Source organism: Paenibacillus aquistagni (assembly GCF_900177815.1).
GTDB lineage: Bacteria > Bacillota > Bacilli > Paenibacillales > Paenibacillaceae > Paenibacillus_B > Paenibacillus_B aquistagni.
Genome location: NZ_FXAZ01000001.1, coordinates 1,153,433 through 1,211,103 on the forward strand (window position 1 = coordinate 1,153,433; position 57,671 = coordinate 1,211,103).

Genomic DNA, 57,671 nt, shown 5'->3' on the forward strand with positions numbered 1-57,671 from the left:
AATTGATCAATAAACATAGAGATTCTCAGTAAGCAATTACATTGCCTCCGAGAATCTCATTGAGGTAAACAGAGCATATGATACAACTCTGTTAATTTTTCATCCGGTTCAAGATCAAAGTCGTGGGAGAGCATCCGTTCATACTCCTTATAGATCCGCAAGGCTTCTGATCGCTGTCCTTTCTTAACAAGATTCAGCATCATTTGCTGAATATTATGCTCTGAATAAGGCTGGTGCCTGTGCTGCAGCTGCAAATAATGATGTGCTCGATCAAGATCCAATCCCTGATAATAGTCGATAAGACGGTTAAATAGGGCAACAGCTTTATGGCGGTACACTTCAGACAGCGCATAAGCCCATTCATATCCATTAAGCTCAAGAACTCCCCCTGTATAAAGAGGGATCGCGGCTTCCAGAGCGTCTACTTTGTCAGGGGTCAGCGGAAGTGCCAGTTCATATGCTGCATCGATCTGATCGCAATCGCGCACAAGTCCTTCCATGGAGAAGATATAGCAGGAATCAACAAAGGTGATGCCATTGGCAAAGCCGTGTGCCTCAAGTGTTTTTCTAAGATGTGACAAGCAGGTATGGAAATGTATTTTTGCTTTTTTATAGTCATGCTCACCAAATAGAGCTTCAATCAGCACATCACGATGGATGGATGTATTTCTATGCATGACGAAGTATGCAAAGAGCTCTTTTACCTTTGCAGTCTTGAATGAGAGCAGGTGATCGCCATACCACGCTTGAAAATCATGAAACACAAGCACACGAAGTGTTTGCTCCCTAGAGCTAGATATATGATTCTCCACAACCAGACCTGCAGCGGGAAGCAAGCGAGACATCGTTTTTTCCAAGCGCTTTGAAGTTACGGGCTTCAACAAATAATCAATAGAATTTAGCTCAAAGGCTTCTACAGCGTACTCTGCATGCGCAGTAACAAACACAATGTGAAGCTTAGGCTGTACGGCAAGCAGCTTCTCCGCAAGCTCGATGCCGCTGATATCATACATCTCAATGTCTACAAAAGCGACATCTGCATCGAGAGAGGAAAGATCAACTAGAGCTTGATTCGGGTCCGTATAAGACGCGATACATTGAACCCCTTGAAATTTATGTATTTTCCGCTCCAACGATGTTAATGCAAGCTGCTCGTCATCAATAAGGATGGCTCGAATCATCTATTTTCACTACCTTTGCAATCAGCAAATAAATACTAAGATGAAAATATTAATGGATGGGACGTTAATATTTCTCAGATGAATCTACTTATAGTATATATAATAATACCGTAGTCGACAAAAGTCTCTAAAATCATACGTTATGTCATGAAAAACCCCTAAGGCGCAAATTGCTGCGACTTAGGGGTTCTTGCATGGTATATCCAACTTTTCGTGCATTATGAATAATTACCCTGAACCAACAGATACTATGCACATCATGCGAGAGGGGAAGGTGTAGGACATGAAATCAGGTTCGATCTCCATTTCGCAGTTTATCGCCATCTTGATGCTGAGTACGGGGCTAATGAACCATGTGATTATCATTCCGACCTTGCTTGATGCTGCAAAGCGTGATGCATGGCTGTCTGTACTCCTTACAGGAGTGATTATGATCCTGTGGGCGGCGCTGTTGTATGTTATCATTCGCAGGATAAATAAACAGCACCTCGTTCACTATTTGATGGAAAGAATTCCACCCATTGTGGTCTATGCATTAGTAGGTGTGATCTGCATTTACTTATTTCTTATCTTCAGTATTACGGTGAACGACACCATTAACTGGATCAAGCTGTCGTTCTCTCCGCGTATTCCAATATTCGTTCTTTCGCTATTATTAACGACGATATGCTGTATTAATGCTTTGTTAGGCGTCCAATCAATATCGAACATAGCGACCATTCTGCTTCCATTCGTCATCTTGTTGGGAATCTTTGCGGCATTGGCTACCGTTCCGCACAAAGATTACAGCCTCATCAAGCCTATTTTAGAGTATGGCATGCAACCGGTATGGAATGGTGTATTATATGCAGGAGCTGGGTTCAGTGAACTCGTCATGCTTTTGTTTATTCAGCACAAGATCAAATCAAAGATCTCTTATCCCATGCTCCTCCTGCTAATTTTCATTCTGGTAGGTTTAACTATTGGTCCGCTCATGGGCAGTATTGTAGAGTTCGGACCAGATCATGCTGCTAAGCTGAGATATCCCGCTTATGAGGAGTGGAGACTCATAACAATTGGCCATTATGTCGAACATTTGGATTTCCTCAGTATTTATCAATGGTTCAGTGGTGCTTTTATTCGAATCTCGTTAAGCCTGTTTATCATCTTGGAGATTCTATGCCTAAAGCATGCGAAACAGCGAATCATTGCACTTTCCATAATCTTGATCATGAATATCGTCCTGAATTTATTGCCTATCAGCAACATACTGTTTTTGTTTTTTATGAAACAGGTCCTTCCGATATTTTTTTATGGCGTTATCCTGTTCACTATTGTCTTGTCCCTGATAATTGCTCTACCAAAACGAGAACGAGGATTAGCAGATGATTAAGTCAAAGGAATCAGCACACTACGAATCCGCACTTCGAAAATGGTTCGGGTCAAGTACAGATATTCAATTTGTAGAGATCAATCTGACTTGCTTCAATCAGATTACTTATCCTGTGCTCATTATTTACTGCAAGGATCTATGTGACAGTGCGACCGTCCACCAGTTCATTATTCCATTGTTAAAAAAGACAGCGGAGGAATGCTCCCTGGAGACAACCGCAGATATTAAACAGCATATCCCATTCTACTTGGATCATATTGATGCAAAAGACCTTGAGGATAATGCCGTCAGTGCTGTACTTACAGGCAATGTGCTGCTCTATTTCAAGCATTTGAACAAAGCCTTCTTCTTTCCATTGGACAAACCGCCTACAAGGAATACGGAGGAGCCGAATACCGAGGTGTCCAATCGTGGACCTAGAGATGGGTTTACAGAAGAAGTGAGTACGAATATTGCGCTAATTCGTAAGCGACTTCGAGTAAAAAACTTAACCGTGGAAAATTATCGGGTGGGTGCCAACAACACGAAGGTGAGCCTTATCTATGTTGACAATGAAATCAAGCCCGAAGTGCTAAATGAAATCAAAACCAAGCTGGATCAGATAAATGTAAAGATGCTGATAAGCAGTACGCAGCTAGAAGAGCTGCTCGGCAAATTCTCTCTCTTTCCGTTGTTCACTTATACGGGACGCCCTGACTTTACGGCGAATGCATTAATGAAAGGTAAATTCGCCTTGCTGGTGGAGGGATCGCCGACGGCCATTATCGCTCCCGTCACGCTTAATTTTGTACTGAACAGCGCAGAAGATGCGCATATGCTCAATATATTCGTGGTATTTAATCGACTCATTCGCTTGTCTGCGATGATGATTTCGATCTTTTTGCCGGGATTTTGGATTACGTTGTTAACCTTTCATCAGGATCAACTTCCGTTTACGCTGCTGGCTACGCTCGTAACTTCAAGACAAGGCGTTCCGCTCCCGGTTCCCTTGGAAGCTCTGGTTATGCTGCTGCTATTTGAGATCTTCCGTGAAGCAGGGATGCGGCTTCCATCCGCATTTGGGCAAACCTTATCCGTTGTTGGCGGACTTATCATCGGGCAAGCAGCGATAAGCGCGGGATTATCAGCACCAGGGATCATTGTCATTATTGCGATATCCGTACTCGCTGCATTTACGATATCCAACCAGTCCCTGCTCGGCATCATCAGCATTATCCGAATGGTCGTTCTGATCATAAGCGGATTTTTGGGTTTGTTTGGATTCTTTATTTGCTTTCTGTCGCTCGTCATGTATTTGGTCAACATTCATTCTTTTGGAACCTATTATATAAGTCCGTTCTCCCCAGCTGCCTTAAAGAACATGAAGAAAGCATTTATCAGGTATCCGTGGGGCAAAAAGGATTAATGTAGACAAAAGGGGGTTGCTCTTGTATGCGGCTGTGCTCAAAATGGCTGGCAGCTATTTTGCTATTATCGACGCTTACAGGATGCTGGGGCGCTCGAGAGATCGAGCATATGGTCTATCCGAACACCTTCGGTGTAGATTATAAAGATAACAAAGTGTATGTGTATTTGCAGTTCATCAGCTTTAGCGGCGTTGCCAAGACGGAATCCGGTGAGAGCAATAAAGAAGAAACCTTCTATGTAGGCAAGGGTGAGGGTGGCAATCTGGACGAAGCGATCTTTAATCTCTACGCTTCCAGCCAACAGCGAATATCCTGGAGTCACTTGAAAAGTATTGTGATTACAGCTCCTGCCTTGAAGCAAGGCTTAATCGTGCAGTTGGTCGATCTATTCGATCGTTATTATGAATTCCGTTACACGCAGTGGATTATGGCTACCCATCAATCACTTGACGAAGTATTCAGCACGCCTTCCAATGTCGATATGTCTATTGTATATTCTCAGTTGAACAATCCCAAAGATTCCTACAGCCAAAGCTCATGGATAGCTCCATTGTACTTGCACCGGTTTATATGGATGAATAATGAAAAATCGTATACCGTGTTGCTACCGTTAATCAAAGTGGATAAGGATCGTTGGTATCGTAACGATACTGCTTCACCCAGGATCATTGTTGATGGAGTATGTGTGATGTACAATCGATCGTATACGGGAGATCTTAGGGGAGGCGCGATGCAGGGCATCCGCTGGATGGAGAAGAAAACCGAGAGAACGCCCCTAAATGTAGCATCAGAGGGAAAAGACCTCGGAATGCTCGTAGTTGAGAATCTAAAGAACGAGGTCAAATCAATAATAGAAGATCATAAACCGTATTTTGATGTCTATATCACAGGCGAAGCGAATATTCCGTTCCTGCTACAGACCACGTCCGAACATAAGTTCAAAGAAGCGGCTGAACACGAAATAGCGAGGCAGGTAAAAGAAAGTTATGCTGCAGGAGTTGATATCGGAGGGGATGTACTGCACTTGGCCGATAATCTCTTGCGGGAAAAACCTGAAGAGTGGCATAGACTCAAACGGACCAGAGAGTTTCCATTAGAATCAGACAGCCTGCGATCCGTGCACGTCAATATTCGGATTAAGAGTGCAGGCATATCCAAGATGCGGATTCACTGAGGATATAAGCTGCATTGTAAAATTTAGTGTATTGACTTCCTCGACTCATAAAGTAAAATTAGGTACAAACTTCTACGTCATTAACTTCAAGGACAAGAACAAGTAAGTCATGCGATGCGATCCACAGAGAGTTGGCGAGAGCTGTGAGCCAATGTTCGGCGCATGATTGAACTCCTCTTCGAGAAGCTCAGCTGAACCGGAAGTAAGCTGAGACGGTTTTCCACCGTTATTTGGAAATCACGTCTTCATCACGTGAGCAGAGCGCATAATGCCTCAGCACAATTCCTGAGCGCTTTATGAACATGGGTGGTATCGCGGAATTAATCCGTCCCTTACGAGGGGCGGTTTTTTTGTTTGTTCGTCCTTGAATGATACAACAGGAGCTTACAGACGATATACACAAAGGGGGACAACCATGCAGTCATTAGCTAAAAATCATACTTTCTTTATTGGTCTTATGTTATTTTCGCTGTTCTTTGGAGCGGGTAATCTTATCTTTCCTCCCATCTTAGGTCAGCAGTCAGGGGAACAGTTTCTCATTGCGATGTTTGGATTTATTCTGACAGGCGTAGGCCTTCCGCTGCTCACGATTATTACGATCGGACTCACGGGCAAAGATATGGAGCAATTAGCCCAGCATGTCCATCCCAAGTTCGGGGTCATCTTTGCAGTAACCGTGTATATCCTTATTGGACCTTCTATGGCAATCCCACGAGTGGCAAATGTAGCCTTTGAGATGGGAGCAAGATCCTTCTTTCCCGATTCGATGCAATCTGATCCATGGGTGTTGTTTCTATATTCGCTGCTGTTCTTCAGTGTCGTCTTCTTTTTGTGCTTGAATCCATCAAAGCTAGTGGTGTGGATCGGCAATATCTTAACACCACTGCTGCTGCTATCTATTGTAGGGCTTTTCATCTCAGCGCTGCTATTTCCACTTGGAAGTGCTCAGGAGCCTATTAATCAATACGCAACGTCTCCAGGGTTCAAAGGCTTCATGGAAGGCTATCTGACGATGGATACGATTGCAGCATTAGCCTTTGGCTTAATCGTCATTAATGCAATTAAAGATAAGGGAGTTCATGATAAGCGATCCATTGCCAAAGCAGTCGTTCAAGCCGGAATCATCGCTGGAATTGGCTTAACATTTGTATATGCGGCATTAGGCTATATTGGCGTAACCAGCGTTGAGAGTCTCGGATATGCAGAAAATGGCGGACAATTGCTCATCTTGGCTGTTCAGCAGCTCTTTGGTCCTTCAGGCTTATGGCTGCTGTCCATTATCGTAAGCTTAGCTTGCTTGACTACATGCATCGGACTAGTTTCTGCATGCAGCCAATACTTCTGCAAGCTGCTGCCCAAGATTCCATTTCAATGGATGTCATTGGCTATTTGCTTTATTGGACTGCTAGTGGCTAATTTAGGGCTGAACCGGATTATCTCTGTATCAGTTCCTGTACTGCTTGTCATTTATCCAGTCGCGATTGTACTCATCGTACTTTCATTAGGCCATAAGGTAGTGGGAGATCGCTCAAGCGTATTTATCGGTGCTTTAATTGGCACCGTGTTGATCAGCCTCTTCGATGGCTTAAAAGCAGCAGGCGTATCGATTGATGCTGTAAAACCAATTCTTGAATGTCTTCCATTATATAAGGAAGGTATAGGATGGGTGGTGCCTGCCGTGATTGGCGGATGTCTAGGTTTCATTTTAGGAAGTGGAAAAGACAAACGTTCGAATCCAGTATAATGGTCTGCTGAATCGAATAATACGCCATATCGTTATCCCTCCAATAGAATCATTTTCTTCTAAGCAGGGCAAATTAAGTGTTGGATCACGTTACTGAAGAAGGCGAGATCCAATTTAACATAAGGAGTGATTACGATGGCAAATAAGCACGAGGACAACCAACATCAAAACAATGCTGCAGAGCGTGATGCAGCAAGCATGGGAGACACTGGTACTGGTGAAACAGTAGGTACAGTAGGCGGCGGAGTAGCTGGAGCTGTTGTCGGTTCAGCATTTGGCCCAATCGGAACTGTTGTAGGCGGCATGGCGGGCGCAGCACTCGGTAATAAAGCTGGCGAAGAGGTAACTGAAGAAGACTCTGAAGCTTAATGTTTGCAGGTGATGTCTCTGGTATGATATCCGTACTACCTATAAAAGATTGGTAGTAAGGATTCTCAAATACCAGAGGTGACAAATCGCGCATACTCCCAATTCCTTCGAGGTCAGGACTTGGGAGTATGTCATAAGAATCGCATTATAGCAGGGTGGGTAGTCAATTTCGCGGTCTAAACTTCTTCATCATCGTTTGCACACCGATAATCAACAGTGAGATGATGCCAGCGAAAAAGAGCAGATAACCAATCGGAACTAAAAAGAATGGTTCAACTAATGTTCCGTCTTCAGCAACATAAGAGCCGATAAAGCTGAAAATAATAAAGCATAGCACACCTAATAAGATTGGAAGTGTGGCAAACATGTATTTTTTCTTCATCGTGCGATCTCCTTTTAAAATCCCAAGTTAGATCCCTTCATCATCTTGCTTATATTCTAAAATGTCCCCGGGTTGACATTGTAAAACCTCACATATTTTCTCCAAGGTGGAGAACTTAATCGCCTTTGCCTTGCCATTCTTCAGTATAGATACATTCGCCATTGTAATGCCGATTCTCTCAGATAGCTCGGTTACACTCATCTTGCGCTTGGCTAGCATGATATCCAGATTTACGATAATTGACATGATTTCTACCTCAGATCGTTAATTCATTTTCCTGCTTCAATTCACTCGCATTTCGCACAAGGTGGGAGAGCATCGATGTAAATACCGCAATGGTAATCGCAAAAAATAAGATCAGCAGCATGGCAATAACGGCATTAACGGCATAGCTGCCTGCAGTAAAGAAATACACTAGTGCCCCAATATACAGCACGCCTTCCATCATTGCATGGAAGCTGATCCACTTTAGACGATTCGCATTGGGCAGCGTGAATGCATCGCCAACGTAGATATCGGAGCAGATCTGCCAGCCTAGTCGTAATGAGATAAAAAACGGCATCCCTGTAACCCAAATAAAAGTAAGAAAAGGTGTATATAAGCTCGAAAGGCTTTCATCAGCATCCAATAGAATGGCCTTCGCGGTCTCGGGAGCAATATAAATACAGAACAATCCTCCAAATATTCCACAGCACACCATAATCAGCTTAAGCCACACGGCTAACTCTCTTTGCTTCATTCGTTAACCTCCTAAATCAGTTACACCTAGAATACGGGTTTATATCATGCATGTCAATAATTATTTATCGTAATACAATAAATATATCTTGTTTCATAAAAAAATCCCCTAACTTCCTATACGAAGGAGGTTAGGGGATTGTAGAGTTTATCTGTAACGCGTCAATGAAATTTGTTCGTCGAACTTAATCTGATTGGATATTATACCCAACCGCGTGCCTGCATCGCTGCGGTAACACGCTGAAGGGAAATCATGTAAGCAGCCGTACGTAGGTTCGTATCGTACTCATTTGCCAAGGTGCGAACCGCATCGTAGGATTTAACCATAATGACTTCAAGCTTCTCCAGTACTTCTTCTTCCGACCAATAGTAGTTCATCAAGTTCTGTACCCACTCGAAATACGAGACTGTTACGCCGCCTGCATTAGCAAGAATATCAGGGATAACGATGGTACCCTTCGCGTTAAGAATCTCGTCAGCCTCAGGTGTTGTTGGACCGTTTGCTGCTTCAGCAATGATTTTAGCCTTAATGTTCGGCGCATTTTCTTTCGTAATCACATTTTCCAGCGCAGCCGGAATCAAAATATCAACATCGAGCTCAAGCAGCTGCTCATTTGTAAGCACATACTCGGAGCCATAATCTGCGATGGAAGCCGTATCTTTAAGCTGCTCGACACGATCGATATCAAGACCGTTCGGATCGTAGATGCCGCCTCTAGAATCGCTCACTGCTACAATAGTCGCCCCGAGATCGCTCAGTAGACGAGCTGCAATTCGTCCTGCGTTGCCGTAGCCTTGCACAGCAACCTTGGCTTTTTCCATTGGGAGACCAATATCCTTGAGCGCACACTGGATGGTGTACACACAGCCTTGAGCTGTTGCGTTGCCGCGGCCTTGTGATCCGCCAATGATAATCGGCTTGCCTGTAATGACACCAGGCGTATTATGTCCACGCAATTTGCTGTAAGTGTCCATCATCCATCCCATGATTTGAGGCGTCGTATATACATCCGGCGCCGGAATATCACGCTCTGGGCCGACAATGTCAGCAATAGCTTCCATAAATGCGCGGCTTAAGCGCTCTAACTCCGAGGTGCTGAGCTCACGCGGATCACAGATGACGCCGCCTTTACCGCCGCCATATGGCAAGCTTACTACGCCGCACTTAAAGGTCATCCACATGGACAGGGCCTTAACTTCATCCAGCGTAACACCTGGATGGAAACGAATGCCGCCTTTGGTGGGACCAACAGCATCATTATGCTGCGAACGGAATCCTTCAAAGACGCGTACCGTGCCATCGTCCATCTTCACTGGGAAGCTAACGGACAAGACGCGCTTAGGTTTCTTAAGAAGTTCTGTTATGTGTGGTGCGAGTCCCAGCTTAGCTGCAGCTGCATCCACTTGACGTTGTGCAATCAGATAAGGGTTTAGCTCTTCTTTTTCAATTGTGTGGTTCAATGTGCATCACCTGTCCTAACCTTTTTTTGTTAAAACACTTTTCATGTATTATAAAGGCTAACTTGCACAATTTAAATGATATTTTGTATAAATTCATTGAATCGTGCTGATAAATAATTTTGTTGCCGAACATAAAAGCACTTTATCTGTAAAATACTTCGTGTTTATTGGGTTGCCTGATAATATGCACGGCATACCATCAACTAGACAGTGAATGTAGCGGGTACGGCTTGTCATAGACCAGATATTAACATTAGTTTGGTAATAGAAAATGTGATAACCCCTTGAAACGTTAACCATCTTTCGATAGAATCTTCATACGATGATTTGTAGATATTGACATCTCCTAATCGCATCTTGTTCGTTAGTAATATTCCCAAAGAATGTCCAGCGCACTTGATGTAGCCGAGATATCATCAATCGATTCGCACCAATAATTAACTAAGCCATTATTTCAGTCGATTCTCGAACAAGTGTTGTCGGACCATTCCAGATAAAGTAAAAACCGTACAATCCGTCCTCATAGGTTGATTCCAGGGGACGGATCTTTTTATGCAATCTTAGTGAACCTAAAATAAAGTCAGAGCCAATATCTCATGTAACCCTGATTGGAGGCCGGCTACATGAAGGAGATCAATCTGAACCCAATCATCGCCCGGGTGATGGATGGGGACAACGATGCGTTTCAGGAGCTTTATTGCGTCACGAAAGATGATGCGTATCGATTAATCGTATACTTGGCATCAAATAAACAAGATGCCTCGGACATTATGAGTGAAGTATACCTTGAATTATATCGAGTCATTAGGAGGTATGATCATAATCAATCCTTTTCTTCCTGGCTGAATGGCATTATTATTCGTCAGGTTCGCAATTGGAAGCGAAAGGGCTGGCGAAGATTGCGCTTGCAAGATCGAGTAAAGCAATACTGCATGGAAGATGCGCACTACGACCTGGACAATCATCTTTATAACCTCTATGCGAAGGAAATAGTCCTCCCTGCAGTTGAACAACTATCTCATAAGCTTAAGGAGGTTATTGTACTCCGATATGCTCGTGATTGCTCTATCGAGGAGATTGCCATGATTCTTAATATCCCAGTTGGAACTGTCAAGTCACGTCATCATCTTGCATTGAAGCAGCTTCGCAGCCATATGGACAAGCAGGCGGGAAAGAAGGGGGCAACAACCTATGTCCATTGAAGAAATCTTGAAGCAGCAATACGACCAAATGACAAGCAAGTTGTCAGCACCTCCTGATTTGGACGCCCATGTGATTGCTCTTATCGCTGCTGAAGCGAACAAAGAGAGGGGAAGCCACCTTATGAAACGGACATTTGGAGCTCGTCGCAATCTCAGACTGATAGTTGGCATTATGATGATTGCTCTTTTGCTGTCTGGTTTTGGATTTACGGCTCAAAAGCTGCTTTTTCACAAGGAGCAGGGGATGATCCAGACCGAAGTATGGACGACGTCAGATCTCAGCCTAGACGAGACATTAAAAACGAACATTCAGGAATCATTAGATGCAGTTAAACGTCAACTTCAGGCAGACGAACAAGCGATTGTGTATATTGCTGCTTTGGAAAATTCTAAGCACCCCTTGTACAAGCAAAATCCATTGTTGAGCGTATCGAAGCGGAGCGTCATTGCTGACTTGGAGGCTTGGAAGAATACGATTCATGCTGCAGGGATACGAGAATCGATCGCTAATCAGCTTGATGATCAATTTTACTTTCAAGGAGGAAAAGAAGAACCTGCTTTTGGAGGCATGCTGTCAGCCGTTGATCTGGATCAGCTTGGGAGCTTAAGGGATGAAGCTCTTAAAGAAAATAAGAACTACGCCTGGATGCTTCGTCATCCTGACGAAGATCTGCCAATGGACATCTACACGACCATTTACACGAATGGAAGCGGCGAACACATTTATGTTCAAATGGATCATAGCAAAGAAAAGGTGAAGCTTAAGCTGACTTCTCCTGATCACATTATTCATGATCGCCTTGACATTAATGGGGTTGAAGCTCTCTATATGGAACAAGAAGGGTTCCTATTCAGCACGACAGGAATAATTCGAGAGCTGTCTTGGATGCCTGAGGACTTAGACTCAGTTCTCATCCGAGTGCTTACGGATTCGAAAAGCATATCGAAAGATCAGCTTATCCGAGCGGCTCATTCTTTGCAATAAATCGGCAGTGATCACAGAAGCAAACCCTGAGCAGATTCATTCCTGGGAGCTAGAGCTAGGGATGAATCTGTTTTGTTTATTACGATGCAGCCAGTATTCATGATCTGTATTTGATCCAAGGAAGCAAGTGTACGGAAGCCTTTGAAAAGGATCACTTTATATTTCTTGTCAAGTGATAGAGCTAGACGTTATGATAGCTCATATTGGAATAATATTACTGAATTGTATTTGATGCAAAAGGAGGTCAAGCATGAGAAAGTCTGTACAACGGGGAAGGGACAACACAACTAGAGACTGGAAATCATCTATCATTGTCGTCTTCATCAGCATCCTTTTCGTGTTATCGACGTTATATGCAGAGCAGCCGCCCTCTCCAAAAGGAAATGACGCACCTGAGCTGGAATTTTCGGCAGAACGAGCGATGAAGCATGTCCGGGCGATCGCACAAGAGCCGCATCCTTCTGGAAGTGCCGCCAATGAGAGGGTTCGAGACTATGTGCACGATCAAATGTTAGCGTTGGGATTATCGCCAAGCATCGCAACGTCACCACACACCATCGACATGAACGACGAGGAGAAAAGGATAGACCTTCATAATATCATTGGGAAAATAAAGGGAACGGAGCCAGGCAAAGCCTTGATGCTTACAGCGCATTATGATTCAACCCCCTACGGACCTGGGGCCAATGATGACGCAGTCGGGGTTGCCGCCTTGCTGGAAACGGCTCGAGTCTTGCAGGCAGGATCGCCACTGGAGCGAGATATATGGTTTGTTATTACCGATGGAGAGGAAATGGGATTGCTTGGTGCGAGAGTATTCTGGCAAGACTCATTCGCTAGAGAAGAGATTGGCCTCGTCGTAAACTTCGAAGCAAGAGGAGCAAGCGGGCCTTCTGTATTGTTCCAAACAAGCGATCACAATGGTGCGCTTATCACCAACTTTGCTTCTGCTGCTGTGGCCCCTGTCAGCAGTTCCTTACTTGGAGATCTGTATAAAACCATGCCCAATGACACGGATCTCACAGTAGCCCTTGAGGCAGGTCTGCCGGGGCTTAACTTTGCTTATATCGAGGACTGGGATAAATATCATTCTGCAGAAGATACCCCTGAATATGTATCCCTTTCCACACTCCAGCATCATGGCGAGAATGCTCTTGAGATGGCGAAGCGCTTTGGCAGCATGGATCTAATCCAGCTTCAAGAGCCAGATCGCATTTATTTTAATTGGTACCAGCTATTGGTCCATTACCCCGCTTCTTGGGTTGTACCAACGACCATCGTGCTTGTTCTCATCTGGCTGCTGTTAGCCGGCGCATGGTGGAAGAGGGGTGGGGTTGCACCAACTAGACTTGCGCTCGCCATATCAGGTGTGCTTGGGAGTATGCTTGTATCCGTTGTGCTATCCTTTTGCTTGTATTTGGGGATAACAAGCGTCGCGAATGCGATTATGGCTGAAGAAATTCATTCTTCAGCTATCCCTGTTCAAGCTAATGTTGTCTTTATCGCAGTTGCGTTGATTGTTCATCTCTTCGTTACTCGGATCATTCGTTACCGTGTGAATTCGCTGGAATGGATGCTGGCAGGAATGCTGTATTATTTGCTGCTGCTCATCGTTGTAGTCAACATCCTGCCAGGAGCGAGTTATTTGCTCATGCTGCCGCTCATCATCCACAGTGTGGTAATCGGTGGAATGCTGTTGACGGATGCACCGATCGGGAATCTGAATCGGATAGGGGTGCTGTTCATTCTCGCTGTCGCGCCGCTTACACTGACCACGAGCTTCTTGCATCTCCTGTATAGTGCCATGCCGCTTCAAATAAACGTATTCAGCACCTTATTATGTACGATCATCATCACATTGCTGCAGCCTGTTTGCAGCAGCCTGGTCTCAAGCAGGCAGGATCCTCATATACCGATCAACCCTATCGGTTAGCTTCAACAAAGCCCATGAATCCCTTCGTGGGCTTTGTTTTATTATGCTGGAGATCAATTATTCCCCTATGTTCAAACTTATTTGCGTACAATCCAAATGAAGTCGTGCAAATCTCATAAATCTCGTTTACGCTAGTATAATGAAGTTAGCGATAACGTCCATGCTGATTGCCTAATGGCAAGGATCAGGGGGACGAAGATGGCTGCTTATAGACATGCACATGCATGAATGGAAGGCAATTATGAAAGGGATAACGTGGAGTGGAGGCTTCTAGAGTGAACAAGCAAGCTAGTAATAAAAAGATGGTTTACGCGATGCAGCTCGCGACCATCTTCTTAGGCTTTATCGTTTTCGGATTCTCAGAAAATATAAAAGGGCCGGCGATACCGAAAATTCAATTTGATTTTCAATTAAATGAATCTCAGCTCGGAACCCTTCTGTCACTGAATGCATTAGGATATTTGATCGCCTGTTCATTCACGAATGCGTTGACACGAATCTTTGGAATCAAGATTGTCACGGTAATGGCCTTCAGTTCGATGATCGCATCTGGAGTATTGATTTATTATTCGCATAGCTACCCCATGTTCTCATCCTCCTACTTCCTGATGTATATCGGCAATGGGATGCTGGAGATTGCGCTTGCTATACTAGGCGCAAGGATCTTTGTCAAGAATACGGGGATGATGATGAATCTCACCCATGGCTTTTATGGATTAAGCTCGACGGTTGCTCCCCTTATGGCAACAGGGCTCATGCAGGTGACGTTGTTTGGACATACGCTCGATTGGCGCGGCATGTATATGGCGGTGCTTGCCTTATCACTGCTGCCTATTCTCGCTGCACTCAAGAGCACATTTCCAGGAGATGATCTGCCGCTTGAACACCGGATTCCACTTAAGCAGCTTATGCGTGATCCTGTACTCTGGATGATGGTGCTCATCTTATCCTTTGGCGTCGTATCAGAATTAGCGGTAGGGGGCTGGCTGGTTAATTTTTTGGAAAAAGCATATGGCTGGGATACCGTGAGCGCGTCAGGGATGCTTTCTGCATTCTTCTTATGCTTTGCTCTTGGAAGACTAATTCTTGGACCGCTTACGGATAAAGTGGGGTTTGTCTTATCGCTGATCGTATTTTCAGGCTTTGCAGCGATCTGCACCTTTGCGGCGATTGCAGGCGGGGAGTCCTACGCCTTTTTATTTGCTGCTGCGGGGATTGGCATTGCAATGGTATACCCAACCGTAATGGCTTTCATCGCGAAACGATATCCGACTGGCAGCGATACGGCTATTACTTTCACGGTTACCTTAATGGGAATCGGCAGTGTCATCGGCAACTACCTTATTGGCGGTGTGATCGAATGGGTAAAGATGCTCGCAGGTGAAGATACGGAAGCTGGATTGATTCGAGGGCTACAGGCAGGTTATGGCTTTATCGGCTTCTGTGCTGCAATTGCAGCGTTATGCAGCTTCGTGCTGTATCGCATGTTGAAAAGGAATAATGAACTCCTATAAAGCAAAGTAGAGCAGCTAGATTCATGTAATGAAATATACTCCAGCCTGACATGTCCATATCATGCATATGCTGGTTATGAATATTAAATCCTCCTTTCGTCATACTAACAAAAGTCAAAAGGAGGTGACATAAAGTGAGTGTATTATCTACTTCTCCAAATACAAATAATGCATGTCTACAAATTTGCATCACATGTTTGCAAGCCTGCAAAGAATGTTTGACCGCCTGTTTGAATGAACCCGATGTACAAGCACGTATTAACTGTATCCGTACATTAAATGATTGTGCTGAAATATGTTCATTAGCGATTCATTATATGGCATCAAACAGTACTTTTGCACCGGCCCTTTGCCGTTTGTGCGCTGAAGTATGTGAAGCTTGTGCTAAACACTGCGAAATGTTCCAAGACGCACACTGTCAAGAGTGTGCAAAAATCTGTCATCAATGTGCAGAGGAATGCCGCAAGATGTCTGCATAACATGAAGCCAGTAGACGCTCTGCAAGAGTTGTGTACTGGCTTCTATCATTTTACCTGAATAAAATGGATCATGAAAAGGATAGCTCTTCTGCTGCTATGCATACCGAATAGGACTTCTATAGCGAGTTCACATTGTTATGTCATCCATCCTGCTGTGTGACACACAGCATGCTTCGCTCCACGAATGCCAACACTTCTTCCGATACAGGATAGAGTCCTGTTTCCTCTGAAGGTCGTTTTCTTACTTCCCAGAATTTATTCATGAGTTCTTCATCGCCTTTGAACGTCTCGTCACTTAGAGCGATAAGCTCGTTAGCGATTCGAGCGCCTTCCTCTGACTCTGGAGCAATGGAATGCTCAATGCACCACTCGATTTGACGCAATAGGGAAACGTATTTTTGAGTGGCCTTGTCATGATGATTCAGCCGAGGGAGGATCTGCTGCAATAATTGCTGCTCATCGTCTTCGAAGTAATCCATCCATGATGATGTTGTAGTCTTCGCTTGCTGCACAAGATGAGACACCCGCTCCCAGGAAATAGTGCCTTCAAGATCGATCATATTGATCAAAGACGTGGTGTTGGCGATGCTCGTCTCAAGGGCTGCAAGCTGCTGCTGCAGATGATTATAATGTGCGATTAGAATATGCTTATACGACAGTTTATCCAGCAGCTGTTGAATATCTTCAAGCGGCAGGGACAATGACTTAAGCAAAGTGATCTTCTCTAATGTGATCAAATCTTCCTCGGAATAGTAACGTCGCCCATTATCCGCTTTTTCACTAGGCGCTGTGCTGCTGACAGCGATGGGATAACCCGCAGCAAGCTGCTGTCTAGGGTCCGAATTGGAGTAAAAATAGCAGTCCCGCATCTCCGTGATGCAGGACTGCTATTCGCTCTTACGTAAGGCGGAAGCGATTCATCTCTATTCCGCCTGTGCCCCGTTACCATTCTCCTATGCAAGTTAATAGGCTAATCATTGTTCATGCTGAAGAAACACATTGATGTGCGCACACACTCTTTTTTACAACACCCATTATGCCTATGACTCTTCTAGAATGTAGCGCCGACTTAGCAGCCACATCCCTCCGCTCAATGCGAGAAAGTAGAGTGGCATGGTAATCAGCGAGCCATTATGAAGCTGACTCATTCCCCAAGTCGCAAGACTTACAAGCAGATAGTAGCCTAGGCTGAATATCGCGCCAGCCGTTCCTACGACATCTTGGAAAGAAGATAGAGCAAGGCTCAAGCAATTAGGGAGCGCAATGCCAGCACCCATTAGGATGACGAAGATGCCGAGGATCATGCTAAGCATAGCTGGAAACTTCGGGAGCCCCATTGATAGGCTCATCGTCGTCAGCAGCAATGCGCCTAATGTCATGACCAAGCCGCCTATATGAATGATTCGCTCGGCGGGATATCGAGTAAGCATCCGCTTGGAGAGCATCGCACCAACAATTGATGCTAATGCAACAACAATGCCTAAACATCCAAACAAGCCTGGCGGCAGCTCAAAATGCTCAATGAAGATGAAAGGCGCCTCTGCATAGTAGCTGAAGAGAACGCCGTTAATGCCGCCAATAAGCACACCAAAAACGATGACCCTTGGTGAGCGCAGCATTCTTCTGGCAATTGGCGCAATCTTTACTTTGCTTCTCATGGAGACACTTGTCGTCTCTGGCAGCCGGAAGAAGGCATACACAAACAAGCAGATGCTCATGAGTACAAGGGTGAAAAATACGGCGCGATAGCCAAGAACTTGATCTACCCAGCCGCCAATAAGAGGTCCTACAGCAGGGGTAAAGGCAATCACAGCAGAGATCTGAGCAAACATCGCATGACGCTTATTGCCGGACACACTTTCTCTAAGAATCGTCTGTGTAATGATGGAGCCTGTTGCGGCGCCAAATGCTTGGATAAATCGACTGGCCAGCAGCATCGTTAGGGTAGGGGAGTAATAACACAGCAAACTCCCAAGTCCATACACGATCAATCCGCCAAGCATCGCCGGTCTGCGCCCAATATAATCTGAGATCCAACCCCAGCAGAACACGCCAACCGCAAATCCAATAAAATAAATGCTTAGGGTAAGCTGTACCGCACTATTGGTAACCCCAAGTGCTGCGCTGATGTCAGGCAGAGATGGGGTAAAGATCGTTTCACTGATCTGTGGAAATGCAACAAGCATAATCATCAACCATAACGATGGAACGGTTACTTTTTTCATCTTTCATTCGCCCTCCTACAAGCGTATATCCTTTATTGCTGCAAGAATATAAGCCTAGCTAGGGAAAGGGGGGCATCATGATTGCTATACGCTGACAGAACATCATTTGCATTCATCCTTTTCATGTCTAATGGGTGGTGCATCATTCATGCTAATGTAGGAGGGAATAATTAAAGGAATGATGTACTCTTTTAAGTTGAGTTAACGGTATCATGGTAGATCAGATTCTTCAAGGCCAAGATTCGTTAGATGAAATTAATCCATAGTGGTGACATCCATCATTGACGAAAGGATAGTGACTAAGCACCGAACGGGTTATAATAAAAGGATAATGGAACCAAAGGGAAATGGAGAACATAACATTCTACTCATGAACTTGTAAAAGGAGATGCCATGACAACATATAATTCCATAAATGAAGCGGGCTGGAACTTGGATAATAGCTATGCCAGACTGCCGCAATCATTTTATACGAAGCTCGAGTCCTCACCCGTCCCATCCCCTGAGATCATCGTCTTCAATCACAAGCTAGCGGAGCTTCTAGGCCTTGATCGCGCGTCGCTAGATAGTAAGGAGGGTGCAGCCATCTTCGGTGGCAACGCACTTCCACGCGGCAGCATTCCATTGGCTCAGGCGTACGCAGGACATCAATTCGGCTATTTAAATATGCTTGGCGATGGCCGTGCTTGTCTACTTGGCGAGCAGCTCACTCCAGATGGAGATCGCTTTGATATTCAATTAAAAGGCTCGGGTCGAACGCCTTACTCTCGCGGCGGCGATGGACGAGCAGCACTTGGACCAATGCTGCGGGAATACATCATCAGTGAAGCCATGCACGGCCTACGAATCCCTACGACCCGAAGCCTTGCTGTTGTAACGACAGGGGAATATATTACCCGGGAAGCACAGCTGCAGGGAGCTGTTCTAGCTCGTGTGGCTGCAAGCCATATTCGCGTCGGGACGTTTCAATATGCGTCCAAATGGTGCACGATCCATGAGCTTCGTGCACTAGCCGATTATACGATTCATCGTCATTATCCGGATGCAGCGAAGAATGAGCAGCCATACTTGGTGCTTTTGCAGGAGGTCATCAAACGTCAAGCCAGTCTGATAGCACAGTGGCAGCTGGTTGGATTTATTCATGGTGTGATGAACACAGACAATATGACGCTCTCGGGAGAAACGATTGACTATGGACCATGCGCCTTCATGGATATCTATGATCCTGAGACCGTGTTCAGTTCTATCGACCTGCAAGGACGCTATGCATATGTCAACCAGCCCTACATCGGAGCATGGAATCTAGCTCGCTTGGCTGAAGCGCTGCTGCCGCTTCTGCATGAAGATGAAGAACAAGCAATAAAGCTTGCGGAGGCAGAGCTTGCACGCTTCATGACCCAATATGAACAGCACTGGCTGACGGGCATGCGCTCGAAGCTTGGCGTCTTCAATGAGGAAGTCGAAGATGAAGCGCTGATCGAAGCGCTTATGAAGCTGATGCAAGAGCACCAAGCCGACTATACAAATACCTTTAAGGCATTGACAATCGGGAGAATGGAAGAGCTAGCTATGCATGACACCCGAGCATTCCACGATTGGCATGCAAGCTGGCAAGCAAGACTCCTAAGACAACCGCAAACCAAGCAGGAATCTGAGCAGCTGATGCGAAGCCGCAATCCTGCTATCATCCCGCGCAATCATCGGGTCGAAGAAGCCTTGGAAGCGGCAACAGAGACAGGGGATTTGCATGTGATGCTGAAGCTGGTAGAAGCTTTGGCAGATCCTTTTGCTTATTCGAAAGAACAAGAAGCATATGCTGAGCTGCCTCCGGATAATGCCTGTCCGTATCGGACGTTCTGCGGAACTTGAAGATTTCGTTCGTATTGGATTCCACATATGAAAGATTCTTCTGATTTGATAAACTTAATTTTCTGTACTTGCCTGAATACATGATTGGTTAACGACACTGTAATTCATATTACAGTGTCTTTTTTGCATGAGATTGAATTTATTATCCAATTGGATACTATAATTAAGGATATATATTCCATCTCGAAGAGTAAAGGAGGAGAGCGGGGTAACGAATGTTGGAGATTCGATGTACAGCACGTGGATTGTAAGCGTTTTATACTATTTAAGGGATGTGAATGCATTGATGCAGCAGAACAGAGTAAAAGCATGGGCCGCTTTAATTACTTTAGCATCTTTAGTCATGACTTCCTTTTTTTCATCCGTCACATTAGCAGTTTCCACAATTCAATCATCCTCATGGAGCTCCCATTCATCTTCAGGGATCGAGAAGTCAGCGCGAGTCAATGCTGGATCTCATAATCCCATTCTGGAGGATTCACAGCAAGGTGACATCCAATACGTGCGCCTAGAAGGAAGTGAATTGAAAATTGCGCACAAATACAACGCAGACAACGATATGTGGATGATCTTTGACTTTGCAGGCGCAAATGCTCTATATGGGATGAAGGAATGGCGCTTAAGCCCAAATACTAAGCCAGGTGTGAGTTCGGATCTGGATCGTTCCTCGGTGATGCTGATGCCGGATATCTCCGATTGGATCGGGCCCTATATCGTTGGTGCGGACCAGCATGGAAACGGCAAAGGGCAGGAATTTACCGGGGGCAACCATAACTACGATGGCAGCGTGAACGGCTCTGTTACGGGAAGGACACTTCGCTATGACATACGGGTTGATGGCAAAAAGCTTAAAGGCAAAAAAATTGCTTCTGCAAAGCGCATCAAGATACAAGTTGTGAATCGAATTCAAGGCTTTAATACAAAAGAAGCGGATGGCAGCGGGCGTGAGATTCTTCAAGAAGCCATTACGTATGTAATCGAAGGGGGCAAGGTCGATGTGCATGTTAAGGTCACTCCTCTAGAAGACATCACCTTGTATCGCTATTACGGTCTGCAATCTGTTAATGGAGCATGGAATCAAGACATCCGGTACTTTGCCGGCAATACGGAAGTCGCTCAGCATGAAGCATCCAAGTATAGTGATTCAGGGTCAAAAGCCGCTCATCCAGGCGTGGATCAATACTGGCTTCGATCTGCGATTCAGAACGGAACCACACATAATCTGCTTGTCTCCTTAGACCGAGAATATGGACTTGGACGGTTGGACTTTTTAGCTGATGATCAGCCAATTGCCTTTACTCAAGAATACGGTAAATCCTACTTTTTACAGGTATACAACAAAGAAGCGCACTTGAAGCGGCGCCACTCCATCGCTTGGCAGGGCTCTTATCATTTCTTTTCTACATGAACCCGAATACGCACGAATAGAAAATCAAATTGTTAAGTTTGGGGATACCAGGCCAACATGATGTTGGCGAGGGATTCCCTTTTTCAATGTGAATGAGAAAAGTATTCACGAGAGCGCTCATGGAATGCTACTTGAATTTTACAGATATGTTCATCAAAATAGAGGAAATGGGTAGCAGAAAAGGAGTATGCCGGTATGACAGACATTGCACCTAGGAATCATGTGACAATTACAGGAGAGGGTGAACGCATCATCATGTTTGCCCACGGATTTGGCTGTGACCAAAGCATGTGGAGATATATTCTGCCTTCGTTCGAGAAGGATTACCGCATCGTGCTCTTTGATTATGTTGGTTCAGGCAGATCCGATATTCATGCTTATACGCATGAGCGATACGGTTCAATTGAGGGTTATGTGCAGGATGTGTTAGAAATCATTGAGGAGCTCGACTTAGCAAATATTACGTTTGTTGGCCATTCCATTAGTGCTATGATTGGCATGCTGGCTTCAATCAAACAGCCTGATCGATTTGAAAAATTAATCATGATTGGTCCATCTCCTTGCTACTTGAATGAAGCAGATGGATATGTTGGAGGCTTTGAGCGCAGCGATATTCTTGAGCTGCTTGACATGATGGAGATGAATTATGCCGGATGGGCGAGCTTTATGGCTCCCATAGCTATAAACGATCCTGATTCCCCCAGTCTCACAGAGGAGCTCAAAAAGAGCTTTATTGCCATAAATCCGGTTATTGCTAAGCAGTTCGCTGAAGTGACCTTCTTCTCCGATCACCGTGAGCAGTTGGCATCGGCTTCTGTACCGACATTAATTATGCAATGCTCACAAGACAGCATTGTTCCTCTGGAAGTGGGCCAGTATTTGCAACGCCACTTACCTAACAGTACGTTGAGTGTAATCGAGGCTAAGGGACACTACCCGCATATCAGCCATCCGAAAGAGACGGTACAGCTTATTCAGCAATACCTGCAAATCTAGATGCACCATGCTAGGAAAGGACAGGCTTCAATGGATGATCGTATAAATAATGCTCCCTGCGGATACATCGCCATGACTCACGAGGGATTTATTCAGGAAGTGAATCACACCTTTCTAATGGAATTAGGGTATCCGTTAATCGATGTGCTGGACAAGCATATCGAGTCGTTCATGTCGACGGCGAACAAGCTGATTTTTCACTCCTATTTTTACCCTTTTATTCATCTGAATGGACATGTAGATGAGCTCTTTATAAGCCTCAAGGATTGCAGTGGCAACTCTATTCCGTATTTATTAAACGGCAGGCGCTTAGAACGCGACGGGGTAGAGGTATTTGACTGTATCTTGATGCAGATGGGGCGCCGGGTCGACTATGAACATGAACTTCGCGCTGCTAAACATCAAATGGAGGAAGCGTACAAGGAAAAGGAAACAGCCCTTGCCAAGCTGGTAACTCTGCATGCGGAGATTGAGAAGAAACAAGCCGAACTGCTGGAGATGAATGCTCTATTGCTGGAAATGTCCCATACAGACAAGCTTACCGGATTAAAAAATCGAAGATATTTTCAAGAAGCATTAGATGGATTAATCCAAGGCTATCCTGTTGATCATCAGCCATTTTCGCTGTTCATTCTTGACATTGATCATTTTAAGCGTGTAAATGATACATATGGTCACCAAATTGGGGATGATGTATTAGAGCGACTGGGCAGCATATTGAAGTCTCAGGCTCGAAAAGAGGATATAGCAGCTCGGTACGGAGGAGAAGAATTTGTTCTGCTTCTGCCTCAAGTAGATCGTGATGAATCAACAGAAATGGCGGAAAATCTCCGCCATATTGTGGCTTGTTCCATCTGGGAGACGGCAAGCATTACCGTAAGCATAGGGATAGCCACATACACGCAGGATGACACGAGTACGAGCTTGTTGAAAAAAGCGGACAAAGCGCTATACCTGTCTAAGGAGATGGGGCGCAATCGCGTTACTCACGCAATGGACCTAACTTAAATAACAAATTCTAGTAGATATAAAAAGGATGATCGCAATTGGCAAAAACGATTGTAGAAAAGCTGAATCTCCAGAAATACAAGCCTGTCCTTATCTTGCACCAACCTGAGGGTACGAGCTATTTCAACGAGTTGAACGAGTATGACATCGCTTTTGAGAAGGAAGCCTATGAGCTAATCTTTGCTTTTGTTCTGGATATGGAGTCATTAAAAACTCTCGTCAATAATGTGATCGAACAAGGATGCTTACTGAATAACGGGTATCTTTTTGCCGCATATCCGAAGAAGGGTAACAAGGTTTATTCAAGCTTCATTCATAGAGATGATCTTCTGCCTGGTCTTGGCAGCGATGAGAATGGTTACATCAAGAACAGCAATATCAAGTTTGCGAGAATGGTTGGACTTGATGAAGTATTTACCGTCGTTGGCTTCAAAGAAGATTCAAAAGGCAAACAAAAGACAATTACTGCACCAAGTCAGTGTGTGGATGATTATATGGACAAGATTCCAAGCATTGAAGAGGATCTGAAGCATGCTCCTGAACTACTTGCTGTATATGAATCGTTAACGCCGGGCTATCGTAAGGATTGGGCTCGTTATGTATATAGCGCGAAGCAGGAATCAACAAAGGAAAGGCGGCGAGAGGAAATGAAAATGATCCTGAAGGCAGGCTATAAGAGCCGAGATCTATACCGCAAGGACCATTGAAGACGGAGGGGCGACATGCTGCAGAAATTTGGATATTCTCAATATGAAAGCAAAGTGTATGAGGCACTTGTGACACATGCTGAGCCTTTGGATGCAGCCTCAATTGTCAAATATTCAGGTGTGCCTAAGGCCAAGATTTATGAAGTCATCGCACGATTAGTGGAGAAAGGGATCGTTTCAGATGCCGTATCAGGAAAGAAAAGAACGTACATCGCAATCCCGATGCAGATCGTGATCGATAAGCTGACGCACGAATTCGAACAGGATATCGAGAACCTGAGGAGGGCTGGAGAAAAGAAAGTCTATGCTGATGATCAAGTTTGGAGCTTGAAGACGGAGAGCTCGATCAAGGCGTATTTTCGAGAGTTGATAGAAGAAGCGAAGGAATCCATTGTATTGTCTATGTGGATCGATGAATTCATGGACATTGCACCGCTCCTTGAGGAAAAAGAGAAGCAGGGTTTAGAAGTAGAAGTGTTGGTTACTGGAGGGACGCCTGCTGGAGTAGCGCTATCCCATATTAATATTCTTGAGCCATCTGAAGGGCATGAGATGATTCTGGAGCAGTTTAAGCTGATCATCACAGATGGCAGCCAAGTGCTCTTTGCCGGTATGGAAGAAGGCAATTGGCAGGCGATGCGCACGATGGCCCAGCCGTTTGTAAAGTTCTTTATCGAATTCTTTTACCATGATGTCGCGCTTGCCGCCATCTCGAAGAAGTACGCCAAGGAATTAATGCAGGACAGTGACATGAAAGCACTGCTCATGCGTTTGCGTTATTAATTCGAAACATAGCCATATCCAAATTCGAGCAAAGAAAAGACCACGATGGAGCATTGCCTTGCTTCCGACGTGGTCTTTATTCATATTAAATATTAATGTCATAAATATAAGTGCTCATGATGGGTAGTAACGTTCATCATTCTGCTGCTGCAACTGATGAAGCCTGCATGGGAGGCACATCAGCACGGGATGGCTTTCGACTGATTGAGAAGATCGCTGCACCAAGTCCCAATAAGGCAATAAGACCGCCAACCCATGGCGTATTCGCGACAGAACTGCTCTCGATCACCTTTCCGCCAATAAAGGAGCCTGTAGCGATTCCAAGGTGCATGATCGAATTGTTCAAGCTAAGCTGAATATCTATCGTCTCAGGAGCCTGCTTAATTAGATAGGATTGCTGAGCAGGGGACAGCGCCCAACTCAGTCCACCCCAGATCATCATTGCAGCGATGAATACATAGATGGAAGCCTGTGACGCCAGCGTCATCATGAACAAAGAACCTGAGAAGCATACCAGCACCAATAGTATAGTTTTGGTTGGTCCCCACTTGTCAGCTAACAAACCTCCGAGACCGCCTCCTGCAACAGCTGTGATCCCAAAGAGGAAATACACAATACTCATCAGTGATGGACTGATTTCGAAGTTTGCATGAATGTACGGCGTTAAATACGCATATAGAGTCAAGTGTCCCGTAAGCATCAAATAAGAGATCAATTGTCCGCTAATGATCTTGCTTGTGCACAGTGAAGACAGCTGTTTTTTAAATGGCATGACAGGGCTTGGGGCGGTGCGCTTGAGAAGCCATGCATTAGCGATCATGGCTACGATGCTGAGTGCAGCAATCAAGATAAAAGGCGCTCTCCAGCCGTAAGCATTGCCAATCACCATGCCAATCGGCACGCCAAGTACTAATGAACCGCTGATGCCCATATAAATAATGCCTATCGCTCTGCCGCGGTGAGATTCTGGGACGAGCTGAGATGCAAGGGATATGGATAACACGATGATTACGGCTCCGCTCATGGCAGACAGAGCTCGAGCTGCAAGCGTAAGATTGTAGCTTGAACTAAACGCTACAATCAGATTGGCTACGACAAAGAATGCAAGGGCTAACAAGTACAGTTTTTTGCGTTCCAATCTAGCGGTCACATTCATGAGAATCGGGGCGGATATCGCAAAAGCAATAGAAAAGATCGTTATAAAATACCCTGCGGCACTTACCGATATATTCAAATCTGAAGCGATTAGATCAAGAATGCCTCCAACAATCAGCTCCACTGTCCCGACAACGAAAGCTGAAAAGGCAAGTAAGTATACACGAAAGTTCAAACCATACCATCCTTCCAAAAACAAAATAGTTACCACTATTATAGTAACCTAATTCGAATATCACAACCTAAATCCTAAAAAAATAAGGGTTCGATTGCTGGTAAGTAATGTTTTCCGTTCATATTAAGGGTTCTTCAAGATAGAATCAGTCAAATACATATTGAAAAATGTAACGTTAACCTTGCTTTCTCGTATATAGGTATGAATTTAGTTCCATAAAGTTGTTGCTGCAAGTAAATACCCCATCATACGTTGGACATTCCGTGGGGTTGTATATAACCAATTCTAATACAAAAGAGGGAAAGCGCCACATGAACGTTTTGCAAATGACAGATCAGGTTGAAACAAGCTATGCACGAGCAGAGCGAAGAGCAGCTGCGTATTTCTCAATCCTTCATAAGCAGGTCTTGGAACATAGCTTCATTCCCGTCCTAACCGACGATATTCACCAGTGGAAAAAGAAGCATCTCCCTCATCGCTCCTTGTTAAGCCTGTTCTCAAGAAAGAAGAAGCGCCCGGATTCCAAGGACTATGAGCGGACCATTCAATGGCTTGACTACATGGGCAAGCTCGATGATTATTTGGATCGCAGTGTATCTTATATTTATATGAGGGATCTAGGCAAATCTTTGGATTCGCCTGCAACACGAAGTCGAATTAGCAGCGTGGTTGCAGATGTCAAGCGGCACCTAAAGGCGTCAACACGTCAAAATGTATCACAATCAGATGCATTAAGCCTTGGTTGGATCTATCGCAGAGCCCAAAAATTAGGCATCGAGTCCGCGGTAATCTGGCTTATTGATAAGTTGAAGCAGGTAGGAATGAACCTGCCCAAGGAATTGAATGCTGAGCATGCGGAACGCAAGCTATTGAAGATCATCCTTGGCGTTGTGATTCATGTCTTCGAAGAGATGGAACCGGATATCAGCTATGAAGAACGTGCGCAGAAGCTTAGTGAAGCCATTCATTTGGGATACGCATATGGACTGACCTATCCCTTTATTGACGACCTGCTTGATTCCAGCGCGCTTAACGAGCAGGAAAAGCAGCAGTATTCCGCCATGATTCGAGAAGCGCTGCTTACTCGGAAGGTGCCTCCGTTGGGGAAGCTCGGGAACATCGGCTTGCAATGGATACGGTATGTGCATGCTGAGTTGAGCGAGGCTTTTGAATACATGAAGAACTATCAAGCTCAGGACACGGTGGAGACCTTCTTTGAGCAGTCCTATGTGTTCTTCCAATCTCAGGAGATCGACCGAGCGAAGGATCTTGGCTGCAGCACATACACGAATGAAGAGCTCTACATTCCCGTTATCATCAAGTCTTCCTCATCACGGTTGATTGTGCGTTCTGTCATTGGCGCTCCACTAGACGAGGCATTCGATCATCGAACGTTCTACTACGGCATTTACAATCAGCTGGCAGATGACTTCGCAGATATGTTCGAAGATCTGGAGAATGGCGCAGTGACGCCTTACACGTATTATTTAACCTATCACGAAGAACGACCTGATCTTATCAATCCTTTTGAGTGCTATTGGGCGGTTATCTCACATCTGATACATCATATTCACCACTCAGATGCGACAACACGCGAAGTCATATTAGATCGTGCCATTAATGGACTCAAGCGCTGCAAGGAACGGCTCGGAGCCAGGAAATATGAAGAAGTCATGGCGCTGTTCACGAGCAGGATGACCCCATTTAACGAATTCGTGCAGCTAATGGTGCAGAAGGCCGATGATGTGGATTTCTTCGATAAGCTGCTGCGAGATCAGCTCATTCAGGTGCTAAGAAGTGATCGTGCAGGCAAGAACGAATTTATCGCTAAGGTGAATGGGCTTCGAGCGGAGATCAACAACATCCTGCCTATTGAGAAAGAGAGTGGGATTGCACCCATGAAGGAGCCGCTTATTGATGCAGCGAATTACAGCTTGGAAGGCGATGGGAAGCGAATCAGACCCATCGTAAGCTGGATCATGGGCGTAGAGGAATATGGGCTTGAAGCACATCGAATATATCCGCTCCTGCGATCCATTGAATATATGCATACCGCATCGTTGATCTTCGATGATCTTCCATCCCAGGACAATGCCTCCACTCGAAGAGGCCGTCCAACCCTGCATGAAGTGCATAACGTCGCTACAGCAGAGCTTACTGGCCTGCTCTTAATCCAGCGCGCGATTAAGGAGCAGTCCTCGCTTCATGACTTTGATCCAAAGGCGGTGCTTGCACTGATGCAGTACTCTGCTGAGAAGACAGAAGAGATGTGCATGGGGCAGGCAATGGATATCCGCTCCAAAGGACAACAGCTGACCTTGGAAGAGCTTAATATGGTCTGCTTCTACAAGACCGGGATCGCATTCGAAGCCTCGCTTATCATGCCTGCGATTCTTGCCCAAGTGCCGGACTCAGAGCTTGATGCGCTGAAGAAATATGCGTATCATGCTGGGATCGCCTTTCAGATCAAGGATGATCTGCTGGACAAGGAGGGGGACATGCATACGTTAGGCAAACCAGTCGGCCAAGATGAAGAGAACAATAATTCCAACTTTGTATCTATCCTTGGTCAGGATGGCGCTCGCAAAGCAATGTGGGAGCATTATTGTCTGGCAGTGGAAGCGCTGGAAGGATTGCCTCGCCCTGTTACCTTTCTAAGCCATCTGCTGGACTTTTTCGTGAATCGCAATCGTTAATTGCTTAGCTATAAATGGCCGGTCAATCCACGGCATAGTTGTTATTTTATTAAGCGTTGGGCGTCTTCCAACGCTTTATTCTTTATAGAGATCAAGCATAGCCATAATAACGAAAAGGAACGTTAATGACGTCAGGAATTGTCTTGTTTCTTGTGTAAGATGAAGATGTCAAACGAAGAGCAAGGTTACACCATAACAAAGGCAAAGGGGAGATGATCATGGCGCGCAAGCTTATTCTTTTTATTGCTGCTAGTCTAGACGGATACATCGCCAAGGAAGGGGATGATTTGGAGTGGCTGCTTCATACTGAAGGCGAGGGCGATAACGGGTATATGGAGATGTATGAACGAATCGATACGGTCATCATGGGCAAGAGAACCTATGATTATGTGATGGAACATACCGACTCATTTCCTTATCCAGATAAGACATGCTATGTATATTCAAATAGTGAGAAAGGGACCAATGAGCATGTGGCGTTTGTTAATGAGGATGTCGTGTCTTTTACGCATAAGCTGCAGCAAGAAGAAGGTTCGAATATTTGGGTTGCAGGAGGCGCAGCCATTCTTGATGCATTTATGAAAGCACGGCTGATTGATGAGTACATCATCACCATAACACCGCATATCTTAGGATCTGGCGTTCCTTTGTTCCTCGTGAACAATCCAGAAATTCATCTGGTATTAAAAGAAACGAAGCGCTATGGACAATTTGTCCAAATGCACTACGAAGCGAAATAAAACGTTCTACAAAACAGGCAAAGGCATTGGATCTGATCCAATGCCTTTACCGCGCTGATCAGCTTAAGCTGTGTCTGCTGCAAGACTGTATGCTTTTCGATGCGAGCACCTTTCAGATCCGTTCCAAAAAGATTTGCGAGGGACTCTCCTTCGTACCTTGGAACTTATTTATATCCATATTTCTATATTTGGATGCAAGCGAAAAAATTCACTATACATATATTCTTTGAAATATTTTTTAGCGCGCATCTGAATAGTGACACACAAGGTGTCACTATTGGTGTGCTATTATAATGCTCAGATGGCATCATGTTCAATGAGCGAAGGGAGGAGCGTTCGAAAGTGAGACGAATGGATCGCTTGATTGCGATTGTGATCGCATTGCAGCAGCGCAATGCCTCTGCGCAAATGCTTGCCGATCAGCTTGAGGTGTCCAAGCGAACGATTATGCGTGATATGCAGACACTTGCTGAGATTGGTGTGCCCGTGTATGCAGAAGCGGGGGCAGCAGGAGGCTACCGCTTGGCGGAGAGCTACCGGCTTCCTCCCCTGCAGCTTGATGTGCAAGAAGTGTTAACCGTCCTTGTAGCTCTTCAGTCCCTGACAGCGTATGCAGACACCCCTTTTAACGAAGAGCGTTGGACCGTCATGGACAAGCTTCGGGACATTCTGCCGAGCGACGCACTCAAGCAGGTGGAGCCACTACTTGATGTTATGCATGTTGAAGTGCCTAAGCGCTCGTATAAGGCTCCGTTGTTAAATGAACTTCTGGACTACTGTGCACGAGCGGAGTGGATGAATGGACTTTACCGTTCAGAGAAGCACCACCGCTGGCTCGTCTTGCATCCGAGGAAAGTATATGCCGAGCATGGCTTCTGGTATTGCGAAGCATACTCTTCTTTGCATGGCGAAGTACGAATTTTTCGAGCGGATCGATTTGAAGAACTGCAACCCGCCCAAGCTCAAGACTATCCTCCTAAGGCAGATACAACATTGCAAGCAGCGAGGAACAGCCAGACCTCGATACGGATCAAGGCCTTATTAACCTATAGAGGCATGCTGCTGGTTGAGCAGGATCCTCATTTTGGAGAAAACGTGCAGTTAGTGGGTGAGGAGCAATGGGAGGTGGAGTTTGATTGTCCAGAATCCGATTGGAGATGGGCGATTCGGTTCTTCTTTGGGCTTGGGATTGATGCACATGTGGTAACACCAGATGCCTTGCGAACAGAGATATTCAACCTTTCTCAGCAGTTATGTGAGCGGTATCAGGTACGCTCGGACAATAAGTAAGACAAATCGAATGAACTAGATATTTGAAAGGAGCAAACATGATGAATGGAGTATCCCAGATTCGCGAGCATTTGCTTGAGGAATTAGAGCTGTGCGTTCGAACCGTTGAGACGCTGCTTACGAAGGTAGCAGAGGAGGAGTGGAGCTATCGACCGACAGAGAATATGCGCAGCTTGTTTGAACTGGTTCATCATCTAATCTCAATTCCCATAACCGACCTTGCCATCCTGCAGGAGCGATCCCAGGAGGAAGTCGTGGAGGTTGAGGAACGGTATGTTCATCTAAAGAATCCTCATGACATGGCTGTACAATACCGATCCAATTATGAGGTTCTTCGTAACTATATGCTTGGCCTAACGGAAGACGAACTGCTGCATAAGGCGACAAAAGCGTTTTATCTCGAACACAGCACGCTCCAGATCAAATGGTTGATCGAGATAGTCACCCATTCCTATCACCATCGATCCCAGCTTTACAATTATTTGAAGCAGTCCGGTCATGATCTTCACTTCTCTTTGCTATATGGGGGATAAGTCTATCCATGCTTATCGATTAGCGATTCAAGGAAACTATTGCATTCGTGGTAAGAGAAAACCGCTTCTAAAGGGAGTATTTCATGACAGAAGAAATGTTAGTAGAGATTCTCAGTCAGTATAATGTGCATTCACCGACCATTTCCTTTATTCGACATAATGAAAATAGAACTTACAAGGTAACAGATGCCGATGGCCAGTCCTTCTTGCTTCGAATCCATCAGCCTTTCAAGGAAGGCATGACTGGCCTGCAGCATACCTATTATGGCTTGCTGGAAGAACTGAACATGTTGGATGCTCAGAAAAAGCACGGCAGAATGCCTGCATATCAGACGCCGCTTCGCAATTATGAAGGCCAATGGATTACGACCATTACGGATGAAGGCAGCCCTATCCATTGTTCGCTATTAACCTGGTTGGACGGAAGAGACCTTCGTAAGGAAGATATGGAGGAACGCGACCTAGTTCGGCAGCTAGGTTCGCAAATTGCCGAACTGCATGACTTCTTCCGTGATTATGAATCACACGGAATGAAGCATCGACCATCCCAAGATATCGAGTATAACGAAAGTCTTATTGCAGCGATCAAGACAGGGGCTGAGCTTGGATTATTCCAAGAGTCTGATGTAACCACAATAGAACAATGCATACAGCTCATAAATGCTCGACTGAAGCAGATCGGTAAAACAAGAGAAACATGGGGGATGATTCATGGTGATCTAGGCATGGGAAATGTCATCATGACCACGACAGGCACACTTAGCTTTATCGATTACGGCTTTTTTGGGTCTGGCTATTACAGTACAGATGTAGCAATGGGAGCGCTCATGGTTCCCCCTGCATTAAGAAACGTATTTCTCGAAGGCGTTTATGGATGTTCACGTCCGCAAGACGAAGAACGCATATTGCTTGAAGGCATGATGCTCATCTCCATCATTGGTTTCTACGCTTTCCACATGGGAAATGAGAAGATGTATGAATGGATGCAAGAGAGACTGCCCAAGTTGTGTACGGAATATTGCCTGCCATACCTATCAGGAGAATCGATCTTTTATCGGGTGTAAGGGCATGTTGCGATGCACATGGAAAAGCCGACTGAAGCTTATTGTGCAGGAGTCCGTTGTGCGAGGTAAGATAGTGTATTACATAACGTTAATTGGCACATAATACAATTTGCTGTTTAACGTATTAGTTTGTTATGCAGCTATTACCTGAAAGGACTATCACAATGAACTGGAGCTTAATCGGACAAACCATTTTAATCTACATCGCTGGTGTTGCGCTTCTGCGAGTGAGCGGCCGAAAATCGATTTCACAAATGACCATACCCGAAACAGTAATCATGATCGCCATTGGAACCTTGCTGATACAGCCTGTTACAGGAAGAGGGCTGTGGACCACCTTTGGTGTGGCTGCAGTATTAGTTATCGCTCTGCTTATAACGGGTATCATTCAGCTCAAATCAGATCGTCTAGAATCCCTCATCTCTGGCAAGGCTGTTTCAGTTATTGAGAATGGGACGATTCATGTACAAAATCTAAGGAAACTTAGACTTTCCGTTGATAAATTAGAAACGCGCCTGCGTCAGCATGGCATAGCGAATATTGGGGATGTCGAATGGGCCGTGCTGGAAGTTAATGGACAATTAGGTTATTCACTTAAGCCTGATATGCAGCCCGCTACAAAGAAAGATATACATGAACTGATTAAGCTTATCGATGCTAAGCTCAACGACCACACATTGCAAGGCACGAAGAGAACAAGTTCGGCTCCATTATTTACTGAAGTTGTCCGAAAAGAAGATCATTCTCCATCTGATCCCTTGCAATAGGTGGATGGTTGAATAGATGCAATCACTAAGCTTATATCATAAAAGCCTCATTAAAGATCTTACTCAATGGTCAATCCTACGAGTAACATCTTTATTGTGTCAGCAAGCTAGCATAATGCTTCCATTGTTCACGCATAGGATTGCAGAAGCTGATGCAACGCTTGCTTCACATCACCTTCATACAGACCGCCATGATAGCAGATGAGATGTTCGGCATCATATTGGCCCAGCCGTTCAACTGATGCTATCGCTTGATCCATATCAAGTGTAAATTGCGGATTAGCGATATCTAGCACGCCATTCTCAATGACTACCGCATCTGCCGCAATGATCGTCTTGCTAGAGGGAAGATACAACGATATATGTCCGGGCATATGTCCAGGCGTATGAATAATTTCAATTCCTCCACACCATGGGAGAATCTCTCGATCTGCCACAATCCGATCAACTGGCGCATGCTCCATCGCTTGCAAGTAGGAGATAAACGCCTTCGCCCCCGGCTTGGCAGCGTCAGGCAATGCATCTAATGTCGATTCCGCCTGCTCAAGGCGAAGAGATTTGCACGTTCCATTGATGTAGGGTGCGTCTTGTTCATGAGCAATAATATCAATCTGAGGATAGGAGCGCTTGATCGCTGCCAAAGCTCCCATGTGATCGATATCATGATGAGAAACAATGAGCTTGGTCAGAGATTGTAACGATAATTGATGCTTGGCAAGGGCTTCATCCAATAGAGAGGTGAAGCCGGGATAACCGCAATCCACAAGAATGCAGTCCTCCTCATCATGAATGAGTACAGGGGTAAGGATGGATTGTTGTCCGCTATTCTCAAATGATAGGGGGAGCAGATGATAGTTTTTCATAAGTGCCTCCTCTTTGTGCTTATGCAATTCACATTAAAAGTCTTGTTAAGCTTAACACAGTTGGACATAATCTTCACATTGCATACGATAGAAAAGGCAGCTGGGCGACAGTGTTGAAGTCCTGTTTGTGCAATGATATTCTGCGCTGTTCAATACTTCTATGCCCTTATACGGTATTCGACTATCTGTCTATGAATCCGCCACGTTCTGTGAAGATGCTCTGCAACGATTAAAGGATTTGAATGTCCTTATTTTTCAAAAGGTTGACTGATTCAGACAAAGACGAAAGGCACATGCTCTAGTAGAATCAAGCTCAAGATGAGTACATCCGCTTGAATTCGAAAGGGGCAGATATATTGAACACAGCGATAAAAAGAGTACATGTCGTATTCAAAACGCATTTAGATATTGGATTTACCGATATGGGACAAAATGTCGTGGATCGCTATATGCAAGGATTCATCCCGCAAGCGCTAGAGCTTTCTGAGCAGCTTGCAGACGAAGAAGGAAACGTAAAGTTCGTGTGGACGACAGGATCATGGTTAATTCATGAATTTCTTGAGCATGCTGACCCAGACATGCGCTCCCGGATGGAAGCCGCTATCAAAGGAGGGCGGATCGCTTGGCACGGACTGCCTTTCACGACGCATACAGAGATTATGGACAAACGACTGTTTGAATTCGGTCTTTCGATCTCAAAAAAGCTGGATTCACAATTCAACAAGCAGACGATTGCAGCCAAAATGACCGATGTTCCAGGACATACTATTGCTATCGTGCCAATGCTTGCGAAGCAGGGCATCGAATATTTGCATCTAGGCGTTAATATGGTCTCGAAGAATCCCAAGGTGCCAAGCATGTTTGTGTGGCGTGCGGCAGATGGGTCGGATATCATTGTTCACTATGCCGACAGCTATGGCAAGCCCTTTCAGATGGAAGGGCTTGAGGATGCGCTGTATTTCGCTCATACGCATGATAATCATGGACCCTCGTCGATGGAGGAAGTACGTGAGTTGTTTGCACAGCTTCAGCTTGAGTACCCAGAGGCAGAGATTATCGCGTCGACCTTGGATGCATTCGCTGAGAAGCTTCGCGGCATCAAGGATCGCTTGCCAGTAATACACGAGGAGATCGGCGACTCATGGATTCATGGAATCGCTTCTGATCCATGGAGGATTGCAAGATATCGAGAATTGCTGCGGCTAAGAGACAAGTGGGTTGCTTCAAGTCAGCTGGATCCAGATAGCGAGGCCTTTGCGCAATTTTGCAATCGTTTGATGCTAATTCCCGAACACACCTGGGGACTGAACAATTCCGTGTATCTTGCTGACTTTACCAACTATTCCGCTGCCCAGTTTGCGGCTGCTAGGTCGAGAGATCTAGTCGAGAATGACAAACGAAAGAAATACGAGTACTTGACAGGACAAATAGGCATGGAACGAACCTACAGTCATTACGAGAGCTCATGGCAGGAGCAGCGCGATTATTTGAAACATGCTATTCAAGCGCTTCCTGATGAGCTTGCTTGCGAAGCGGCTGCAAGGCTTGAAGCAATGAGCACACCGTTTATCTCACCTGCGGTGGCAAATGAGCGCTTACTCGAGATGGATGAGCAATATGAACTCGGACAATTCACAGCCAGCTTTGCTCCAGACGGCTCGATCAATTGCTTGATTGACATCAACGGCAAGCAATGGGCGAACAGCTCACACCGATTAGGTGTCTACACCTATGAAACGTTCAGCAAAGAAAGCTATGACCGCTTTTTCAAAGAATATATGACCAATCTCGATATTCATCATGGCTGGGCAGACAATGACTTCGGCAAGCCTGGCATCGAATATGTCAAGCCTAGACCCGAGCATCGCAGCACACCGCCATCCTTACGTTCGCTGAAGCTCGAGCAGCTGCCCGAATATGACAAGGTAACAGCCGAGCTGAAGCTTTCGGCTGAGGTATGCGAGCAATATGGGGCTCCGCGTAAATTAGTCATCGTGTATACGTTCTATCGAGACGAGCCCATCGTGGATATTGCCTTGCTCTGGAGCGAGAAGCAAGCGTGCAGGCTCCCTGAAGCGAGCTGGTTCTCATTTGTGCCTGCTGTCGACAATCCGAATGCATGGCTGCTTGATAAGATGGGGGAACGGATCTCTCCGCTCTCCGTCGTAAAAGACGGCAATCGCAATATGCACGGTGTTGAGTCCGGGCTGTATTATGATGCTGCAGACGGCTCTGTTGTCATAGAGACGCTGGATGCTCCTCTCGTATGTCCTGGAGAAGCAAGACTGCTTCAATTCGACAACACGTATGCACCGTTATCAGGCGGTTTCCACTTCAATTTGCATAACAATGTGTGGGGCACGAACTTTATGATGTGGTTTGAGGATGATATGCAATTCCGATACCGATTAACCCTGAACAGTACGGTTTAATTACTGCAATATCATCATCATCTTAGCTTAATGTGATAGCAAGTCCAAGGTTCTTAGGAGCCTCGGACTTGCTTTTTTATGGTGTACCTCCTGTTAGCGGTTCGAACATCTTCAATGATGTGGCGAAAAGACGAGTTTACACTACAATTCTACCTATAAATGGAGGCTGACCTTCGATATAATAGGAGTATTCATCCATATTATTAGATAATTGTGGAATCTTACGCCATTGCAGTTGCATCATAATGAAGGAGCGTGCTGATATGAGTAACAAAATAAAAGTTGGAGTTATCGGCTTGGGCGCACGCGGCAGCAGCTTGCTTGAAGGAGTCATTCTTCAGACTCCAGATGTTGAAGTTGCGGCTGTGTGCGATATCTATGAGGATCGAACCGAACATGCAGCGAAGGCAGTAGAACGATCTTTGGGAGTCCGCCCATTTACGACTCAGCAATATGAAGAAGTACTGGCTATAGAAGACATCAATGCCATTGTTGTCTGCACCTCTTGGGATGCGCATATCGAGATTACGATTGCGTCAATGGAAGCAGGGAAGTATGTCGCATCCGAGGTAGGCGGCGCTTATTCTGTTCAGGAATGCTGGAGATTGGTGGAGACGTACGAGAGAACCAAGGTGCCTTGCATGATCCTTGAGAACTGCTGCTATGGCAGAGAAGAGCTTATGGTTCTTAACATGGTTAAACAAGGGGTGTTTGGCGACATCGTTCATTGCTCTGGCGGCTATCAGCACGATCTGCGAGATGAGATTGCCTATGGACGTGAGAATCGCCATTACCGCTTAAACGAATATATGAATCGCAACTGCGAGAACTATCCAACGCATGAGCTTGGACCAATTGCCAAGGTGCTGGATATCAATCGCGGGAATCGCATGGTATCCCTTGTCTCCGTCGCTTCAAAGGCAAGCGGCATGAAGGAGTATATCAAGCAGCATAAGAGCGATGATGAAGCCCTTATGCATGCAGAATTCAAGCAAGGCGATGTGGTAACGACTCTGATCCAATGCGCGCGTGGAGAAACCATCGTCCTTACATTGGACACAACCTTGCCAAGATATTATTCTCGTGGATTTACCGTACGTGGCACTAAGGGAATGTTTATGGAGGAGAACAACTCGATCTTCATCGATGGCATTCATGACCACAATGTGGAATGGAGTCCACAATGGGGGAATGTCGAAGGCTTCAGAGAGCAATATGAGCATCCGATCTGGAAAAAGTACTTCGAGGAGGGTGTGAAGGCAGGCCATGGCGGCATCGACTGGCTGGTATTCGCGGACTTCTTTGATAGTGTGAAAAATAAAACACTGCCACCGCTCGATGTCTATGATATGGCGTCATGGATGTGCATCTCTGCCTTATCAGAAGAATCCATCGCCCTTGGCGGCCAACCTGTTGCCATTCCTGACTTTACGAATGGCAAATGGACTAAACGTTAAATACGCTTGAATTGAATGTATTGAACTTTGGCATGCTGCATAATGACTCTTCTCGTTCAATACTTGAAAGACTAGTCTGGTTATGCAGGCAAATGAAAATGCTGCCACGGGGGTTCTCGTCCTTTTACTAAGATGAGAGCCTCTTTTTTTGTAGATGAGGAAATGATCGATCAGGCTGCTGCAAGATTCTTAGAAGAAAGCGAGTTGTTTGACATCGTAAGTGCTAACCAATATATCGCCTAGTGCTGCTGGTGCTTGAGGACCAGGCCGTTTCTATGCAGCAAGACTGATCTCGTAGTCTTCATGAACCCCCGATATTTATGACATTCAATCTTGGCACATACAAGGTTCTCATCTTAAATAGATAGAGGTGGATTACAATGGCAAGCAAGGATCATACGAAACCTAATATTTTGTTTATATTGTCTGATGATCAAGGTCCGTGGGCTATGCGTTGTGCCGGTAATTCTGAGTTGATTACACCTAATTTGGATCGGCTGGCTCTCACCGGCATTCGCTTTTCGAACTTTTTTTGTGCTTCTCCTGTATGTTCTCCTGCTCGTGCAACGCTTCTGACTGGGCGCATCCCATCCCAGCATGGTGTACACGATTGGATTGCAGATGGGGATATGGGAGCTGATAACACGATCGGGTGGCTAAAACAAGAAAAAATCATCGAATATTTAAAAGGAATGACGGGATATACCGATATTCTAGCAGCTCACGGCTGGAAATGCGGTTTGAGTGGCAAGTGGCATTTAGGCGATAGCCGAAAGCCTCAAAAAAGTTTTGAGTCTTGGTACGTTCACCAATGCGGAGGAGCAGCTTACTATGGGGCTCCCATGATCAGGGAGGGAAAGGTAATCAATGAAGAGCGATATATTACAGATGTAATTACGGATGAAGGATTAGCGTACATGAACAAGATGCTGGAAAATGAGAACCCGTTCTATCTTGGTGTCCATTATACTGCGCCGCATGCGCCTTGGCAGAATAACAATCATCCTGAACACTATTTGTCGATGTATGAGAATTGTCCTTTTGAGAGTGTTCCACCTCTTAAAAACGATGATCTTCGAGATCAACTAAAAGGATATTATGCCTCTATTACGGCCATGGATGCCAATATAGGCCGATTGGTGGATTGGCTGGAAGAAAAGGGGCTGCGAGAAAACACTTTGATTATTTTTACAAGCGATAACGGCTTTTGCTTTGGCCATCATGGTGTTGTAGGCAAAGGAAATGCCACTCGACCTGTCAATATGTACGAGGAATCGGTGAAGGTTCCTGCTATTTTCAGTCATCCTGGGCGCATTCCCATGAATGCTGTAACGGATGCACTTGTAAGTGCCTATGATTTTATGCCCACCCTCCTCGATTATGTTCAATTGCCCTTTCCGGAAGGGGAAAGCCTTCCTGGAAAGTCTTTTAAGAAGCTGCTTCTTGGTGATTCGATGAAAGAACGAGATCATTTGGTCGTTTACGACGAGTACGGACCAGTGAGGATGATAAGGGAAAAGGAATGGAAATACGTTCACAGGTACCCCTATGGACCGCATGAACTTTATGACATCTTAAATGACCCCGGTGAGCGTGTGAACCTGATAGATGCAGAGGAACAGCAAGATACAGTTGCAGCCATGAAAGCGAAGTTAGAGCATTGGTTCGTAAAATATGTAGATCCTCATCTGGATGGAACTCACGAGCCGGTGACAGGGGAGGGGCAGATCGGATTGGCAGGGACTGCGGGCAAAGGTCAGCCTGCTTTTAAATAAACATAATGAGCTGCACGTGCTGGAATCATTGTTATCGAAATCATAGAAGACAAAAACGAGCCTTAGGATCAGTTCTTGGGCTCGTTTGTCGTTTACGCAAGTATCAATTTCCTTGAAGAGGAAGCATCGGGGATCATGCATCGTTTTTCAGTGCCTTTTTGTAAATAAGGTTAATAAGGAACTTCGCTTCATTGTTATCTTCCCTTTACAACAGAGGCAGGATGCCCTGCCATACGCAATGCAAGATGTCCTGCATGCGGTCTTCTTCGCTGTTGATCGCAATAACGGCTTCCTTCTCCGGAATGATGATGCAAAATTGCCCGTGTGCTCCGTCTGCCCGATAAGCATTGTGCGAGCACATCCAGAATTGATAGCCGTAGCCCATGCTCCAATCCAGACTACCCGCATTCGCGATATGCCTCCTAGTCGCAAGCGCAATCCATTCTTCGGGAACCAATTGCTGACCCTGCCAACTACCTCGCTGCAGCAGCATCTGCCCAAATCGACTTAATTCCTCATTACTGATCGATAAACCAGCGCAGCCTAGCGTAACACCGAGCGGAGAGCTCTCCCAGTCTACATCCTTCATTCCAAGCGGCTCGAACAAGCGCGGCCTTAAATATTCCTGCACGCTGCATCCAACGCAGGCTTGAACAATCGCAGACAACATAAACGAATCACCACTGCTGTATGTGAATCGACTGCCCGGACTGCGATCGAGAGGCAGTGACATATAGTACTTCACCCAGTCTTTTTCTGTAAGCGCCGCTCGTTCTTCCGCCCATAACGGAGGAGAGTCATGACCGCTGCTCATCGTGAGCAAATGCTTTACTGTAATCCTGCTTGGTTGATGAGAAGGAGCTGCCGCCTTGACCAATTCCGCATATGCAGGGAACACTTCGCCTAATGTCGTATCAAGCGACAGCTTATGATTGGCTATGGCCAATCCGACGGCCATGCACGTAAAGGATTTGCTAATCGAGTGCTGAGGACGGCGAACATCGGCAGTTTGATCCCATGAAGCGACTTGTTCGCCTTGTCTCCATACACGGACAGAATGGATATGGAATGCCGCCTGTCTAATATCAAGCAAAAAACGATCGAGGATAGCTGTCATTCTTGAGTCCTTCTTTCAAATTAATCAATTCTGCCTTGAAATAAACGAGTTCTATTCTTCAATATCGAAACGTTTAGATTATCCTTCATAAAGATTATAGATCTTACATGTAATTCAAGTCAATGATCATTTTGTAATCGCTTGCACAAAGAAATAAATGTATCATAATTGTCATTTGAACTAATTTATGGTTCTATTAACCGTTGTTTCCGGTTAGGCCGCATTTCATTCAAAAAATAATGATTGACAGCCTTGCATCGGCAGCGCTATGATTTAGTCGAAACGATTCGATTAATCGCTTTCATTCCGTCAATGCCGTGTTCAGCAACGTTCTTCGAAGACAACAATCCGAACACTTGATTCACTATTTTCTAACATGAAAGGGATTCCATATGGCACATATAACGATAGAAACAGGCTCAACCACCTTATGCATGTCGACAAGCATCCATGTCATCTATCCGTTGGAATCGCGATTACCACCATCCAGCACCCTCTACTTGCTGCATGGTGCAGGTGATAATGCTAGCACGTGGCAGCGGTTGACAACGATAGAGATGTACGCGCAAAAGCATAACTGCACCGTCATTATGCCAGAGGCGAATCGAAGTTATTATGCGGACATGAAGCATGGCCTCAATTATTTTGACTATATGACAAAAGAACTTCCTGAGCTGTGCGCTCATCTGTTCCACATCAATACAAGCCCTGAACATACTTATATTGCCGGCTTATCGATGGGAGGCTATGGAGCATTGAAATGCGCGCTTACTTATCCAGAGCAGTATGCCAAGGCTGTGTCCCTATCCGGTGTGACCGATATTCAAAAACGAATATTGGATCCTGAGATGCCCGAGCGAATGAAAAAGGAAATGCAGGCTGCCTTCGGTCTAGAGCTTATTGTCGAGCCAGAGTCCGATCTGTATCAGTTGGCTGCCAAGAGAGCAAGCGAACAAGGAAATCTTCCATCTATTATGTGCTGTTGCGGCTCTAGTGATCCTTTCATCGCGATGAACCGATCGTTTGCAGCTTATATGCAGGACACCCGCTTTGAATTTCAATATGTTGAAGGTTCTGGAACCCATGATTGGCTATTTTGGGAGGAGCATTTGAAGACAGCTTTTACGTTTTTATTTGAAGACCAGCAATAGAGAGAGAGGGGAGATGTGCTTTGAAGTCAGCTGCAATAGAGGAATCGAATGGCGATGGGAAAGGGAGCTCCAAGATAAAGACGCTCCTATCAGAAATCTGGAAGCACCGCATGGTATACACACTGCTCATTCCAGGACTGATCTGGTTGATTGTGTTCGCTTACATGCCGATGGGCGGGTTATCGCTAGCTTTCAAGGATTATAAAGCCAATCTGGGAATATGCGGGAGCCCGTGGGTAGGATTCGAGAATTTCACTTATGTATTTCGTGATCCAGCCTTTATCGACGCCGTGTGGAGAACGCTCTACATCAACATTATTAAGCTGTTTATCCAGTTTCCGTTCCCGATTCTAGTGGCATTAATGCTCAATGAATTGCGGATGCGGCGAACGAAGAAACTGTTCCAAACCGTGCTTACGTTCCCGCACTTCCTGTCTTGGATTATCGTATCTGGGGTTGTCATCAACGTGCTCGCTTACGACGGACTTGTCAATAGCGCCTTGGCTATGATGAATCTGCCGACCATCAATTTCCTAGGTTCTGAGAAGATGTTTGTACCGATGATTATTTTCACCGATATTTGGAAGTCAACCGGCTGGGGTGCGATCATATATCTTGCTGCCATATCGGGTATTGATCAGGATCAATTCGAATCAGCGGAGATAGACGGCGCTTCACGGATGCAGCAGATGTTCAGGATTACACTGCCTAATATTCTTCCAACGGTAACCATCATGTTTATTCTCTCGGTGGGCGGACTCATGTCCTCAGGCTTTGACCAAATCTTCAACTTGGCAAATGCAGCAACCAAAAATGTGTCCGAAGTGCTTGATGTGTATATTTATCGGATCACATTCCAATCGGCAACCGACTTTTCCTTCTCGACGGCAGTCAGCTTATTCCGTTCACTCGTGAACATGATTTTGCTGCTGCTTGCTGACAGAGTCGCCAAGATGATGGGCGGAGACGGCCTATTCCGTTAAGAAAGAGGTGATAACCATGAGCGCAACCGTCAAGTCAACAACGAAATACAAGAAGGGCAAGATGACAGCACTGGATTACTTCCTACTTATTGTGCTGATTATTGCCGCCTTGCTGATCTTAATTCCATTCTTGAACGTCATTGCAATATCGTTCTCAACACCAAAAGAATACGCGGATAACCCATTAATGATCTTCCCTAAGCACCCGACGCTAGCTTCCTATAAGGCCTTGTTCTCAGATGGCAGCATTTTGACAGGGTATTGGAACACGATCAAACTGCTGCTCGCTGGTCTTCCGCTTAGCTTGTTTTTGACGAGCAGCATGGCTTATGGATTAAGCAGAAACAAATTTCCCGGCAAAAAGCTTATCTTCTTCTTAGTGCTCTTTACGATGATCTTCAATGGCGGTATTGTTCCGCTTTACTTGGTTATGAAGACGCTTCACCTTACAGGCTCGCTGTGGTCTGTAATTCTGGTAGGAAGCTTCAGTGCTTTCAACATGATTTTGATGATGAACTATTTTCAAAGTCTTCCCGAGTCCCTGATGGAATCTGCTCGGTTGGACGGTGCAGGGGAATGGAGAATTCTTGTTTCGGTCGTCTTGCCACTGGCCGCGCCGATTATGGCGACCATTACCTTGTTCTATGGCGTAGCATACTGGAACAGCTGGTACGATGCCATGATCTTTCTACGCAAGGCAGAGCAGCTGCCGCTCCAGAACGTCTTGCGCGCTATCATCGTGGAGTCATCAACGAACGCATCGAATGCGTCCAGTGTCGATGCTGTGGGCAAGCAGGCCTTCTCTACAGGAATGAAGATGGCAGCGGTATTTGTCACGATGGTACCAATTATGTGCTTTTTCCCAATGCTGCAGAAGCATTTCGCGAAAGGGGTATTAACAGGGGCAATCAAGACCTGATTAATGCGATAGATATAGGTTTTGTATCAAAATCTAATCAACAAGGGGCTAAAAAACATGAAAACGACAACCAAACTCTCATGGAAATCCTTAGTCGCACTCACCATCTGCTTGACGATGCTGCTTGTCAGCGCATGCTCCAATCAAGCATCGGAAGGCAGCAATGAGAAGGACAGCAGCGGAGCCTATAAAGATAAGCTGAAGATCTCCGTGGCCAGTACGATTAACTTGAAGGATGGCGAGCTCGACAACAAGTTCCATCAATATTGGATGGATAAGTTCAATCTGGAGTGGGATTACAACTACGTCGAATGGGACTCATGGGGCGAGAAGCTTCGCTTGTGGATCAACTCCGGCGATCTGCCTGATGTTGCAGCTTGGAACTATATCCACGGGGATGCCATGAACTATATTGACCAAGGTCTGCTCTACAAATTCCCTGATGATTGGAAAGAACGCTGGCCGAATGTTGCAGCAGCTTATTCATTGACAGGGCTAGGCGATAAGCTTGAGGAGCTGAAGGGCGGCACCTATATCCTGCCTCGACCTGTGTACTATGAAAACAAGCCCGCAGATCCGCTCGTGAACCAAATTGGAGTTATCGCGCTTCGCAAGGATTGGGCCGAGGCTGTCGGGTTTGAATTAAAGGATGTATATACCACCTCCGAATTGATGGATTATGCGCGTCTTGTTAAGGAACAGGACCCTGGCAAGGTAGGCTCTAGTTTGGTTCCAATCTCTTACAACGCTGCAGATGCGCTCACGAATATCATCATGCCAAACAGTGAGCATGCACGCGTCGAATCCGCCTTCTATAAAGGAGAAGATGGACAATATCATTGGGGTCCTGCCGATCAAGAGACGCTTACGGGACTTCAAATCATGCAGCAAGCTTATAAAGAGGGCCTGCTTAATCCTGAGTTCTATACATGGAAGAACAGTGAAGGCAGTGACAACTTCCGGGTGAGCGGCACAGCTGCAATCACAAGCCTTGGCGGCCTTGCTTCTTATAGACAAGATGTTGACAAAGCAATGAAAAAGAATCTGAACGTCGAAAGCGATGACGTTGTTCATACGGCTATTGTACTAGGTGATGATGGAAAATATCGCAACTTGGAGCAAGTGAACTTCTGGTCAGCACTTGTGTTCTCACCTGATATCAGCACAGAGAAATTCGAACGCATCATGGATCTGCTTGATTATTCCACGAGCAAGGATGGACAAATGATTCTGAATATGGGCTTTGAGGGCGAGGATTGGAAATACGGAGACAACAATGAGCTTGTGAGCCTTCTTCCAGAAGGCACTTCTTTGGAGGACAAATATCCTAGCCGCTTTGAAGGACTCTATCTGCTAGGGGATGATTTCAGTGTCATCAACCCAGCGATCAAGAAGGATTATCGGGATAGAGCTGTTCTGCATTATCAAGACAAGGCGAAGCTTGGCAAAGAAGGCGGCAAGCTGGCACCCTATGATTGGGATGTTCAATTATATGATTCCAAATCCAAGAATCAAGCGACCTTTGACTATGAAAAAGAGTACGCTAACCTGATCCTGCAAAGCGGAGATCTGGAAGCGAACTGGAAGAAATGGGTGGAGAGCAAGCAATCCCTTGTACAGCCCGTACTTGACGAATTAAACAACTTAAAGTAATGCTGCATTCAACGAAGAGGAAAGTTGGCTAGTGGCGCGAGCCAACGGCCCGAGTTAATTGAACCCGGTATGCCAGAACTCTAATGCTGCCGGGTTCTCTCTATTAATAGAAGCAATATCGTTTCTTTTTTGATGAATGTGCATAACGCATGGAGAATCAAGGAAGTGAATGAAACGTTCAATCAGCATTTGCTGCTCCTTTAGCTCCCTCATTAAGCATAGGAATTATGCACATTCTTGAGAAAGGAGACGACAGGAGAAGGTCATCTCATTTCAACTCAAAAAACATGACAATAACGATGGATAAGCGTGGAGGAAACGACTATGGACGATAAACAGCTTCAATCTTTAATCGAACAAATGACACTGGAGGAAAAAGTCGCTCAATTGCTTCAGCTGACACCTAACTTTCACGAGTGTTCTGATCAAGAAGGTCAGATTACAGGTCCGATGCAGGAGTTGGGAATAACGGATCATATGGTTGCGGCCAGCGGTTCCGTGCTTGGACTGTCAGGAGCTGAAGCGGTCATCAATATTCAGAATGACTATATGAAACACAGCAGACTCGGTATTCCGCTGCTGTTTATGGCGGATGTTGTGCATGGATTCAAGACGATCTTCCCGATCCCGCTTGCCATTGGCTGCTCTTGGGATATAGAACTAGCGGAAAAGAGCGCGGAGATCGCAGCAAGAGAAGCTGCTGTATCCGGCGTGCACGTTACCTTCGCACCCATGGTGGACTTGGTGCGCGACCCTCGCTGGGGTCGAGTTATGGAGACGACGGGAGAGGACCCTTACCTGAACAGCCAATTCGCACGCGCATTCGTTCGCGGTTATCAGGGAGTACGCCTGAAGGAGGAGCATGACCGCCTTGCAGCTTGTGTGAAGCACTTTGCGGCCTATGGAGCTCCAGAAGGCGGACGTGAGTACAACACAGTTGATATGTCCGAAAGGCAGCTGCGCGAATCCTACTTGCCCGCTTACAAGGCTGCACTAGATGAAGGCTGTGAAATGGTCATGTCTTCCTTCAATACGGTTGACGGTATTCCGGCTACCGGCAATGAGAAGCTGCTGCGCGGCATTCTGCGCGCTGAATGGAATTTCGATGGAGTCGTCATATCCGACTGGGCCTCCATTAGAGAAATGATCGCGCATGGCGCTGCTCGGGATGACCATGAGGCGGCATACCGTGCGATAAAGGCAGGCGTGGATATCGAGATGATGACGCCTTGTTATGTGCAGCATTTGCCACAGCTGGTGGCGAGCGGACTCATCGATGACAAGCTTATCGATGAAGCCGTGCTTCGCATTCTAAGACTGAAAGCAAAGCTTGATTTGTTCAACCATCCGCTGCGCGCAGCAGATCCTGTGCGTGAGCGCGATGTTGTTCTTTGCCGCGAACACCGTCAAGCTTCGTATGAACTCGCGGTCAAATCCTGTGTCCTGCTCAAAAACGATAACGTTCTGCCGCTTCATCAAGCAGCCAAGGTGGCGTTAATCGGTCCATTCGCGCAAAGCGATGATATCTTGGGCTGGTGGTCCTGCGAGGGCAAAACAGAAGATGCGGTGAAGCTGGGAGATGCCTTATCAGCACGCATGCAAGCTGGCGCGTTGAAAATCATAGAAGGATGCGGCGTACACACCATTGCCGAGCATGTGCTGGAGCAGTCGCTGGAAGCTGCACGCTGCGCGGATGTCATCGTACTTGCCCTTGGGGAAGAGTCTGCGATGAGCGGCGAAGGGGCGTCTAGGACTGACATTCGTCTACCGCAAGCTCAGCTTGAGCTTATTCAACGGCTAAAGGCGCTAGGGAAGCCAATCGCAGCGGTTATCTTTAACGGCAGACCACTAGATCTGCACGGCGTGTTCGACGAAGCGGATGCGCTGCTCGAAGCTTGGTTCCCTGGCACAGAAGGAGGCGCGGCCGTAGCGGATCTGCTGCTCGGCCATGTGAATCCATCCGGACGGCTATCGATGTCGTTCCCGCAATCCGTCGGACAAGTGCCCGTGTACTATAACCACTTCAATACAGGGCGTCCGTTCAACTCTGCTAAGCGAGGAGAGCGATATGTATCGAAATACATCGATGCCGATCATGAACCCTTGCTGCCATTTGGCTATGGGTTATCCTATACGTCCTTTGATTATAGTGAATTGTCTTTGTCGAGCTCGGAGATCACAGCCAATCAAACGCTTGAAGTCAGTGTTACGGTTACCAATATCGGCTCAAGATCAGGAATTGAAACGATTCAGTTGTATGTTCGCGATATCAGCGGCGAGGTCGTACGTCCGCTACGTGAGCTGAAGGACTTTACGAAGCTCGAACTTCAACCGGGAGAGAGCAAAGTCGTGACGTTCCAGTTAACTGAAGAGCAGCTGCGCTATCATCATTCGGATCTTCGTTATACGAGCGATCCAGGCCAATTTCACATTTTGGTCGGGCCTAACAGCTGTGACACATTAACGGATTCATTCAAGCTAGTGTAGCTATTATTCATTCAAGGAGAGCTAGGAGGAAGACATACTCATGACAACCATTGTGAAATCCACACCGAATAAGCTGCATCTACAAGCCGGAGACTTGCAGTTCACCTTCTGGGAAAGCGGAGACTTGTACCAAGCCACTTGTGGACGCACCATGATTAATCAGATGCTGACAAGTCCCATTGATGGCTCCCTGAACAATCTTTATTTGAGAATAATTGAGCCTTGCGGCATCCGTTTCTACCCGCTGCTTGGCATTCATTCAACGAGCAAGCTCTATAACAGCAGCGAACAGCTTGTCTGGAGAGGGCAAGCGGACCAGATTGAATACGAAGTTCGCTTTTCCTTAACTGAGCAGGGCATATGGTTCTGGGACGTTGTAACACATGGAAATGGCGTTACGATTGATGTCGTATATGGCCAAGACATTGGTAATGCTGACATCGGTGCGGTTCGGAGCAACGAAGCCTATCTCTCTCAATATATTGATCATGCCGTATTTGAGGATGAGGACGATGGTTATGTCATCTGCTCGCGACAGAACCAGCCGCAGGGCGGAGCATTCCCATATGTGCAGCAGGGATCTTTGACTAGAGCAGTCGGGTATTCTACAGATGGATTCCAGTTTTACGGACTTTCCTATAAAGAAACAAATGTGCCAGAAGCCTTATTGCAGCCCACACTCGCGAACGCAATCTATCAATATGAGTTTGCATATACAGCCCTTCAATCTAAGCAGGTTGAGCTTGCAGGCGAAGCGCGCTTCGTCTTCTATGGTATCGCTAGAGCGAATCATCCAGAAGCCGTGACGGCACTTGAGTATAAAGATGAAGTGAAGGAGGCGTGGACAGCGATCCAGTCGAATACTCACACGGAAGCTTTAATCGAACAGCCCGCTGCTGAGATTCGAGAAGCCATTGGCGAACCTCTGCTGGCCCTTTCCATGACTGATGAGGAACTGAATGTACGTTTTCCCAAGAGATATCAAGAAGAGCGCCAAGAAGATCAACTGCTCGCTTTCTTTACCGATACATTTGAACACATCGTATTGAAGGAGAAGGAGCTGCTGGTCGAACGACCGCATGGGCATATTCTCATGAGCGGCAATAATGTGAAGTTGGGCGCTGAGGTCATTACGACTACTTCTTATATGTATGGAATCTTCAACTCTCACGTGGTCATCGGCAACACGAACTTCAATAAAATGATGAGCAATGCCAGAAGCCACTTAAACGTTCCGAAGACGGCCGGACAGCGAATCTATGTGGAAATGAATCAGCAGTATCACCTGTTAACGATGCCCTCGATGTTTGAGATCGGCTTCAACTACGTGCGTTGGTACTATAAGACGGCGGATGACATGCTGATCATTACCAACTATGCAGCAGTGGATTCGCCTGAGCTACGCCTTCACTTCACATCTGAACAGGGAATAAGCTACCGCTTCCTTGTTACGACTCAAGTGACGATGAACGTCAATGAATACGAGACCCCATTTGTGCTGGAAAAAGGAGCGGATTACGTCCTCTGCCGACCGGACTCCCGTGCGCTTAGCTCGAGTATCGTTCCAGAGCTGCAATATCGGATGTCAGTGGCGGGAAGCTCCATTACTACCGGTGACGAAAGGCTTCTGGCCAAAGGTGTGCATCAGGGGGATGCTTCCTTAGTCACCTTGCACCTCGACTCCAGCCATGATTGGACACTTACCATTCAGGCCCAGCTTGAAGGAGAGATAACAGCGCCGGCAGCCCGCAGCGCTCATGATGAGATTGCGGCTTACCGTGCGTTTTTCAAAGAGATTATGAATGGCTTCCATCTGTCTCCACCAAAGGGAGAGCACCCTGATTCCTTGTTTAAGCTTAATGCGCTGGCCTGGTGGTACACGCACAACATGCTTGTTCACTATTCTGTGCCGCATGGATTGGAGCAGTACGGAGGCGCAGCTTGGGGAACGCGTGATGTGTGCCAAGGACCTGTTGAATATTTCATGGCTACGCAAAAATATGAGCAGGTTCGCGATATCTTGAGAATGGTGTATGCCCATCAGTATGAAGATGATGGCAACTGGCCGCAGTGGTTTATGTTTGACAACTACTTCTCTGTACAGCAAGAAGAAAGCCATGGGGACATCATTGTATGGCCGCTTAAGGTGCTCAGCGATTACTTAAATGCAACCCAAGACTACAGCATCTTGGAGGAGCAGATTCCTTATACGTTAAAGGATGGCTTCTGCTTCAGCGAGCACAAAGAAAGCGTACTTGCTCATGTGAAAAAGGAGCTGGCCTACATCTGCACGCACTTCCTTCACGGTACACACTTATCTTCGTACGGAGACGGGGATTGGGATGATACGCTTCAGCCCGCCAATGCGCAGCACAAAACATACATGGTCAGCAGTTGGACGGTTGCCTTGACGTATCAGACTTTGACGCAGCTGTCTAAGGCGCTCGCTCAGATAGATGCCGAGCTGTCCGCTTATCTGCACAGCTTGTCGTCCAATATTGCACAAGACTTCAACGCTTATATGCTGCAAGCGGATGTTATTCCCGGCTTCCTGTACCTAGAAGATCCGGAGAATCCGAAGCTCATGCTTCATCCATCTGACAGCGAGACAGGCATTCAATACCGTCTGCTTCCCATGACTCGCAGCATTATAGCAGAGCTGCTTGATCAGGAACAGGCTAAGTTCCATTCCGATCTTATCCAAAAAGAGCTGCTCTTCCCAGATGGCGTGCGTCTTATGAATCGCCCGGCACAGTATGCAGGAGGGGTAAGCACATATTTCAAGCGCGCGGAGCAGGCAGCTAACTTTGGACGTGAGGTCGGTCTTCAATATGTGCATGCTCACATCCGTTACGTAGAAGCAATGGCGAAGCTTGGCCATGCGGAGGAAGCTTGGAATGGGCTAGAGGTCATTAACCCCGTCGGCATCAAGGAAGTCGTTCCTCATGCAGCCTATCGCCAAAGCAATGCTTATTTCAGCAGCTCTGACGGCAAGTTCGATACACGCTATGAAGCGCAGGAGCATATGGATGCCCTTCGCCAAGGCGAGGTTCAAGTAAAGGGCGGTTGGAGAATTTATTCAAGTGGTCCGGGAATCTATATGAATCAGCTGATCTCCAATGTCCTCGGCATCCGATTCTCCCGAGACGACTTGATCTTGGATCCGGTGCTTCCTGCACGACTGAGCGGTATGCGCTTTGATTATCGTGTCGCAGACAAGCAGGCTGCGCTAGTCTACCATATTGCAGAAGGCTGCATTCGGCGTGTTCTGGTTAATGGCATAGAAGTGGAGCTCTCCTTCATCACGAATCCATATCGCAATGGAGGCGTACGGATATCAAAAGCGATTCTCGAACGCGAACTGAGCTCTGCACACAATACAATCGATATATTCATGTAAAGAAAGATCAAGCAGCTTAGGGTCATCATCATCGCATACCCTACGTGGTTAGATAGAGAGATGTACAGAACACAGCGGAGGGGTGAGAGAACGTGGTAAGTATTAAGGATATTGCTAAGAAGGCCGGTGTCTCTATCTCGACCGTGTCTTATGCGCTGAATGGAAGCGACAAGGTAACGGACGAGACCAGCTCCAAAATATTAGCTGCAGCTAAGGAGCTGAACTATGTTCCTAATGCAGCAGCACGATCATTGAAGAAAAGAGAGTCTAAAATCATCGGTGCTTTTTTGACAGACTTCAAAGGAGATGTATATGGAGAGCTCCTAGGCGGCATGAAGGAGGTATGCAATGCACAGGGCTATGATCTGATCGTATGCAGCGGCAAGCAGTCTCATCGTATGCTTCCCGAAAAGATGATTGACGGCGCGATTATATTGGATCAGACCTTTACAAGCGAGGAACTCGTTCGTTATGCGGATCGTAATAGCAAGATTGTCGTATTGGATCGTGAACTAGGCCATCCGAATATTAATCAAGTGCTGCTTGATAACAAAGCTGGCGCTACGCTTGCGACTGAGTATTTAGTTGATAAGGGATACAAAAAGATCTATGTCGTGACGGGACCGGACGGATCATTTGATTCCATGCAGCGCATGAAGGCAGTGAAGCTTGTTGCAGATCGCAATGAGGACATGGAATGGATAGAGATCGCAGGCGACTTTATGAAGAGCGGGGGAGAGCGAGCAGCTGATCAGATACGGCGCGAATATACACAGCCTGTCGGAGTATTCTGCTTAAATGATGAGATGGCGATTGGTTTATGCGATCGCCTCTCTGATACTGAACTGCAAATCGGAAAGCACGTTCACCTTATCGGTTTTGACAATATTGAGCTGGCACGCTATATGCAGCCTCGTCTGGCAACGATCGATTATTCGAAGCGCAAGTGGGGTGCGCTGGCAGCCGAGCAGCTGCTTAAGATCATCGCTGGCGATAAAGTAGAGAATGAGCGCATATACGTATCTTTAGTTGATGGCGATTCTGTCACAAGAAGCGCACACTCCCATACGCATGAATAAAACCATTCCCTTGGATAACCCAATCCAGCTTGCTAATCGAAGCTGTGGCTTAGCCAAGGGGATTTTTACATACTGCGAAAGCTATAAATGAAGTATTGACTACGCACTGATCACGCGATGGTACACAACTCCTATATTTCTACAGGATAAGACTGAACTGACCGACCCTTAATATCAGGATTCTAGGTTTAGGGTTCTAGAGCTCCAGCATTCCAGCACCTCCTGTTCAAACAATTGAATGAAGTTCTGGGCTGTGCTCGAAAGCCGATGATGCTTCAGCCATATAAGTCCAACAGGTGCCGACATCTCGGCTGGACCTGATATTGGATGAGCTTGAATGGCATAGCCTTTATAGCGCTTAAGCAGCGTCTCAGGCACGATGGATGCGCAGAACCCGGCAGCAACCAGATCCATGAGCAGTGAGATGTCGGAGCATTCTCCTACAATATGCGGCTCCAGATGGCATTTGGAGAAGCCTTCTAGAATGAGATAATGAACGCCTAAGCCTTGCGTGCTTGGCAGCATGAGGGGCGTATGTTGGATATCTTCAAGTGACACCGGTCCATCAGCACGCTTCTCTTGTTCCGAAGCGATGAAGTAGAAAGGCTCGTTATACAGGTGTAGAACCGAGAAGTCCTCTAGATCGAGCGGCATTCGAATAATCGCTAACTCCACAATACGGTCTCTCACTAGCCTGCATAAATGCAAGGACTCATTTTGTTGAATTTGATAGGTGACTTTCGGATATCGTCTCTTAAATCGTTGCAGCAGATCGGACAGCTCTGTCACGGAAAATGTATTGACGCCTATGGATAGTCTGCCATTTGTCCCATTGCCTACTTCCTGCACTTCAAGCTTCGCTTCTTCCATCAATTGCAGCATTTGCAGAGCATATTCGTACAGCGTTCTCCCTGCTTCTGTTATCTCTAATTGCTTGCCACTCCGTTCTAACAATTTAGCACCCAATTCCAGCTCCATTGCTTTCAACTGCTGGCTGAGCGGAGGTTGAGAGAGATGGAGCCTCTTGGCAGCAGCTGATATATTTCCTTCCTCTACAATCGCAGCAAAATACCGAAGCTGTCTAATATCCATCGTTGAATTCGCTCCTTACTATATGAAAAACCTTTGCAAAGTGAATTAATTATATATTTTTCGTTGCTCTTTCTTCATGGTAGCATATTTTTATAGAACGGCAAGGGAGCAATGAACATGAATCGCGCACTCCTTATATGGGTCATAGTGCTGTTGACAGCTTGTCAATCGGCCACCAGCACGACGATAAACACTTCAGCGCAACAAGAACAGGAGGAGAGGAAGATGAACAGAATGAATCAACAGTTCATTGTCTCTGCAGGTCAGGGAGACCTGGAGACTGTGCTGTCCATGCTTGAGAAGGGTGCTGAACTTAACGCAGTGGATGAATATGGACGAACAGCTGTGATGACAGCAACCTACAACAATCAAGTTAAAATGGTTGAAGCTTTGATCCAGAAAGGCGCAGATCTAAACATCCGTGATCATAACCTCAACAATGTGTTCCTTTATGCGGGAGCGGAAGGGCTGCTTGATATTGTGAAGCTTGCTATCGAGGCCGGAGCTGATCCTGCACTTACGAATCGATATGGAGGAACGGCTCTTATTCCAGCATCTGAACGCGGACATGTGGAGACGGTAGAGGAGCTGCTGAACCATACTGAGATTGATGTGAATCATATCAATAATCTGCATTGGACTGCGTTGCTGGAAGCCGTTATCTTAGGAGATGGCGGAGAAAAGCATCAGCATATCGTGAAGCTGCTGCTTCAGCATGGTGCGGATCCCAAGATAGGCGATAAGAACGGTATAACGCCGCTTATGCATGCAAAAAAGATGGGCTTCAAGGACATGGCTGTGCTATTAGAGCAAGCTGAGCGTGAACGATAACTTCTTACCCCATACCGTACATTTGATATTGAACATGGCATTTCAAATCACATATAGAAGTTAATTAGAGGAGATGGATAACATGAGTTCAGCGTATTGGTTAACGAACGTGAGATTGGAGAGCGGCTACGAGCAGGAGCACGATCAAGTAATAGGCACTCGAACGGAACTGGCCCATATCCGAATCGACGGAGGGACAATCGCAGAAATTGTCCCAGCAGCCGAGCTCATTCAAGATGCACTTCCTAAGCATGATGCGAGGGAGCAGCTCTTATTGCCGTCCTTCCTTGAATCGCATTTGCACTTGGATAAGACGTACTATGGTGGACCATGGCAAGCCGTACGTCCTGCCGAATCCATATTTGCACGCATCGAGCAGGAAGAGAAGCTGCTGCCTCAGTTAATCCCGGTAGCCGAGGAACGGGCTGCGAAGCTGCTTGATCTTATTATTGGACACGGTTCTACTTATGTGCGAGGACATGTTAACATCGATCCTGTCAGCGGGCTCAAAGGATTGGAAGCAGTGAAGCGGACACTTGAACGTTATCAGGATAAGATTGATGCAGAGCTTGTTGCGTTTACCCAGCATGGACTGCTTCGCTCGCACGCCGAGCAGTTGGTGAGAGATGCGGTCAGGAATGGAGCCTCCCACATCGGATCAGTGGATCCTGCTGTCGTGGATGGTGATCGAGAGAAGTCGTTAAATCTATTAATGCAAATTGCAGTCGAAGAGAATGCCAGCATTGACATCCACGTCCATGAGTCAGGACCTTCAGGCATCGAGACATTGTCACTATTGGCCAAATTAACAGAAGACGCGGGTTGGCAGGGCAGAGTTACGGTAAGTCATGCTTTTGCCTTTGCCGCTGCTGACTTCAATGAAGTAAAAGAACTCGCGGAGCAGTTTGCTGCTCTACAGATCGATATTGCGTCCACGGTGCCTATTGGCAGACTTCACATGCCGCTGCCTGCCCTACAGCAGCTTGGAGTCTCTGTCGGTCTTGGCAATGACAGCATTATCGATCACTGGTCTCCATTCGGAATGGGAGACAATCTGGAGAAGGCTCAGCGCTATGCAGAATTATACGGACGCAGCCAAGAGCATCTGCTGTCGCAAACTCTTGGTGTGATTACAGGAAGCGTCACACCATTGAATGCTGAGGGCACACAGGTATGGCCGTATGTTGGGGCAGTTGCGAGCATGGTGCTTGTTCAGGCAAGCTGTACTGCGGAAGCAGTCGCAAGACGCAGTGCTCGAACAGCTGTATTTCACAAGGGAAATCTAGCGGCAGGAAGCATCTAATATAATGAAAGCTTACAAGAGTTTGAAGTTTGAATAAACTAAACGGTATTGATCGAAATCGAGTTGCACATGGCAAAGACCAGCTTTCTTCTTTGATAGCTGGTCTTTTTATATGGTACCTCGCACTGACAAATTGTCATCACATCATCACTATACTTAAATGGTATAGCGATCTTCGAGCGTAGTATTAGGATAATGTTGGAAAATATCATAGCAATTATCAGCACCAATATTTTATCTCCCATTGCGTATATGCAAGCACTATTGCCGAATCTGAGAAGATCGGAGAACGGTAAAATAATATTGATCGGCTCCACGGCTGGCTTAGATCATACCAATAATGCGCAGGTATCCTTTGTTGCCTCCAAATTTGGGTTAAGGGGCATTTCTCATGCCTTAAGAGAGCATGTTCGCAAGGATAAGATTGCGGTTACCTGTATTAATCCAGGAGAGCTTGCAGCTGAAATCCCCTACGAAGAAGGTGTTGACAAAGCCCTGTCTGAGTATCAAGGCACACGCATTCCTGTTCAAGATATTGGACGCTTGGAGACAATAGGCTCCTTAAATGTTCTCCTAGTAAAAAAGGATGAAATATACGCAAATTTCGCTTATAATTAATGGATAGCTTACAGAGATGAGGTGAAGGGATGTCAATCCGAATCGTTCGAAGTAATTAGTTTTCGGGCCGGGAAAAACGCGTACCGGCCATCAAGGGGGTAGTCTATCCTTTTGATCATGCGAAGACGATCACTTTGAACGGTGTCGAAGGGCATTCTTTTGTTGAAGCCAAGGGACACTTAGGTGTGCTTGAACATAAGCAGATGAAGGATTCATCTGCCTTGTTTAAGGATGCCAAACGTTCCTTGGCTTTTTCTATCCTTATAATCTGGAGGCATTACTACGATGTTAAAGACATGTTCCGCTCATTTCAAAAAAATGATTGTGCTTTATGTTCTCATGGGCTCAGTAGTTCAATTTCTCAATAGTTATGGCATTAAACTTTTTCAAGAAATACTAGACCAAGCAGTCTACACTCGCAACTTCAACGAGATCATCGCACCTATTATTCTCTATGGCGCGCTGCTAGCAGCTGCAACCCTTCTCCATTATCTGATCGAATATCCTCAGACTCATTTGTCCACTGGCATCTTGGAGAAGCTGAAGATCATGGCGCTTACAAAGGTATCTAAGATCGATTATGCGAGCTATCAGAACTTCGGTACTGGAGAGACCATCAAAATGATTGATAACGGGGCAGAGGCTGGAATGAACATCATCCATTCCTTTTACTTAAAGATCTTCCACGAACTGCTGCCTACCATCATCTTTAGCCTTTTTTTCATCAGCCTTTACAACATGAAGATGATGGCCATTATCGCAATAGGGTATATCCTTTTGTTTCTTTTCAATCATATCCTGCTGCGCATGCTCTATCGGATCAAGTCATCTTTGCTTGAGCGTCAGGAAACGATGTCCCGATTTTCAATACGCGGATTCATGGAACTGGTCGTCTTTCGCCTGAACAAAAGATACAAGCAGGAAATTGAACGGTTGAATCGCACTGCGCAGGATATCGTAACAAAAAGCACGCATATTCAAATGATACATGAAGCGTTTTTCGCCTTGTTTGCGCTATTTGTTAATATCATTAAGGTCTTTGTACTCATCTATGGCATTCAAGACGTCATAGCAGGCAAGTCCACGATTGGAGTCGTGATCGCTGTCCTCTTGTTTATCGATCAGGTGTATACGCCTATCGCAATCTTTAATGTG

At 45.9% G+C, this 57,671-nt stretch carries 48 protein-coding genes and 1 other annotated feature (2 of these 49 running past the window's edge); of the genes, 37 read left to right on the forward strand and 11 right to left on the reverse strand.

Annotated elements, in window-relative coordinates; genetic code table 11:
* On the forward strand, positions 1 to 6 hold the 3' portion of the coding sequence (locus B9Y93_RS05450; RefSeq protein ID WP_085493302.1) for a hypothetical protein. Its footprint begins 3,177 nt before the window's first position; the window shows 6 of its 3,183 coding nt (coding positions 3,178–3,183); its start codon lies beyond the left edge, outside the window; it ends in the stop codon at positions 4 to 6.
* A 50-nt stretch (positions 7 to 56) separates the two neighbouring features.
* On the opposite strand, the gene B9Y93_RS05455 is transcribed toward B9Y93_RS05450, so the two are convergent.
* Complete coding sequence (locus tag B9Y93_RS05455) at positions 57 to 1,181, reverse strand: response regulator (RefSeq protein ID WP_085493303.1); 1,125 nt, start codon at positions 1,179 to 1,181, stop codon at positions 57 to 59.
* A gap of 283 nt (positions 1,182 to 1,464) precedes the next feature.
* Here B9Y93_RS05455 and B9Y93_RS05460 point away from each other — a divergent pair, with 283 nt between their 5' ends.
* From B9Y93_RS05460 to B9Y93_RS05480, 5 genes are all read left to right on the forward strand, one after another.
* Positions 1,465 to 2,553 carry a GerAB/ArcD/ProY family transporter gene (locus B9Y93_RS05460; protein ID WP_085493304.1) on the forward strand — a complete coding sequence of 363 codons (1,089 nt, stop codon included), beginning with the start codon at positions 1,465 to 1,467 and terminating at the stop codon, positions 2,551 to 2,553.
* Positions 2,546 to 3,958: a spore germination protein gene (locus B9Y93_RS05465; RefSeq protein WP_085493305.1), complete on the forward strand. Its 1,413-nt coding sequence runs from the start codon at positions 2,546 to 2,548 to the stop codon at positions 3,956 to 3,958. Before B9Y93_RS05460 ends, B9Y93_RS05465 begins: the two co-directional genes overlap by 8 nt.
* A gap of 26 nt (positions 3,959 to 3,984) precedes the next feature.
* The gene (locus tag B9Y93_RS05470) at positions 3,985 to 5,133 is read left to right on the forward strand and encodes a Ger(x)C family spore germination protein (RefSeq protein ID WP_085493306.1); all 1,149 of its coding nucleotides are present in this window, start codon (positions 3,985 to 3,987) and stop codon (positions 5,131 to 5,133) included.
* 80 nt (positions 5,134 to 5,213) lie between these two features.
* Positions 5,214 to 5,469 (forward strand) — a binding site (T-box leader).
* 79 nt (positions 5,470 to 5,548) lie between these two features.
* The gene (brnQ, locus tag B9Y93_RS05475) at positions 5,549 to 6,877 is read left to right on the forward strand and encodes a branched-chain amino acid transport system II carrier protein (RefSeq protein WP_085493307.1); all 1,329 of its coding nucleotides are present in this window, start codon (positions 5,549 to 5,551) and stop codon (positions 6,875 to 6,877) included.
* 135 nt (positions 6,878 to 7,012) lie between these two features.
* The gene (locus B9Y93_RS05480) at positions 7,013 to 7,246 is read left to right on the forward strand and encodes a glycine zipper 2TM domain-containing protein (RefSeq protein WP_085493308.1); all 234 of its coding nucleotides are present in this window, start codon (positions 7,013 to 7,015) and stop codon (positions 7,244 to 7,246) included.
* A gap of 163 nt (positions 7,247 to 7,409) precedes the next feature.
* Here B9Y93_RS05480 and B9Y93_RS05485 read toward each other — a convergent pair whose 3' ends face one another.
* The 4 genes from B9Y93_RS05485 to B9Y93_RS05500 all read right to left on the reverse strand — a co-directional run bounded on the left by B9Y93_RS05485 (position 7,410) and on the right by B9Y93_RS05500 (position 9,827).
* Positions 7,410 to 7,628 (reverse strand): DUF3955 domain-containing protein, encoded by a 219-nt coding sequence (locus B9Y93_RS05485; RefSeq protein ID WP_085493309.1) that lies wholly within the window; start codon positions 7,626 to 7,628, stop codon positions 7,410 to 7,412.
* 27 nt (positions 7,629 to 7,655) lie between these two features.
* Positions 7,656 to 7,874 (reverse strand): helix-turn-helix domain-containing protein, encoded by a 219-nt coding sequence (locus tag B9Y93_RS05490; RefSeq protein WP_085493310.1) that lies wholly within the window; start codon positions 7,872 to 7,874, stop codon positions 7,656 to 7,658.
* Between the two features lie 10 nt (positions 7,875 to 7,884).
* Positions 7,885 to 8,367 carry a DUF2975 domain-containing protein gene (locus tag B9Y93_RS05495; protein WP_085493311.1) on the reverse strand — a complete coding sequence of 161 codons (483 nt, stop codon included), beginning with the start codon at positions 8,365 to 8,367 and terminating at the stop codon, positions 7,885 to 7,887.
* A gap of 200 nt (positions 8,368 to 8,567) precedes the next feature.
* Positions 8,568 to 9,827 carry a Glu/Leu/Phe/Val family dehydrogenase gene (locus tag B9Y93_RS05500; RefSeq protein ID WP_085493312.1) on the reverse strand — a complete coding sequence of 420 codons (1,260 nt, stop codon included), beginning with the start codon at positions 9,825 to 9,827 and terminating at the stop codon, positions 8,568 to 8,570.
* A 623-nt stretch (positions 9,828 to 10,450) separates the two neighbouring features.
* Here B9Y93_RS05500 and B9Y93_RS05505 point away from each other — a divergent pair.
* The 5 genes from B9Y93_RS05505 (at position 10,451) to B9Y93_RS25285 (ending at position 15,940) form a co-directional block, all read left to right on the forward strand.
* Positions 10,451 to 11,029: a sigma-70 family RNA polymerase sigma factor gene (locus tag B9Y93_RS05505; RefSeq protein WP_085493313.1), complete on the forward strand. Its 579-nt coding sequence runs from the start codon at positions 10,451 to 10,453 to the stop codon at positions 11,027 to 11,029.
* A complete protein-coding gene (locus B9Y93_RS05510) occupies positions 11,019 to 12,014 on the forward strand; it encodes a hypothetical protein (RefSeq protein WP_085493314.1) in 996 nt (331 codons plus the stop codon). Before B9Y93_RS05505 ends, B9Y93_RS05510 begins: the two co-directional genes overlap by 11 nt.
* Before the next feature lie 250 nt (positions 12,015 to 12,264).
* Positions 12,265 to 13,947, forward strand: coding sequence for a M20/M25/M40 family metallo-hydrolase (locus B9Y93_RS05515; protein ID WP_085493315.1), 1,683 nt, complete (start codon positions 12,265 to 12,267; stop codon positions 13,945 to 13,947).
* 275 nt (positions 13,948 to 14,222) lie between these two features.
* Positions 14,223 to 15,461 (forward strand): MFS transporter, encoded by a 1,239-nt coding sequence (locus B9Y93_RS05520; RefSeq protein WP_425320330.1) that lies wholly within the window; start codon positions 14,223 to 14,225, stop codon positions 15,459 to 15,461.
* A 134-nt stretch (positions 15,462 to 15,595) separates the two neighbouring features.
* Positions 15,596 to 15,940 carry a four-helix bundle copper-binding protein gene (locus B9Y93_RS25285; RefSeq protein ID WP_085493316.1) on the forward strand — a complete coding sequence of 115 codons (345 nt, stop codon included), beginning with the start codon at positions 15,596 to 15,598 and terminating at the stop codon, positions 15,938 to 15,940.
* A 140-nt stretch (positions 15,941 to 16,080) separates the two neighbouring features.
* Here the strand turns inward: B9Y93_RS25285 and B9Y93_RS05530 are convergent, their stop codons facing one another.
* The gene (locus tag B9Y93_RS05530) at positions 16,081 to 16,809 is read right to left on the reverse strand and encodes a MerR family transcriptional regulator (protein ID WP_085493317.1); all 729 of its coding nucleotides are present in this window, start codon (positions 16,807 to 16,809) and stop codon (positions 16,081 to 16,083) included.
* Positions 16,810 to 16,980: 171 nt separating this feature from the next.
* Positions 16,981 to 18,165 carry a multidrug effflux MFS transporter gene (locus B9Y93_RS05535; RefSeq protein ID WP_085493318.1) on the reverse strand — a complete coding sequence of 395 codons (1,185 nt, stop codon included), beginning with the start codon at positions 18,163 to 18,165 and terminating at the stop codon, positions 16,981 to 16,983.
* A 393-nt stretch (positions 18,166 to 18,558) separates the two neighbouring features.
* Here B9Y93_RS05535 and B9Y93_RS05540 point away from each other — a divergent pair, with 393 nt between their 5' ends.
* The 6 genes from B9Y93_RS05540 (at position 18,559) to B9Y93_RS05565 (ending at position 24,936) form a co-directional block, all read left to right on the forward strand.
* On the forward strand, positions 18,559 to 20,034 hold the full coding sequence (locus B9Y93_RS05540) for a protein adenylyltransferase SelO (protein ID WP_085493319.1): 1,476 nt from the start codon (positions 18,559 to 18,561) through the stop codon (positions 20,032 to 20,034).
* A 523-nt stretch (positions 20,035 to 20,557) separates the two neighbouring features.
* The gene (locus tag B9Y93_RS05545) at positions 20,558 to 21,442 is read left to right on the forward strand and encodes a hypothetical protein (RefSeq protein ID WP_139829139.1); all 885 of its coding nucleotides are present in this window, start codon (positions 20,558 to 20,560) and stop codon (positions 21,440 to 21,442) included.
* A 195-nt stretch (positions 21,443 to 21,637) separates the two neighbouring features.
* Complete coding sequence (locus tag B9Y93_RS05550; protein WP_085493321.1) at positions 21,638 to 22,438, forward strand: alpha/beta fold hydrolase; 801 nt, start codon at positions 21,638 to 21,640, stop codon at positions 22,436 to 22,438.
* Between the two features lie 30 nt (positions 22,439 to 22,468).
* On the forward strand, positions 22,469 to 23,446 hold the full coding sequence (locus tag B9Y93_RS05555) for a sensor domain-containing diguanylate cyclase (RefSeq protein WP_085493322.1): 978 nt from the start codon (positions 22,469 to 22,471) through the stop codon (positions 23,444 to 23,446).
* A 38-nt stretch (positions 23,447 to 23,484) separates the two neighbouring features.
* Positions 23,485 to 24,153, forward strand: coding sequence for a YdeI/OmpD-associated family protein (locus B9Y93_RS05560; protein ID WP_085493323.1), 669 nt, complete (start codon positions 23,485 to 23,487; stop codon positions 24,151 to 24,153).
* 15 nt (positions 24,154 to 24,168) lie between these two features.
* On the forward strand, positions 24,169 to 24,936 hold the full coding sequence (locus B9Y93_RS05565; RefSeq protein ID WP_085493324.1) for a TrmB family transcriptional regulator: 768 nt from the start codon (positions 24,169 to 24,171) through the stop codon (positions 24,934 to 24,936).
* A gap of 136 nt (positions 24,937 to 25,072) precedes the next feature.
* On the opposite strand, the gene B9Y93_RS05570 is transcribed toward B9Y93_RS05565, so the two are convergent.
* Positions 25,073 to 26,266: an MFS transporter gene (locus B9Y93_RS05570; RefSeq protein WP_085493325.1), complete on the reverse strand. Its 1,194-nt coding sequence runs from the start codon at positions 26,264 to 26,266 to the stop codon at positions 25,073 to 25,075.
* A gap of 311 nt (positions 26,267 to 26,577) precedes the next feature.
* Here B9Y93_RS05570 and B9Y93_RS05575 point away from each other — a divergent pair, with 311 nt between their 5' ends.
* The 6 genes from B9Y93_RS05575 (at position 26,578) to B9Y93_RS05600 (ending at position 33,356) form a co-directional block, all read left to right on the forward strand.
* Entirely contained in the window at positions 26,578 to 28,962 is a 2,385-nt protein-coding gene (locus tag B9Y93_RS05575) for a polyprenyl synthetase family protein (protein WP_085493326.1), read from the forward strand.
* A 218-nt stretch (positions 28,963 to 29,180) separates the two neighbouring features.
* On the forward strand, positions 29,181 to 29,702 hold the full coding sequence (locus tag B9Y93_RS05580; RefSeq protein WP_085493327.1) for a dihydrofolate reductase family protein: 522 nt from the start codon (positions 29,181 to 29,183) through the stop codon (positions 29,700 to 29,702).
* Positions 29,703 to 30,053: 351 nt separating this feature from the next.
* Positions 30,054 to 30,992 (forward strand): HTH domain-containing protein, encoded by a 939-nt coding sequence (locus tag B9Y93_RS05585; RefSeq protein ID WP_085493328.1) that lies wholly within the window; start codon positions 30,054 to 30,056, stop codon positions 30,990 to 30,992.
* Between the two features lie 41 nt (positions 30,993 to 31,033).
* Positions 31,034 to 31,525, forward strand: coding sequence for a DinB family protein (locus tag B9Y93_RS05590; protein WP_085493329.1), 492 nt, complete (start codon positions 31,034 to 31,036; stop codon positions 31,523 to 31,525).
* Between the two features lie 83 nt (positions 31,526 to 31,608).
* Positions 31,609 to 32,589 carry a phosphotransferase enzyme family protein gene (locus B9Y93_RS05595; RefSeq protein WP_085493330.1) on the forward strand — a complete coding sequence of 327 codons (981 nt, stop codon included), beginning with the start codon at positions 31,609 to 31,611 and terminating at the stop codon, positions 32,587 to 32,589.
* A gap of 164 nt (positions 32,590 to 32,753) precedes the next feature.
* Complete coding sequence (locus B9Y93_RS05600; RefSeq protein WP_085493331.1) at positions 32,754 to 33,356, forward strand: DUF421 domain-containing protein; 603 nt, start codon at positions 32,754 to 32,756, stop codon at positions 33,354 to 33,356.
* Between the two features lie 128 nt (positions 33,357 to 33,484).
* On the opposite strand, the gene B9Y93_RS05605 is transcribed toward B9Y93_RS05600, so the two are convergent.
* Positions 33,485 to 34,219 (reverse strand): MBL fold metallo-hydrolase, encoded by a 735-nt coding sequence (locus B9Y93_RS05605; protein WP_085493332.1) that lies wholly within the window; start codon positions 34,217 to 34,219, stop codon positions 33,485 to 33,487.
* 356 nt (positions 34,220 to 34,575) lie between these two features.
* On the opposite strand from B9Y93_RS05605, the gene B9Y93_RS05610 reads away from it, so the two are divergent.
* The 3 genes from B9Y93_RS05610 to B9Y93_RS05620 all read left to right on the forward strand — a co-directional run bounded on the left by B9Y93_RS05610 (position 34,576) and on the right by B9Y93_RS05620 (position 39,883).
* Positions 34,576 to 36,651 (forward strand): DUF5054 domain-containing protein, encoded by a 2,076-nt coding sequence (locus B9Y93_RS05610; RefSeq protein ID WP_085493979.1) that lies wholly within the window; start codon positions 34,576 to 34,578, stop codon positions 36,649 to 36,651.
* 263 nt (positions 36,652 to 36,914) lie between these two features.
* Positions 36,915 to 38,108, forward strand: a complete 1,194-nt coding sequence (locus tag B9Y93_RS05615; RefSeq protein ID WP_085493333.1) for a Gfo/Idh/MocA family protein — start codon at positions 36,915 to 36,917, stop codon at positions 38,106 to 38,108.
* A 380-nt stretch (positions 38,109 to 38,488) separates the two neighbouring features.
* On the forward strand, positions 38,489 to 39,883 hold the full coding sequence (locus tag B9Y93_RS05620; RefSeq protein WP_085493334.1) for a sulfatase family protein: 1,395 nt from the start codon (positions 38,489 to 38,491) through the stop codon (positions 39,881 to 39,883).
* A 205-nt stretch (positions 39,884 to 40,088) separates the two neighbouring features.
* Here B9Y93_RS05620 and B9Y93_RS05625 read toward each other — a convergent pair whose 3' ends face one another.
* Positions 40,089 to 41,000, reverse strand: a complete 912-nt coding sequence (locus B9Y93_RS05625; protein WP_085493335.1) for a serine hydrolase domain-containing protein — start codon at positions 40,998 to 41,000, stop codon at positions 40,089 to 40,091.
* Between the two features lie 392 nt (positions 41,001 to 41,392).
* Here B9Y93_RS05625 and B9Y93_RS05630 point away from each other — a divergent pair, with 392 nt between their 5' ends.
* The 7 genes from B9Y93_RS05630 (at position 41,393) to B9Y93_RS05660 (ending at position 52,672) form a co-directional block, all read left to right on the forward strand.
* On the forward strand, positions 41,393 to 42,151 hold the full coding sequence (locus tag B9Y93_RS05630; RefSeq protein ID WP_085493336.1) for an alpha/beta hydrolase: 759 nt from the start codon (positions 41,393 to 41,395) through the stop codon (positions 42,149 to 42,151).
* 110 nt (positions 42,152 to 42,261) lie between these two features.
* Entirely contained in the window at positions 42,262 to 43,134 is an 873-nt protein-coding gene (locus tag B9Y93_RS05635) for an ABC transporter permease (RefSeq protein WP_097675973.1), read from the forward strand.
* Between the two features lie 16 nt (positions 43,135 to 43,150).
* The gene (locus tag B9Y93_RS05640) at positions 43,151 to 44,053 is read left to right on the forward strand and encodes a carbohydrate ABC transporter permease (protein ID WP_085493338.1); all 903 of its coding nucleotides are present in this window, start codon (positions 43,151 to 43,153) and stop codon (positions 44,051 to 44,053) included.
* A 57-nt stretch (positions 44,054 to 44,110) separates the two neighbouring features.
* A complete protein-coding gene (locus B9Y93_RS05645; RefSeq protein WP_085493339.1) occupies positions 44,111 to 45,706 on the forward strand; it encodes a type 2 periplasmic-binding domain-containing protein in 1,596 nt (531 codons plus the stop codon).
* 324 nt (positions 45,707 to 46,030) lie between these two features.
* A complete protein-coding gene (gene bglX, locus B9Y93_RS05650; RefSeq protein WP_085493340.1) occupies positions 46,031 to 48,193 on the forward strand; it encodes a beta-glucosidase BglX in 2,163 nt (720 codons plus the stop codon).
* A 40-nt stretch (positions 48,194 to 48,233) separates the two neighbouring features.
* Positions 48,234 to 51,593 carry a GH36-type glycosyl hydrolase domain-containing protein gene (locus B9Y93_RS05655; protein WP_085493341.1) on the forward strand — a complete coding sequence of 1,120 codons (3,360 nt, stop codon included), beginning with the start codon at positions 48,234 to 48,236 and terminating at the stop codon, positions 51,591 to 51,593.
* 92 nt (positions 51,594 to 51,685) lie between these two features.
* Positions 51,686 to 52,672, forward strand: a complete 987-nt coding sequence (locus tag B9Y93_RS05660; RefSeq protein WP_085493342.1) for a LacI family DNA-binding transcriptional regulator — start codon at positions 51,686 to 51,688, stop codon at positions 52,670 to 52,672.
* Between the two features lie 174 nt (positions 52,673 to 52,846).
* Here the strand turns inward: B9Y93_RS05660 and B9Y93_RS05665 are convergent, their stop codons facing one another.
* The gene (locus tag B9Y93_RS05665; RefSeq protein WP_085493343.1) at positions 52,847 to 53,764 is read right to left on the reverse strand and encodes a LysR family transcriptional regulator; all 918 of its coding nucleotides are present in this window, start codon (positions 53,762 to 53,764) and stop codon (positions 52,847 to 52,849) included.
* Positions 53,765 to 53,998: 234 nt separating this feature from the next.
* On the opposite strand from B9Y93_RS05665, the gene B9Y93_RS05670 reads away from it, so the two are divergent.
* The 4 genes from B9Y93_RS05670 to B9Y93_RS05685 all read left to right on the forward strand — a co-directional run.
* Complete coding sequence (locus B9Y93_RS05670; RefSeq protein ID WP_085493980.1) at positions 53,999 to 54,595, forward strand: ankyrin repeat domain-containing protein; 597 nt, start codon at positions 53,999 to 54,001, stop codon at positions 54,593 to 54,595.
* 82 nt (positions 54,596 to 54,677) lie between these two features.
* The gene (locus tag B9Y93_RS05675; RefSeq protein WP_176228856.1) at positions 54,678 to 55,898 is read left to right on the forward strand and encodes an amidohydrolase; all 1,221 of its coding nucleotides are present in this window, start codon (positions 54,678 to 54,680) and stop codon (positions 55,896 to 55,898) included.
* A gap of 165 nt (positions 55,899 to 56,063) precedes the next feature.
* Positions 56,064 to 56,516, forward strand: coding sequence for an SDR family oxidoreductase (locus B9Y93_RS05680; protein WP_280522887.1), 453 nt, complete (start codon positions 56,064 to 56,066; stop codon positions 56,514 to 56,516).
* A gap of 285 nt (positions 56,517 to 56,801) precedes the next feature.
* Positions 56,802 to 57,671 carry the 5' portion of an ABC transporter ATP-binding protein gene (locus B9Y93_RS05685; protein ID WP_085493345.1) on the forward strand. 837 nt of this gene lie beyond the right edge of the window, so 870 of the gene's 1,707 nt are visible here — the first part of the coding sequence; the start codon lies at positions 56,802 to 56,804; its stop codon lies off the right edge, out of view.

What these genes read in the sequence shown, in the direction of transcription:
- B9Y93_RS05455 (WP_085493303.1), bottom strand. Translation starts at nt 1,181, where the DNA reads ATGATTCGAGCCATCCTTATTGATGACGAGCAGCTTGCATTAACATCG.
- B9Y93_RS05460 (WP_085493304.1), top strand. Translation starts at nt 1,465, where the DNA reads ATGAAATCAGGTTCGATCTCCATTTCGCAGTTTATCGCCATCTTGATG.
- B9Y93_RS05465 (WP_085493305.1), top strand. Translation starts at nt 2,546, where the DNA reads ATGATTAAGTCAAAGGAATCAGCACACTACGAATCCGCACTTCGAAAA.
- B9Y93_RS05470 (WP_085493306.1), top strand. Translation starts at nt 3,985, where the DNA reads ATGCGGCTGTGCTCAAAATGGCTGGCAGCTATTTTGCTATTATCGACG.
- brnQ (WP_085493307.1), top strand. Translation starts at nt 5,549, where the DNA reads ATGCAGTCATTAGCTAAAAATCATACTTTCTTTATTGGTCTTATGTTA.
- B9Y93_RS05480 (WP_085493308.1), top strand. Translation starts at nt 7,013, where the DNA reads ATGGCAAATAAGCACGAGGACAACCAACATCAAAACAATGCTGCAGAG.
- B9Y93_RS05485 (WP_085493309.1), bottom strand. Translation starts at nt 7,628, where the DNA reads ATGAAGAAAAAATACATGTTTGCCACACTTCCAATCTTATTAGGTGTG.
- B9Y93_RS05490 (WP_085493310.1), bottom strand. Translation starts at nt 7,874, where the DNA reads ATGTCAATTATCGTAAATCTGGATATCATGCTAGCCAAGCGCAAGATG.
- B9Y93_RS05495 (WP_085493311.1), bottom strand. Translation starts at nt 8,367, where the DNA reads ATGAAGCAAAGAGAGTTAGCCGTGTGGCTTAAGCTGATTATGGTGTGC.
- B9Y93_RS05505 (WP_085493313.1), top strand. Translation starts at nt 10,451, where the DNA reads ATGAAGGAGATCAATCTGAACCCAATCATCGCCCGGGTGATGGATGGG.
- B9Y93_RS05510 (WP_085493314.1), top strand. Translation starts at nt 11,019, where the DNA reads ATGTCCATTGAAGAAATCTTGAAGCAGCAATACGACCAAATGACAAGC.
- B9Y93_RS05515 (WP_085493315.1), top strand. Translation starts at nt 12,265, where the DNA reads ATGAGAAAGTCTGTACAACGGGGAAGGGACAACACAACTAGAGACTGG.
- B9Y93_RS05530 (WP_085493317.1), bottom strand. Translation starts at nt 16,809, where the DNA reads ATGCGGGACTGCTATTTTTACTCCAATTCGGACCCTAGACAGCAGCTT.
- B9Y93_RS05535 (WP_085493318.1), bottom strand. Translation starts at nt 18,165, where the DNA reads ATGAAAAAAGTAACCGTTCCATCGTTATGGTTGATGATTATGCTTGTT.
- B9Y93_RS05540 (WP_085493319.1), top strand. Translation starts at nt 18,559, where the DNA reads ATGACAACATATAATTCCATAAATGAAGCGGGCTGGAACTTGGATAAT.
- B9Y93_RS05550 (WP_085493321.1), top strand. Translation starts at nt 21,638, where the DNA reads ATGACAGACATTGCACCTAGGAATCATGTGACAATTACAGGAGAGGGT.
- B9Y93_RS05555 (WP_085493322.1), top strand. Translation starts at nt 22,469, where the DNA reads ATGGATGATCGTATAAATAATGCTCCCTGCGGATACATCGCCATGACT.
- B9Y93_RS05565 (WP_085493324.1), top strand. Translation starts at nt 24,169, where the DNA reads ATGCTGCAGAAATTTGGATATTCTCAATATGAAAGCAAAGTGTATGAG.
- B9Y93_RS05575 (WP_085493326.1), top strand. Translation starts at nt 26,578, where the DNA reads ATGAACGTTTTGCAAATGACAGATCAGGTTGAAACAAGCTATGCACGA.
- B9Y93_RS05580 (WP_085493327.1), top strand. Translation starts at nt 29,181, where the DNA reads ATGGCGCGCAAGCTTATTCTTTTTATTGCTGCTAGTCTAGACGGATAC.
- B9Y93_RS05585 (WP_085493328.1), top strand. Translation starts at nt 30,054, where the DNA reads ATGGATCGCTTGATTGCGATTGTGATCGCATTGCAGCAGCGCAATGCC.
- B9Y93_RS05590 (WP_085493329.1), top strand. Translation starts at nt 31,034, where the DNA reads ATGAATGGAGTATCCCAGATTCGCGAGCATTTGCTTGAGGAATTAGAG.
- B9Y93_RS05595 (WP_085493330.1), top strand. Translation starts at nt 31,609, where the DNA reads ATGACAGAAGAAATGTTAGTAGAGATTCTCAGTCAGTATAATGTGCAT.
- B9Y93_RS05600 (WP_085493331.1), top strand. Translation starts at nt 32,754, where the DNA reads ATGAACTGGAGCTTAATCGGACAAACCATTTTAATCTACATCGCTGGT.
- B9Y93_RS05605 (WP_085493332.1), bottom strand. Translation starts at nt 34,219, where the DNA reads ATGAAAAACTATCATCTGCTCCCCCTATCATTTGAGAATAGCGGACAA.
- B9Y93_RS05615 (WP_085493333.1), top strand. Translation starts at nt 36,915, where the DNA reads ATGAGTAACAAAATAAAAGTTGGAGTTATCGGCTTGGGCGCACGCGGC.
- B9Y93_RS05620 (WP_085493334.1), top strand. Translation starts at nt 38,489, where the DNA reads ATGGCAAGCAAGGATCATACGAAACCTAATATTTTGTTTATATTGTCT.
- B9Y93_RS05625 (WP_085493335.1), bottom strand. Translation starts at nt 41,000, where the DNA reads ATGACAGCTATCCTCGATCGTTTTTTGCTTGATATTAGACAGGCGGCA.
- B9Y93_RS05630 (WP_085493336.1), top strand. Translation starts at nt 41,393, where the DNA reads ATGGCACATATAACGATAGAAACAGGCTCAACCACCTTATGCATGTCG.
- B9Y93_RS05635 (WP_097675973.1), top strand. Translation starts at nt 42,262, where the DNA reads ATGGTATACACACTGCTCATTCCAGGACTGATCTGGTTGATTGTGTTC.
- B9Y93_RS05640 (WP_085493338.1), top strand. Translation starts at nt 43,151, where the DNA reads ATGAGCGCAACCGTCAAGTCAACAACGAAATACAAGAAGGGCAAGATG.
- B9Y93_RS05645 (WP_085493339.1), top strand. Translation starts at nt 44,111, where the DNA reads ATGAAAACGACAACCAAACTCTCATGGAAATCCTTAGTCGCACTCACC.
- bglX (WP_085493340.1), top strand. Translation starts at nt 46,031, where the DNA reads ATGGACGATAAACAGCTTCAATCTTTAATCGAACAAATGACACTGGAG.
- B9Y93_RS05655 (WP_085493341.1), top strand. Translation starts at nt 48,234, where the DNA reads ATGACAACCATTGTGAAATCCACACCGAATAAGCTGCATCTACAAGCC.
- B9Y93_RS05665 (WP_085493343.1), bottom strand. Translation starts at nt 53,764, where the DNA reads ATGGATATTAGACAGCTTCGGTATTTTGCTGCGATTGTAGAGGAAGGA.
- B9Y93_RS05670 (WP_085493980.1), top strand. Translation starts at nt 53,999, where the DNA reads ATGAATCAACAGTTCATTGTCTCTGCAGGTCAGGGAGACCTGGAGACT.
- B9Y93_RS05675 (WP_176228856.1), top strand. Translation starts at nt 54,678, where the DNA reads ATGAGTTCAGCGTATTGGTTAACGAACGTGAGATTGGAGAGCGGCTAC.